This window comes from Tenacibaculum adriaticum (genome assembly GCF_008124875.1).
Classification (GTDB): Bacteria; Bacteroidota; Bacteroidia; order Flavobacteriales; family Flavobacteriaceae; genus Polaribacter; species Polaribacter adriaticus.
In genome coordinates, this window is sequence record NZ_VNIA01000001.1 from 358,285 (window position 1) to 415,955 (window position 57,671).

At 31.6% G+C, this 57,671-nt stretch carries 53 protein-coding genes, 1 tRNA gene and 1 pseudogene (2 of these 55 only partly in view); 21 read left to right on the forward strand and 34 right to left on the reverse strand.

Features of this window, described 5'->3' with window-relative positions; translation table 11 throughout:
- From atpB to atpG, 6 genes are all read left to right on the forward strand, one after another.
- Window positions 1–256, forward strand: the 3' end of a protein-coding gene (atpB, locus tag C7447_RS01715) for a F0F1 ATP synthase subunit A (protein ID WP_148868453.1). The gene continues 914 nt to the left of window position 1, outside the view; 256 of the gene's 1,170 nt are visible here — the last part of the coding sequence; its start codon lies off the left edge, out of view; it ends in the stop codon at window positions 254–256.
- Window positions 257–294: 38 nt separating this feature from the next.
- A complete protein-coding gene (atpE, locus tag C7447_RS01720; protein ID WP_004569351.1) occupies window positions 295–483 on the forward strand; it encodes an ATP synthase F0 subunit C in 189 nt (62 codons plus the stop codon).
- 102 nt (window positions 484–585) lie between these two features.
- The gene (locus tag C7447_RS01725; protein ID WP_148868454.1) at window positions 586–1,086 is read left to right on the forward strand and encodes a F0F1 ATP synthase subunit B; all 501 of its coding nucleotides are present in this window, start codon (window positions 586–588) and stop codon (window positions 1,084–1,086) included.
- A gap of 7 nt (window positions 1,087–1,093) precedes the next feature.
- A complete protein-coding gene (gene atpH / locus C7447_RS01730; RefSeq protein WP_148868455.1) occupies window positions 1,094–1,651 on the forward strand; it encodes an ATP synthase F1 subunit delta in 558 nt (185 codons plus the stop codon).
- A 21-nt stretch (window positions 1,652–1,672) separates the two neighbouring features.
- Complete coding sequence (atpA, locus tag C7447_RS01735; RefSeq protein ID WP_148868456.1) at window positions 1,673–3,253, forward strand: F0F1 ATP synthase subunit alpha; 1,581 nt, start codon at window positions 1,673–1,675, stop codon at window positions 3,251–3,253.
- Window positions 3,254–3,331: 78 nt separating this feature from the next.
- The gene (atpG, locus tag C7447_RS01740; protein ID WP_148868457.1) at window positions 3,332–4,192 is read left to right on the forward strand and encodes an ATP synthase F1 subunit gamma; all 861 of its coding nucleotides are present in this window, start codon (window positions 3,332–3,334) and stop codon (window positions 4,190–4,192) included.
- 49 nt (window positions 4,193–4,241) lie between these two features.
- On the opposite strand, the gene dxs is transcribed toward atpG, so the two are convergent.
- A complete protein-coding gene (gene dxs, locus C7447_RS01745; RefSeq protein ID WP_148868458.1) occupies window positions 4,242–6,014 on the reverse strand; it encodes a 1-deoxy-D-xylulose-5-phosphate synthase in 1,773 nt (590 codons plus the stop codon).
- Between the two features lie 38 nt (window positions 6,015–6,052).
- Here dxs and rsmI point away from each other — a divergent pair, with 38 nt between their 5' ends.
- The 3 genes from rsmI (at window position 6,053) to C7447_RS01760 (ending at window position 8,546) form a co-directional block, all read left to right on the forward strand.
- Entirely contained in the window at window positions 6,053–6,724 is a 672-nt protein-coding gene (rsmI, locus tag C7447_RS01750; protein WP_148868459.1) for a 16S rRNA (cytidine(1402)-2'-O)-methyltransferase, read from the forward strand.
- Between the two features lie 67 nt (window positions 6,725–6,791).
- Window positions 6,792–7,838, forward strand: coding sequence for a 2Fe-2S iron-sulfur cluster-binding protein (locus tag C7447_RS01755; RefSeq protein ID WP_148868460.1), 1,047 nt, complete (start codon window positions 6,792–6,794; stop codon window positions 7,836–7,838).
- Between the two features lie 21 nt (window positions 7,839–7,859).
- Entirely contained in the window at window positions 7,860–8,546 is a 687-nt protein-coding gene (locus C7447_RS01760) for a LysE family translocator (RefSeq protein ID WP_148868461.1), read from the forward strand.
- On the opposite strand, the gene mgtE is transcribed toward C7447_RS01760, so the two are convergent.
- From mgtE to C7447_RS01785, 5 genes are read right to left on the reverse strand one after another with little or no spacing between them, the layout of a single operon-like run.
- The gene (mgtE, locus tag C7447_RS01765; RefSeq protein WP_148868462.1) at window positions 8,533–9,882 is read right to left on the reverse strand and encodes a magnesium transporter; all 1,350 of its coding nucleotides are present in this window, start codon (window positions 9,880–9,882) and stop codon (window positions 8,533–8,535) included. The two genes, C7447_RS01760 and mgtE, sit on opposite strands and share 14 nt — an antisense overlap.
- Window positions 9,872–10,675, reverse strand: a complete 804-nt coding sequence (gene rsmA, locus C7447_RS01770; protein WP_148868463.1) for a 16S rRNA (adenine(1518)-N(6)/adenine(1519)-N(6))-dimethyltransferase RsmA — start codon at window positions 10,673–10,675, stop codon at window positions 9,872–9,874. Before rsmA ends, mgtE begins: the two co-directional genes overlap by 11 nt.
- 2 nt (window positions 10,676–10,677) lie before the next feature.
- Window positions 10,678–11,211: a hypothetical protein gene (locus C7447_RS01775; RefSeq protein WP_148868464.1), complete on the reverse strand. Its 534-nt coding sequence runs from the start codon at window positions 11,209–11,211 to the stop codon at window positions 10,678–10,680.
- Entirely contained in the window at window positions 11,211–11,540 is a 330-nt protein-coding gene (locus tag C7447_RS01780) for a DUF4286 family protein (RefSeq protein WP_148868465.1), read from the reverse strand. Before C7447_RS01780 ends, C7447_RS01775 begins: the two co-directional genes overlap by 1 nt.
- Before the next feature lie 52 nt (window positions 11,541–11,592).
- Window positions 11,593–13,371, reverse strand: a complete 1,779-nt coding sequence (locus C7447_RS01785; protein ID WP_211354887.1) for a tetratricopeptide repeat protein — start codon at window positions 13,369–13,371, stop codon at window positions 11,593–11,595.
- A gap of 122 nt (window positions 13,372–13,493) precedes the next feature.
- On the opposite strand from C7447_RS01785, the gene C7447_RS14700 reads away from it, so the two are divergent.
- Window positions 13,494–13,637 (forward strand): hypothetical protein, encoded by a 144-nt coding sequence (locus tag C7447_RS14700; RefSeq protein ID WP_170245868.1) that lies wholly within the window; start codon window positions 13,494–13,496, stop codon window positions 13,635–13,637.
- A 59-nt stretch (window positions 13,638–13,696) separates the two neighbouring features.
- On the opposite strand, the gene serS is transcribed toward C7447_RS14700, so the two are convergent.
- On the reverse strand, window positions 13,697–14,971 hold the full coding sequence (gene serS / locus C7447_RS01790) for a serine--tRNA ligase (RefSeq protein WP_148868467.1): 1,275 nt from the start codon (window positions 14,969–14,971) through the stop codon (window positions 13,697–13,699).
- A 60-nt stretch (window positions 14,972–15,031) separates the two neighbouring features.
- Window positions 15,032–15,964: a bifunctional riboflavin kinase/FAD synthetase gene (locus tag C7447_RS01795; RefSeq protein ID WP_148868468.1), complete on the reverse strand. Its 933-nt coding sequence runs from the start codon at window positions 15,962–15,964 to the stop codon at window positions 15,032–15,034.
- A 191-nt stretch (window positions 15,965–16,155) separates the two neighbouring features.
- Between C7447_RS01795 and C7447_RS01800 the strand changes: the two genes are divergently transcribed.
- Window positions 16,156–18,957, forward strand: a complete 2,802-nt coding sequence (locus C7447_RS01800) for a TonB-dependent receptor (RefSeq protein WP_148868469.1) — start codon at window positions 16,156–16,158, stop codon at window positions 18,955–18,957.
- Between the two features lie 13 nt (window positions 18,958–18,970).
- Window positions 18,971–20,485, forward strand: a complete 1,515-nt coding sequence (locus C7447_RS01805; RefSeq protein ID WP_148868470.1) for an SGNH/GDSL hydrolase family protein — start codon at window positions 18,971–18,973, stop codon at window positions 20,483–20,485.
- A gap of 51 nt (window positions 20,486–20,536) precedes the next feature.
- Here the strand turns inward: C7447_RS01805 and C7447_RS01810 are convergent, their stop codons facing one another.
- The 5 genes from C7447_RS01810 to C7447_RS01830 all read right to left on the reverse strand — a co-directional run bounded on the left by C7447_RS01810 (window position 20,537) and on the right by C7447_RS01830 (window position 24,976).
- The gene (locus tag C7447_RS01810) at window positions 20,537–20,761 is read right to left on the reverse strand and encodes a hypothetical protein (protein ID WP_148868471.1); all 225 of its coding nucleotides are present in this window, start codon (window positions 20,759–20,761) and stop codon (window positions 20,537–20,539) included.
- Between the two features lie 84 nt (window positions 20,762–20,845).
- The gene (locus C7447_RS01815) at window positions 20,846–22,393 is read right to left on the reverse strand and encodes a glycine--tRNA ligase (protein WP_148868472.1); all 1,548 of its coding nucleotides are present in this window, start codon (window positions 22,391–22,393) and stop codon (window positions 20,846–20,848) included.
- 99 nt (window positions 22,394–22,492) lie between these two features.
- Window positions 22,493–23,395, reverse strand: a complete 903-nt coding sequence (locus C7447_RS01820; RefSeq protein WP_148868473.1) for a kinetochore Spc7 family protein — start codon at window positions 23,393–23,395, stop codon at window positions 22,493–22,495.
- 77 nt (window positions 23,396–23,472) lie between these two features.
- Window positions 23,473–24,372, reverse strand: coding sequence for a hypothetical protein (locus C7447_RS01825; RefSeq protein WP_148868474.1), 900 nt, complete (start codon window positions 24,370–24,372; stop codon window positions 23,473–23,475).
- A gap of 43 nt (window positions 24,373–24,415) precedes the next feature.
- A complete protein-coding gene (locus C7447_RS01830) occupies window positions 24,416–24,976 on the reverse strand; it encodes a class I SAM-dependent methyltransferase (RefSeq protein WP_148868475.1) in 561 nt (186 codons plus the stop codon).
- A gap of 49 nt (window positions 24,977–25,025) precedes the next feature.
- Between C7447_RS01830 and C7447_RS01835 the strand changes: the two genes are divergently transcribed.
- Entirely contained in the window at window positions 25,026–25,718 is a 693-nt protein-coding gene (locus tag C7447_RS01835) for a ComF family protein (protein WP_148868476.1), read from the forward strand.
- Between the two features lie 42 nt (window positions 25,719–25,760).
- Window positions 25,761–27,362 (forward strand): Ig-like domain-containing protein, encoded by a 1,602-nt coding sequence (locus tag C7447_RS01840; protein ID WP_148868477.1) that lies wholly within the window; start codon window positions 25,761–25,763, stop codon window positions 27,360–27,362.
- A gap of 51 nt (window positions 27,363–27,413) precedes the next feature.
- On the opposite strand, the gene C7447_RS01845 is transcribed toward C7447_RS01840, so the two are convergent.
- The 10 genes from C7447_RS01845 to C7447_RS01890 form a co-directional block, all read right to left on the reverse strand.
- Window positions 27,414–28,103 carry an energy transducer TonB gene (locus C7447_RS01845; protein ID WP_148868478.1) on the reverse strand — a complete coding sequence of 230 codons (690 nt, stop codon included), beginning with the start codon at window positions 28,101–28,103 and terminating at the stop codon, window positions 27,414–27,416.
- A 236-nt stretch (window positions 28,104–28,339) separates the two neighbouring features.
- The gene (locus tag C7447_RS01850) at window positions 28,340–29,008 is read right to left on the reverse strand and encodes an energy transducer TonB (RefSeq protein ID WP_148868479.1); all 669 of its coding nucleotides are present in this window, start codon (window positions 29,006–29,008) and stop codon (window positions 28,340–28,342) included.
- A gap of 198 nt (window positions 29,009–29,206) precedes the next feature.
- On the reverse strand, window positions 29,207–30,898 hold the full coding sequence (locus C7447_RS01855) for a glutamine--tRNA ligase/YqeY domain fusion protein (protein ID WP_148868480.1): 1,692 nt from the start codon (window positions 30,896–30,898) through the stop codon (window positions 29,207–29,209).
- Window positions 30,899–30,999: 101 nt separating this feature from the next.
- Window positions 31,000–32,862: a M1 family metallopeptidase gene (locus tag C7447_RS01860; RefSeq protein WP_148868481.1), complete on the reverse strand. Its 1,863-nt coding sequence runs from the start codon at window positions 32,860–32,862 to the stop codon at window positions 31,000–31,002.
- A gap of 82 nt (window positions 32,863–32,944) precedes the next feature.
- Window positions 32,945–34,588, reverse strand: a complete 1,644-nt coding sequence (locus tag C7447_RS01865; protein ID WP_148868482.1) for a S8 family peptidase — start codon at window positions 34,586–34,588, stop codon at window positions 32,945–32,947.
- A gap of 10 nt (window positions 34,589–34,598) precedes the next feature.
- Window positions 34,599–35,444, reverse strand: coding sequence for an MBL fold metallo-hydrolase (locus tag C7447_RS01870; protein ID WP_148868483.1), 846 nt, complete (start codon window positions 35,442–35,444; stop codon window positions 34,599–34,601).
- A 100-nt stretch (window positions 35,445–35,544) separates the two neighbouring features.
- The gene (locus C7447_RS01875; protein WP_148868484.1) at window positions 35,545–36,390 is read right to left on the reverse strand and encodes a hypothetical protein; all 846 of its coding nucleotides are present in this window, start codon (window positions 36,388–36,390) and stop codon (window positions 35,545–35,547) included.
- Window positions 36,391–36,665: 275 nt separating this feature from the next.
- Window positions 36,666–36,736: transfer RNA gene (locus tag C7447_RS01880), tRNA-Cys, on the reverse strand.
- 49 nt (window positions 36,737–36,785) lie between these two features.
- Entirely contained in the window at window positions 36,786–37,148 is a 363-nt protein-coding gene (folB, locus tag C7447_RS01885; RefSeq protein ID WP_148868485.1) for a dihydroneopterin aldolase, read from the reverse strand.
- Window positions 37,149–37,178: 30 nt separating this feature from the next.
- Window positions 37,179–40,007: a VPS10 domain-containing protein gene (locus tag C7447_RS01890; RefSeq protein WP_148868486.1), complete on the reverse strand. Its 2,829-nt coding sequence runs from the start codon at window positions 40,005–40,007 to the stop codon at window positions 37,179–37,181.
- An 84-nt stretch (window positions 40,008–40,091) separates the two neighbouring features.
- Between C7447_RS01890 and C7447_RS01895 the strand changes: the two genes are divergently transcribed.
- The 5 genes from C7447_RS01895 (at window position 40,092) to C7447_RS01915 (ending at window position 45,424) form a co-directional block, all read left to right on the forward strand.
- Entirely contained in the window at window positions 40,092–40,970 is an 879-nt protein-coding gene (locus C7447_RS01895) for a RimK family alpha-L-glutamate ligase (protein WP_148868487.1), read from the forward strand.
- Window positions 40,961–41,926: a succinylglutamate desuccinylase/aspartoacylase family protein gene (locus C7447_RS01900; protein ID WP_148868488.1), complete on the forward strand. Its 966-nt coding sequence runs from the start codon at window positions 40,961–40,963 to the stop codon at window positions 41,924–41,926. The genes C7447_RS01895 and C7447_RS01900 overlap by 10 nt, the downstream gene beginning before the upstream one ends.
- 179 nt (window positions 41,927–42,105) lie before the next feature.
- The gene (locus C7447_RS01905; protein WP_148868489.1) at window positions 42,106–43,440 is read left to right on the forward strand and encodes a DEAD/DEAH box helicase; all 1,335 of its coding nucleotides are present in this window, start codon (window positions 42,106–42,108) and stop codon (window positions 43,438–43,440) included.
- Between the two features lie 33 nt (window positions 43,441–43,473).
- Complete coding sequence (locus C7447_RS01910; RefSeq protein WP_148868490.1) at window positions 43,474–44,058, forward strand: Crp/Fnr family transcriptional regulator; 585 nt, start codon at window positions 43,474–43,476, stop codon at window positions 44,056–44,058.
- Between the two features lie 73 nt (window positions 44,059–44,131).
- Window positions 44,132–45,424, forward strand: a complete 1,293-nt coding sequence (locus tag C7447_RS01915) for an aminopeptidase P family protein (protein ID WP_148868491.1) — start codon at window positions 44,132–44,134, stop codon at window positions 45,422–45,424.
- Window positions 45,425–45,474: 50 nt separating this feature from the next.
- On the opposite strand, the gene C7447_RS01920 is transcribed toward C7447_RS01915, so the two are convergent.
- The 5 genes from C7447_RS01920 to C7447_RS01940 form a co-directional block, all read right to left on the reverse strand.
- Window positions 45,475–46,614 carry an ATP-binding protein gene (locus C7447_RS01920; RefSeq protein WP_148868492.1) on the reverse strand — a complete coding sequence of 380 codons (1,140 nt, stop codon included), beginning with the start codon at window positions 46,612–46,614 and terminating at the stop codon, window positions 45,475–45,477.
- A complete protein-coding gene (locus C7447_RS01925) occupies window positions 46,614–47,483 on the reverse strand; it encodes an aldo/keto reductase (protein WP_148868493.1) in 870 nt (289 codons plus the stop codon). The genes C7447_RS01920 and C7447_RS01925 overlap by 1 nt, the downstream gene beginning before the upstream one ends.
- The gene (locus C7447_RS01930) at window positions 47,473–48,231 is read right to left on the reverse strand and encodes an SDR family NAD(P)-dependent oxidoreductase (protein WP_148868494.1); all 759 of its coding nucleotides are present in this window, start codon (window positions 48,229–48,231) and stop codon (window positions 47,473–47,475) included. The genes C7447_RS01925 and C7447_RS01930 overlap by 11 nt, the downstream gene beginning before the upstream one ends.
- A 136-nt stretch (window positions 48,232–48,367) precedes the next feature.
- Complete coding sequence (locus C7447_RS01935) at window positions 48,368–49,276, reverse strand: hypothetical protein (RefSeq protein WP_148868495.1); 909 nt, start codon at window positions 49,274–49,276, stop codon at window positions 48,368–48,370.
- A 99-nt stretch (window positions 49,277–49,375) separates the two neighbouring features.
- The gene (locus C7447_RS01940) at window positions 49,376–49,855 is read right to left on the reverse strand and encodes a hypothetical protein (RefSeq protein ID WP_148868496.1); all 480 of its coding nucleotides are present in this window, start codon (window positions 49,853–49,855) and stop codon (window positions 49,376–49,378) included.
- Between the two features lie 86 nt (window positions 49,856–49,941).
- On the opposite strand from C7447_RS01940, the gene C7447_RS01945 reads away from it, so the two are divergent.
- Window positions 49,942–51,051, forward strand: coding sequence for an NAD(P)/FAD-dependent oxidoreductase (locus C7447_RS01945; RefSeq protein ID WP_148868497.1), 1,110 nt, complete (start codon window positions 49,942–49,944; stop codon window positions 51,049–51,051).
- Window positions 51,048–51,497 carry a 3-oxoacyl-ACP synthase gene (locus C7447_RS01950; RefSeq protein WP_148868498.1) on the forward strand — a complete coding sequence of 150 codons (450 nt, stop codon included), beginning with the start codon at window positions 51,048–51,050 and terminating at the stop codon, window positions 51,495–51,497. Before C7447_RS01945 ends, C7447_RS01950 begins: the two co-directional genes overlap by 4 nt.
- Here C7447_RS01950 and C7447_RS01955 read toward each other — a convergent pair.
- From C7447_RS01955 to C7447_RS01980, 6 genes and pseudogenes are all read right to left on the reverse strand, one after another.
- On the reverse strand, window positions 51,490–52,416 hold the full coding sequence (locus tag C7447_RS01955; protein WP_148868499.1) for an ABC transporter ATP-binding protein: 927 nt from the start codon (window positions 52,414–52,416) through the stop codon (window positions 51,490–51,492). The genes C7447_RS01950 and C7447_RS01955 overlap by 8 nt on opposite strands.
- A gap of 70 nt (window positions 52,417–52,486) precedes the next feature.
- Window positions 52,487–53,359 (reverse strand): 30S ribosomal protein S6--L-glutamate ligase, encoded by an 873-nt coding sequence (gene rimK / locus C7447_RS01960; protein ID WP_148868500.1) that lies wholly within the window; start codon window positions 53,357–53,359, stop codon window positions 52,487–52,489.
- 3 nt (window positions 53,360–53,362) lie between these two features.
- Entirely contained in the window at window positions 53,363–53,776 is a 414-nt protein-coding gene (locus C7447_RS01965; RefSeq protein WP_148868501.1) for an ATP-dependent zinc protease family protein, read from the reverse strand.
- A 129-nt stretch (window positions 53,777–53,905) separates the two neighbouring features.
- A pseudogene (locus C7447_RS01970) lies at window positions 53,906–56,002 on the reverse strand (M13 family metallopeptidase).
- Window positions 56,003–56,032: 30 nt separating this feature from the next.
- Window positions 56,033–56,212 carry a hypothetical protein gene (locus C7447_RS01975; RefSeq protein ID WP_148868502.1) on the reverse strand — a complete coding sequence of 60 codons (180 nt, stop codon included), beginning with the start codon at window positions 56,210–56,212 and terminating at the stop codon, window positions 56,033–56,035.
- A gap of 64 nt (window positions 56,213–56,276) precedes the next feature.
- Window positions 56,277–57,671, reverse strand: the 3' portion of a protein-coding gene (locus tag C7447_RS01980; protein ID WP_148868503.1) for a prolyl oligopeptidase family serine peptidase. It continues 762 nt past the right edge of the window; the window shows 1,395 of its 2,157 coding nt (coding positions 763–2,157); the start codon falls outside the window, past its right edge — the gene reads right to left on this strand; its stop codon occupies window positions 56,277–56,279.

Consider the following 57,671-nt stretch of genomic DNA (forward strand, 5'->3'; position numbering starts at 1 on the left):
GGGTCACTTCGTAGTAATGAGCTTAATCGCCTTAATGATTACTTTAAAAAATCAATTTGGAGCTGTAGGTTCAACAGGATTATCTTTAGTGTTAGCGTTGTTTATTTCAGTAATCGAAATTTTAGTAGCGTTCTTACAAGCGTTCATCTTCACCATGTTATCATCATTATTTATTGGTATGGCGGTAGAAGAACACGATCATGACCATGCACATGACGCAGAGGGACATGGAGCAGAAGATAATGCAATTATTTAAGAATAAGAATTTGTTTAATTTAATATAAATCAATTAGTATGTACAATTTAATTGGAGCAGGATTAATCGTAATCGGTGGAGGAATCGGATTAGGTCAAATTGGAGGAAAAGCAATGGAAGGTATTGCTCGTCAACCTGAGGCTGCTGGTAAAATCCAAACAGCGATGATCATCATCGGAGCATTATTAGAAGGTTTAGCATTCGGTGCTTTAATCTTAGGGAAATAATTCCGAAAGAAATTAAAACTAAAACACTATCTGCAACGGTTGGTTGCAGATGTGTTTTAAAAATTAAACAAAACAAAAATTAAAGAATAAAGATTATATATAATGGAGCAGTTATTAAATGATTTTTCACCTGGTTTGTTTTTCATGCAAGCATTAATATTAGTTATATTATTGTTTTTAATGATAAAATTTGCTTGGAAACCAATTATGAATTCTCTAACGGAAAGAGAAGAAGGAATTCAAAATGCGTTAGATCAAGCTGAAAATGCGCGTAAGGAAATGCAAAACCTACAAGCAGATAACGAAAGATTGTTAAAAGAAGCAAGAGCAGAAAGAGATGCAATGATGAAAGAAGCTCGTGAAATTAAAGATAAGATCGTAGCCGATGCTAAAGAAGAAGCTTCTTCTGAAGCAGGTAAAATGATTGAAAATGCAAAAGCTACAATTAAACAAGAACAACAAGCTGCCATTTCTGAATTAAAAAAGAAAGTGTCAGAGTTATCTATTAGTATTGCAGAAAAAGTAGTAAAGAAAGATTTAGCTTCAAATAGCGACCAATTAAAGCTAGTTGAAGGAATGTTAGAAGACGTTACCTTAAACTAATCTTACCATGAAAGACGCAAGACCAGCATTACGTTATGCAAAGGCTATTTTAAGCCTTGCTAAAGAAAATGGAGTAGAAACGCAGGTTAACGACGACATGAAGTTAATCGTTGAAACTCTTATAAGTAGTGACGATTTACAAACAATGCTTAAAAGTCCTGTTACAAAAGCAGAAGACAAGAAAAAAGTATTGGTTGCATTATTTGGTGAAAAAGTAAATACCATAACCAAAGGTTTATTTAACTTATTGCACGAAAATAAACGAATGTTAATGTTAGATTCTGTAGCAAAGCAATACGCTGTTATTTACAATTCTGATAAAAACATTCAAACAGCTACAGTTACAACAGCTGTTGCTATAACAGATGCATTAGAACATAAAATACAAAATAAAATTGTAGAAATTACTGGTAACAGTGCTACAATAAAAAATATTGTAAATCCTAATATTATTGGAGGGTTTATTTTACGTGTTGGAGATGTGCAGTACGATGCAAGTATCTCAAACCAATTCAATGAATTAAGAAGAGAATTTGACAATAGTCATTACATTCCACAAATTTAATTATACATCAAACGAAATAAGATGGCGGCAATTAAACCAGCTGAAGTATCAGCAATTTTAAAGGAACAATTAACAAATTTCGAGTCAAAAGCTACGTTAAACGAAGTAGGATCTGTATTACAAGTAGGTGATGGTATCGCACGTGTATACGGTTTATCTAACGTACAATATGGTGAATTAGTAGAGTTTGATGGCGGTTTAGAAGGAATCGTATTAAACTTAGAAGAAGACAATGTTGGGGTTGTATTATTAGGAGCTTCTACCTCTGTAAGAGAAGGATCTACTGTAAAACGTACTGAACGTATTGCTTCTTTAAGAGCTGGAGAAGGAGTTGTTGGACGTGTTTTAAACACCTTAGGACAACCAATAGATGGTAAAGGACCAATTGAAGGAACTACTTACGAAATGCCTTTAGAGCGTAGAGCTCCTGGTGTAATTTATCGTGAGCCTGTAACTGAACCATTACAAACTGGTATTAAGTCTATTGATGCAATGATTCCTGTAGGTAGAGGTCAACGTGAGTTAATTATTGGTGACCGTCAAACTGGTAAATCAACAGTTGCTATTGATACTATCTTAAATCAAAAAGAATTTTACGATGCTGGTAACCCAGTATATTGTATATATGTTGCAATCGGACAAAAAGCATCTACGGTTGCTGCCATTGCAAACATGTTAGAAGAAAAAGGAGCTTTAGCGTATACAACTATTGTTGCTGCTAACGCATCTGACCCTGCTGCAATGCAAGTTTATGCACCATTCGCAGGAGCTGCAATTGGAGAATATTTCCGTGATACAGGTAGACCAGCATTAATTATCTATGATGATTTATCTAAACAAGCTGTTGCTTACCGTGAGGTTTCTTTATTATTAAGAAGACCACCGGGACGTGAGGCGTATCCTGGAGATGTATTCTACTTACACTCAAGATTATTAGAGCGTTCTGCAAAAGTGATTAATGATGATAAAATTGCAAGTGAAATGAACGATTTACCAGATTCTTTAAAAGGAATAGTAAAAGGTGGGGGTTCTTTAACGGCATTACCAATTATTGAAACACAAGCGGGAGACGTTTCTGCATATATTCCAACAAACGTAATTTCGATTACTGATGGTCAGATCTTCTTAGAATCAGATTTATTCAACTCAGGTGTACGTCCTGCAATTAACGTTGGTATTTCTGTATCTCGTGTAGGTGGTAACGCTCAAATTAAATCGATGAAGAAAGTATCTGGTACTTTAAAGTTAGATCAAGCTCAGTACCGTGAATTAGAAGCATTCGCTAAGTTTGGTTCTGATTTAGATGCCGCTACCATGAATGTAATTTCTAAAGGACAACGTAACGTAGAGATCTTAAAGCAAGCTCAAAACGATCCGTTTACAGTAGAAGATCAAATTGCTATTATTTATGCAGGTTCTAAGAACTTATTAAAAGAAGTTCCTGTAAATAAAGTAAAAGAATTCGAGAAAGATTATATCGAGTATTTAAATGCTAAGCATAGAGATACCTTAGATACTTTAAAAGCAGGAAAATTAACTGATGAAGTAATAGACACTTTAACAGCTGCTGCAAAAGAGATTTCAGCTAAATTTTCAGCTTAATAAAGATTTTTAGTATTGAGAATTGAGAGAAAAACTCTTAATTCTCAATACACAATTGTAAATACTTAACAAACAAGTATGGCAAACTTAAAAGAAATACGTAACAGAATTACTTCTATTAAATCGACAATGCAGATTACCTCTGCCATGAAAATGGTATCGGCTGCAAAGTTGAAAAAAGCTCAAGATGCAATTACTGCAATGCGTCCATATTCATCTAAGCTTACAGAATTACTTCAAAGCTTAAGCGCTACTTTAGATAGCGATGCTGGAGGATCTTATTCTACACATAGAGAAGTAAATAAAGTATTATTAGTTTCAATTACCTCTAACAGAGGTTTGTGCGGCGGTTTTAACTCTTCTATTATTAAGAAGACCATAAATACTATCAACGAAAAATATCAAGGAACTCAGGTTGATCTTTTTACTATTGGTAAAAAAGGAAACGACATTTTATCTAAAGAATATTCTATTATTGAAAACAGAAATGATGTTTTTGATAATTTAACTTATGATACTGTAGCTGAAGTTGCTGAAAAGTTAATGAGTTTGTATGTAGATGGTTCTTACGATAAAATCGAAATCATTTATAACCAGTTTAAAAACGCTGCAACTCAAATTCCTCAAGTTGAACAATTTTTACCAATTCAACCGGTAGAAACAGACAAGACTGTAGTTTTAGATTACATTTTTGAGCCTTCTAAAGAGGAGATTGTACTAGAATTGATTCCAAAGTCATTAAAGACACAGTTATACAAATCTATAAGAGATAGTTTTGCTTCTGAACACGGAGCTCGTATGACTGCGATGCATAAAGCTACAGATAATGCAACAGAATTACGTGATGAGTTATTATTAACGTATAACAAAGCACGTCAGGCAGCAATTACTAACGAGATTTTAGAAATTGTTGGTGGAGCTGAAGCTTTAAACAACTAAACAAATCAAACCTAAATAAAAAAAGCGAATCAAAATTGATTCGCTTTTTTTATTTTATTAATTCTTCTATTGTCTTATAAATGGAATTAATATCTATACCACATATTTGTTGTAATTCATCAACGGTACCATGATGTATAAATTCATCTGGAATTCCTAAAACTTTAATTTTCATTTGATAATTGTTTTCTGAAGCAAATTCTAAAACGGCACTTCCAAAACCTCCTTTAATAGTTCCATCTTCAATCGTAATTATTTTACCAAATTTTTGGAAAATAGTGTGTAATAAATTTTCATCTAACGGTTTTATAAAACGCATATCATAATGTGCAACATCAACTGTATTATCGATATTTTTAATAGCTTCTGAAACATTATCTGCTATTGTTCCTAAAGATAAAACAGCTACTTTATTTCCTTCTTTTAAAACACTTCCTTTTCCAATTTCAATTCTTTTAAAAGGAATTTGCCAGTTTTCAATCTTTCCTCTACCTCTTGGGTAACGAATCACAATTGGATGGTCTAAACCTAATTGTGATGTATATAATATATTTCTTAACTCAATTTCATTGCGTGGAGCAAAAACAACCATATTAGGGATGCACCGTAAGTACGCTAAATCAAAAATACCATGATGCGTTGCTCCATCTTCACCAACCAATCCTGCTCTATCTAGACAAAAAACAACAGGCAAATTTTGAATGGCAACATCGTGAATAACTTGATCATATGCACGTTGCATAAAAGTAGAATAGATATTACAAAATGGAATTAATCCTTGTGTAGCCATACCTGCAGCTAAAGTTACGGCATGTTGTTCTGCGATACCAACATCAAATGTTCTGCTAGGAAACTCCTCTAACATAAACTTTAACGAACTTCCTGTAAGCATTGCTGGTGTAATACCAACAATTTTATCATTGTTTTTAGCGAGTTCTACAATAGTTCTCCCAAATACATCTTGAAATTTAGTAAACTTATTATTTTCTTTTGGGAGTACATTACCAGAAACTTTATCAAACTTTCCTGGTGCATGGTATTGAACTTGGTTTTCTTCAGCTTGACGTAATCCTTTTCCTTTAGTAGTAATTACGTGTAAAAACTTAGGACCTTCAATTTCTTTTAATCGATTTAATTCTGATAAAAGTTCCACAAGATTATGTCCATCAATAGGCCCTGAATAATCAAAATTTAAGGCTTCAAAAATATTTTGTTGTTCTATATCACTGCTAACAGATTTAATTCTAGTTAGGTAATCTTTTAATGCTCCCACTGAAGGATCAATTCCAATCGCATTATCGTTTAAAATAACCAACAAATTAGCATTGGTATCTCCAGCATGATTCAATGCTTCGAAAGCCATACCACTAGCTATTGACGCATCACCTATAACTGCAATATGATGTTTCTTTTCTCCTTTTAATTGAGAAGCAATGGCCATACCCAAAGCAGCAGAAATTGAAGTGGAAGAATGTCCCACCCCAAAACTATCGTATACACTTTCATTCCTTTTTGGAAAACCAGAAATTCCGTTACGTTGTCTATTGGTATGAAAATTTTCTCTTCTACCCGTTAGAATTTTATGTCCGTAAGCTTGATGTCCAACGTCCCAAACCAATAAATCATTAGGAGTATCAAATATATAATGAAGCGCAATGGTAAGTTCTACGACTCCCAAACTTGCTCCTAAATGTCCTTCTTTTGTTGCTACTATATCTATAATAAAATCACGAAGTTCTTTCGCTAATTGTGGTAGCTCAGAAGGTTGTAATTGCCTAACATCCGAAGGAAAAAAAATATTTTCTAACACCTTTTTTGCCATAGCACAAATGTACTAAAACTTTGTTGTAGCTTTGCTGTATGAGTAAATTGTATTTGGTACCGACACCTATCGGAAATTTAGAAGATATGACCTTTCGTGCTATTAAGGTATTGAAAGAAGTAGATTATATTTTAGCGGAAGATACACGTACGAGTGGCAAATTATTAAAGCATTTTGATATTAATACACCTATGCAGTCTCATCATATGCATAATGAGCATAAAACAGTGGATATGATTGTGAAAAGAATTCAAAGTGGTGAAACATTTGCACTCATTTCTGATGCGGGTACACCTGCAATTTCAGACCCTGGATTTTTACTTACAAGAGCTTGTATTCAAAACGGAATAGAAATAGAATGTTTACCTGGGGCTACTGCTTTTGTTCCTGCTTTGGTAAATTCTGGTTTACCTAACGATAAGTTTGTTTTTGAAGGTTTTTTACCAGTAAAAAAAGGACGTCAAACGCGTTTACAGTTTTTAGCTGAAGAAACAAGAACGATGATTTTTTATGAAAGTCCACATAAATTAATTAAAACACTAACTCATTTTTCTGAATACTTTGGCAAAGATAGAAATGCTTCTATCTCAAGAGAATTATCAAAATTATTTGAAGAAACAAAACGAGGTACTTTACAAGAATTACTATCATATTATACGGAGAAACCAGCTAAAGGTGAAATTGTGATTATTGTTGAGGGAAAAAAGTAATTCGTAAAGTTTTTAAAGAACAATTATTAGTCTTTAGTTTACTATTTTTGTACTTCAAATTTTTCAAATGAATACATTTCATCCTCTTAAAATAAAAAATATCATAAAAGAAACCTCAGATGCTGTTTCTATCATTTTTGATATTCCAACCCATTTGCAAAACGATTTCACGTTTATTGCAGGGCAATACATTACAATTAAGGCAACTATTAAAGGAGAAGAGGTTCGTAGAGCTTATTCTTTATGTTCATCTCCTAAAAGTGGGGAAATTAAAGTTGCTGTGAAAGCAGTTGAAAATGGAATGTTTTCTGTCTATGCAACTACTGAATTAAAAATAGGTGACACATTAGAAGTTTCTAAACCAGAAGGTAAATTTATATTACAACCACAAGCTGATAAAAACTACATTGGTTTTGCTGCTGGAAGTGGAATTACACCTATTTTATCAATGATAAAATCTGTTTTAGAAAGTGAACCTTCTTCAACTTTTACGTTGATTTATGGTAATAAAAGTGTTACTGATACTATCTTTTTTAATGATTTAAATATTTTAGAACAAAACTATCCTCAACAATTCAAGTTACATTACGTTTTTAGTAGAGAGCAACAAGAAAATGCTTTATTTGGTCGTATTGAGAAAGGGCAAGTAAACTACTTTGTAAAGAACTTATACAAAGATATTTCTTTTAGTAACGCCTTTTTATGTGGTCCTGAAGAAATGATCGAAACAATTTCTGAAACTTTACAAGACAACGGATTTACATCAGAAAACATTTCTTATGAATTATTTTCAGCATCTATAGACGAAGAGGCAGCGGCGCAAGTTAAAGAAGGCGAAAGTGAAATTACTGTAGTCTTAGATGATGAAGAAACTACTTTTACGATGAAACAAACCGACAATATACTTTCGGCAAGTTTACGTCACAAATTAGATGCTCCATATTCATGTCAAGGAGGTGTTTGTAGTAGTTGTATAGCTAAAGTTACAGAAGGTAAAGCCGTTATGGTTAAGAATCAGATTTTAACAGATGATGAACTCGAAGATGGTTTTATTTTAACTTGTCAAGCCCACCCTACTACTCCAAAAATCGTAGTTGATTTTGATGATGTATAGTAAATAATGTATATTTAATAAATGGATTTCTACGATTTTAAAAATGCTTTTTTTATTGGAGTTTTTATGGCTCTTATGATTGGACCTGTTTTTTTTATGCTTTTAAAAACCAGCGTTTTAAAAGGCGCTCGTGCTGCTATCGCTTTTGATTTAGGGGTTATTATGGGCGATATTTCTTTTATGTTAATTGCTTATTTTGGAAGTAGAAGTTTACTAGAAGAAATAAAGAATGATCCACGATTATTTTTAGTAGGCGGATTGGTACTTATTGTATATGGTATTATTACGTATTTAGATAAAAGTAATAAAAAAGAAATAGACGAAGATGAAATTAAAGTGCCTGAAGAAAACAATTACTTTAGACTTTTAGTAAAAGGCTTTTTGTTAAACTTCATTAATATTGGTGTTTTAGCTTTTTGGTTAGGTTTATTAGTAGTTGTAGGCCCTACTTTAGATATGAATCCTACTTCTATTTTTTGGTATTTAACCACCGTAATTATAGGATATGCTGTAACCGATTTAGGCAAAATACTACTAGCAAAACAATTAAAAAACAAATTAACTCCTTTAGTAATTTATCGCGTAAAAAGAGGAATGGGCATTTTACTCATTGTTTTTGGTGCTGTATTAATGTTAAAAGGTTTTATTCCGAGGGAAAAAATTGACACCATTATCGAAAAAGTAGAAAAAACTACTAAAAACCGATAATCAATTTGGCTATTGAAAAGTAGATTAAAATCCCAAAAATATCATTACTGGTTGTTATAAAAGGTCCTGTTGCAATTGCCGGATCGATTCCTCTTTTATTTAAAAACAGTGGAATAGAAGTTCCAATTAAGCCCGCAATAATAATAACAGAAAATAAGGATACAGATATTGCAAAAGCTAGTTTGATATTTTCTTTAGTTATCCAAATAAAAATAAACAGAAAAATAGCTAAAAAAAAGCCATTTACCATTGCTAACGAAATCTCTTTAAGTAACCTTTTTAAAATACTCCCTTTTATACCATCATTAGCCAATCCTTGTACTATGATTGCAGATGATTGCACTCCTACATTTCCTGCCATTGCGGCGATAAGAGGTGTAAACATAAATAAAACTGCATTTTTAGCCATAGCCCCCTCAAAAAGCCCCATAATACTAGCCGCACTTAACCCTCCTACTAAACCTAGAAACAACCAAGGTAAACGCGCTTTTGTAAGAACCAATATACTATCATCTGCCTCTACATCTTGTGTAATACCCGCCGCTAACTGATAATCTTTATCTGCCTCTTCCTTAATAACTTCTACAATATCATCAATGGTAATTCGCCCCACTAAAACCCCTAATTCATCAACTACAGGAATCGCTTCTAAATCGTATTTACGCATTACGTTTGCAACATCTTCTGCCGCATCATTTACGTTTACAAAATCTACATTAGGAATGTATACATCTGCAATTTTAGATCGCGTAGAGGCCATTAATAAATCTTTCAACGAAAGGCGTCCTTTTAGTTTTCCACCGTCATCAATTACATAGATAGAATGTACTCGTGTTACTTCTTCTGCTTGAGCACGCATTTCTTTTACACAACGTAAAACCGTCCAATTTTCATTTACTTTTACCAGCTCTTTCGCCATTAACCCCCCTGCAGAATTTTCGTCATAACGTAGTAATTCTACAATTTCTTTGGCATGCTCTTCATCGTCTATCTCTTGCATTACTTCCTGCTTTCTTTCTTCAGGAAGTTCTGCAATTACATCAGCGGCATCATCAGTATCTAACTCATCAATTTCACTAGCAATTTCTTTAGCGGTAAGTTGTTCAAATATTTTTTCACGAACCTCATCATCTACATCTAATAAAACCTCAGCTGTTGTTTCACTATCTAACAAACGGATAATATAAACCGCTTCATCAAACGATAAATCGTCTAATACTTCAGCAATATCTGCATGGTGAACATCTAAAAATAATTCCGAAAGCGCTGTGTCTTTTTGATTACTAATAAGTTCTGAAACGTTCTCTAAAAGTTCTTTGGTAATATCAAATGCCATCGTTAGCAATTTTATCCGTCAATTCAATAAATTCTTGCACCGACAATTGTTCGGGACGCATTACAAAGATAGGGTCTTCTTTTAAAGTATCCGATAAGTTGAAAGATTTTAAGCTACTTCGTAACATTTTTCTTCGTTGATTAAAAGCTGTTTTTACCACACGGAAAAATAACTTTTCATCAACAGGAAGTGTATAATTCTCTTTTCTAATGAGTCGTATAACTCCGCTATCTACTTTTGGTGGCGGATTAAATACTGTTGGCGGAACTGTAAACAAATATTCTACATCGTAAAAAGCTTGCGTTAATACAGACAAAATTCCATATACCTTACTACCTGCTTTTTCAGCAATTCGTTGTGCCACTTCTTTTTGAAACATACCAGAAAATTCTGGCACAAATTCACGATTTTCTATTGCTTTAAATACAATTTGGGTAGAGATGTTGTATGGAAAATTTCCAATAATAGCTACTTGTTTCCCAGGAAATACTTCTTGTAAATTCTGTTTTAAAAAATCACCTTCAATAATTTTAAATTTATCTGCGGATGTATCTAATTTAATATGCTCTACTGGAAACGTTTCATGTAAATAAGCAACCGATTCTCTATCGAGTTCCATTACGGTAACTTTCGATTTTTTTTGTAATAAGTATTTAGTAAGCACACCCATTCCTGGACCGATTTCTAATACATTATCATAACCTTTTTCAGTAAGCGAATCGGCTATTTTTTTTGCTACATTTTCATCAGTTAAAAAATGTTGGCCAAGATGTTTTTTTGCTCTAACAGACATAATTATTGTTTACCTACCCAAGGTTTTAAGTCTTTTCTTAATTCTTTTTCAAGATTAGTTATAATAAATTGTATTACTTCTTTTGATGAATTATTATGAGAAAGTTCGTAAAATGAAACTCTTATTTCTGCTATTTTTACTAGCCATTTTCTTTCTAACAATTTTAATCCATAAGTAGAACTTTTATAACTATCATTATAATGTTTTAAAATTCTTTCTTGTAATTTTTCTGATTTTCCTATGTAAAAAACATTCCAATTATCTTTTATAAAATAGTCTGATATATTTTTACGAATACTTGGAAAATTTACGGTTTTATCTTCAATCCATTGTTTTTTAAAAAAATTTAAGTCAAAATTATTTTTAGGTTTGATTGAAAACAAATAGACACCCGCTTTTTTAGGAATATTTTGAAAGTTACTATCTTCTAATTTAAAAGTATTCTTTTTAAAATGTTTTAAACTATCTTTTTTTAAAACAGGTAATAATTCGTCCCAAGACTGTTGTAATTTAAAAGAGAAATTTTCTATATTCATTAATTACTTGAAACCGTTGGATAAAATTCTTCAATCACTCTTAACTCAGTACGAAAAGCCACCATTTTATCTGCAAACTTCATCATTGCATCACTTCTTAGCTTATCTGCATTGTGTTTATAGTAATCATCTAAATCTTCTCGCGTTTTAGCAGTATATTGAATTGAATAGGTAACTCCTCCCATTTCTTCTTCTACTAAAACCTGAGTCATTTTAGCACTTATAAAACGGCCTGTTGCTAATACTTCTGGTATGTGTTCTTGAATCCATACTAGCCATTCATCATGAACGCTTTCGTCTATATTTATTGTTACATTATATATGTACATAATTTTGTTTTTATTGGTGAATATTTGAACACTTTTACAATTTTCAACCCTATTAATTTATAGTATCCCCCCTTAATTTTCTAAACTTTTTTCGTGCATCTACCAAATAAATACTTGATGGATGTTCAAAAATAATCTTTTGGTAATATTCTGATGCCTTTTCAGGATTATTTAATTCGTTCTTGTAGAGTTCTGCCATTTGATAATACACATCATCTACTAAAATACCTTTTGCATCTATTGTAATAATCTTATCAAAATTTGAAATCGCAGCCTCGTATTTTTTTTGTTTGATATATAGTTTTGCTTGTTTAAATAATGCTTCGTCTTCAATAGATTGCCCTTTAAATTCTTTAATAACCTCGTTTAAAACAACTATTGCTTCATCATCTTTATTTTGATAGGCTAATAAATCTGCTTTCGCGTATTTTGCTAATCCGGAGGGAATACTGTCTTTTGGTTCATTATCTGAAATGGTTAAAAACAAATTTGCAGCATCGTTTGCAATAAGTTGTGTTGCAGAGCCTTTTAATATTTTTAATTGTGCTTTGGCCCAGGTAAAATCGTTTTTAAAATACGATGTTTGGGCTACTTTAAACCGTGCTTCTTGTCCTAATTCGTGATTTGGAAACTTTGTTTGAACTTGTGAAAAATAAATTAATGCTTTGTTAAATTGATTTCGATACACTAAAACATCTCCTATTTTTAGCTTTACTTTTCCTTTTTGAAACTTAGAATTTGCATGTTGTAAAGCTTCCTCTAAAATTATATTGGCTTTTTGAGGTTCGTTTTTGTCAAAGGTTAAATAATCTGCATAGGCTACTTGAATAGAAAAAGTATTGGTGTTAATACCATAATTAGTAAATATTTTTTGAAATTCTTCCTCTACATTCGGTTGTTTTGTAGCCACAGAAATTAATAAATTCATATAAATTGCATGGAATTTATCTGTAGGGTAATTTGTTTTTTCGATCACAAAATCGAAACTGTTTTTGGCCGTTTCGTAGTCTTTGTTTTCGAAAGCTATTTTACCCACTTCTTTAATTCCAGCTAAATTATTTGCATCTCTAATGTATAACGCTTTCTGTTGAATTAATGCTTTATTATACTCTTTTTGATTCGTAAATAACCAAGCTAACAAATTGTTCCAAACATCTTTAGGGTTACTTGCCGATTTACGCAACAATGCTTTTTTAAACAAAATATTATTCTCGTTTTCACTATCGTCATTCACATATCTCGCAGTGTATCTTTTTACCGTGTTTAAATAATTATCATTTTTATCTAAGAAATTAATATACTCTTCAAACATATAAGCAAAATCTCCTTTTTCTCCATATATCTGAGCAATTTGAAATCCATAATTTGAATTCTCATTATAATTACTTGCTTTTTTATAGGCTTCAATCGCTAAATCTAACTTGTTGTAATTTTTAAACATATTAGCAATTGTTCCTCCGTTGTTTGAATTCTCGTCTATTGATTTTAACGCTTTATCATAATATTTTTGTGCGAGATCATTCTGTTGTTGACGCTCGTAATTATATCCTAAAAAAACATTTAAAAAAGATAAGTTCGGTTGACTATTTAATTTTTGCTGAAGTAATTTTTCTGCTACAATAAACTGATCGGTTTCTTGATAACAACTTATTAATCTTTGTAAATATGTTGTGTTGTAAGGACTTTTATCAACTAATTTTTTATAAATCTGAGATGCTTTTTCAAATTCATTATTTCTAAAATAATTTTCTGCAAGCACATATTCATTTCCTTGCGCAAAAGAAAACGTACTAAAAATCAGTAAAATAAAAAGAGAAATGTAGTTTTTCATCAATCAAAAGTAGGGAAGAAAAATGTTAATTTAATATTAAATTGAATCGTTTTACAAAATATTCTGTAACATTTTGGCACGGACTTTGTCTTATGTGTATAAGAACTAACAAATTTTTAATTATGAAAAACTTAACTAAACAATACGAGATGGCAAAAAGAAATGCTAATCAATTTATGCAAAACGGACAAATAGGTGCTTATTTTGAAGCGCTATTAGAAATGAACAAATACAAAAGATTAATGGTTGCAATTGTTGCAAATTAATATAGTAGTATCCAGTAATCAGTTAGCGCGCAACTGACTACTGAACACTTTTAAAATCATCAATCTATCATATTAAATCCGCAATACGGAACCAATACTTCTGGAATTCTAATTCCTTCTGCAGTTTGATAATTTTCCAATATACCCGCCAAAACTCTTGGCAATGCTAATGAACTTCCATTTAAGGTATGCACCAATTGTGTTTTTCCTTCTTTATTTTTAAAACGTAGCTTTAATCTGTTTGCTTGAAATGTTTCAAAATTTGATGCAGAACTAATTTCTAACCATCGGTCTTGTGCTGTAGAAAATAATTCAAAATCAAATGTTAATGCAGAAGTAAAACCTGTATCACCACCACACAAACGTAAAATTCTGTACGGTAATTTTAACTCACGTAAAATTTCCTTGATATGCTCCACCATTCCATTTAATGCTTGGTAAGAATTATCTGGATGCTCAATACGAACAATTTCTACTTTATCAAATTGATGCAAACGATTTAATCCACGAACATGCGCACCATAGCTTCCTGCTTCACGACGAAAACATGGTGTATACCCTGTAACCGAAATTGGCAATTCACCTTCTTGTAATAAATCTCCACGGAACATATTTGTTACTGGAACTTCGGCGGTAGGAATTAAATACAAATCATCAACTCCAACATGATACATTTGCCCTTCTTTATCTGGTAACTGACCTGTACCAAAACCTGATGCTTCATTTACCAAGTGCGGAACTTGTACTTCTTTATAACCTGCAGCTGTATTTTTATCTAAAAAATAGTTGATTAAAGCACGTTGTAAACGAGCTCCTTTTCCTTTATAAACAGGAAAACCAGCACCTGTAATTTTTGCTCCTAAATCAAAATCAATAATATCGTACTTTTTCGCTAATTCCCAATGTGGTAAAGCATGTTCACCTAAATCTGGAATAATTCCTTCTTTATAAACCTCTTCGTTATCTTCCTCGTTTTTTCCTTTCTTTACTGAAGCATGAGGCACATTCGGAATTTGATATAACAATTCTTGTAATTCGTCTGATACTGTATTCAACACATCCGTTAATTCTTTAGATTGCTCTTTTAACTGACTTGTTTTTTCCTTTAATAAATTGGCTTTTTGTTTTTCTCCTGATTTAAAGAGATTACCGATTTCTTTGGATAGTTTATTCGATTCTGCCAACACATTATCTAACAACACTTGAGTAGATCTTCTAGTTTCATCAGCATTTAATACCTGATTTAATATTTCTTCTGCATCAACAAAATTACGTTTTGCTAATCCGTCTAAAACAGTTTGTTTGTTGTCTCGAATAAACTGAACTTGTAACATCTTTTTAAATTTTTAAGAAAAGCAAAGATACACGAAGCAACAGACTTTAGCAACGTGTTGTTACAGATTATTCTTGATGTATTCTCGGGAAGTTTTTTCGTCTTTTTTTAGTTGAATAATAAGCTCATTAACCGAGTTAAATTTTTGTTCATCTCTAAGAAAAAAAATAAGTTCTATATTAAGTTCTTTTCCGTATAAATCTTTATCAAAATCAAAAAAATGAGTTTCTATCGTTTGATGTTTTCCATCAACCGTTGGTCGATTACCGATATTCATCATTCCATAAACTTGTTTATTTTCTACGAATGATTTTACCACATAAACTCCTGTTTTCGGTATCAATTTATAATCTTCAGCAACATCAATATTTGCTGTTGGAAAACCGATGGTTCCTCCCAATTGTTTTCCATTAACCACTTTTCCTTTTAATGAAAAATTGTAGCCAAGATATTTATTAGCGGTTTTTAATTCGCCTCCCGCTAAAGCTCTTCTAATCTTGGTTGAACTCACAGAAACATCATCAATATCTTGGGCAGGAATTTCTTCTACTTTAAAATCGTACAAATGACTATATTCGGTAAGCTGCTCAATGTTTCCTTCTCTGTTTTTACCAAAATGATGATCGTAGCCAATAATTAATTTAGATATATTTAACTTGTTAACGAGAATGTCGCGCACAAAATCCAACGCAGTTAATCGAGAAAATTCTTTACTAAACGGATGAATAATTAGATAATCTAATCCAGTTTTTTCTAGCAGTTTCGCACGCTCATTAATTGTATTAATCAATTCTATTGATACATCCTTTTGCAATACCATTCTTGGGTGTGGGAAAAAAGTTAAAACAACGGATTGTTTTCCGTTTGCCTTCGCTTCAGCAACTAACTTTTCTATGATTTTTTGATGTCCAATATGCACACCATCAAAAGTTCCAATAGTAACATATGTTCTCTGAATTGGAGTAAAGTCGAAAATTGAATGGATAATTTCCAAATTAAGCTTAAATTTAAGCAAATTTACAAGTTAATTCTCAGTAAAGAAATTCATCTTAAAAATATGTTGTCAAAATATGATAATGGCAAAAATAATGCTTATTAAGTATAGGAATAACAAAAAAACAAGGTAAATATTTTGTAAATCAAAAAAAGTTGTATTTTGCACAATAGTTAACAAATATTCACATTATGATAAAAAAATTATTACTAGTTGCATTTGCACTGTTTGGTGGCGCAATGATGGTTGCACAAACCACTATTACGGGAACAGTAAATGATGCGTCTTTAGGTGGTCCTCTTCCAGGGGCCAACATTAAAGTTTCTAGAAAGGCAGTGGGGACTAACACTGATTTTGATGGAAAATTTACTTTACAAGTAACGGATACACCTCCGTTTACTATTGAAATTTCTTCGTTAGGATATCATTCTAAAACAGTAGAAATTACCAAAAACAATCAAGATGTTACGGTAGATTTAGAAGAAAATGCTACTTCTTTGGATGAAGTTGTTGTTTCTGCTTCTAGAACTCCAGAACGTGTTATGGAATCTCCGGTAACTATTGAGAGATTCGATTCAAGAGCAATTAAAAACACAACTGCCCCTTCATTCTATGATGGGTTAGAAAATTTAAAAGGAGTAGATATTAACACAAGTAGTTTAACGTTTAAATCGGTAAACACTCGTGGTTTTGCTGCTTTTGCTAACGAACGTTTCGTTCAATTAGTAGATGGGATGGATAATGCTTCTCCTGCTTTAAACTTTGCTTTGGGTAACTTATTAGGGCTATCTGAATTAGATGTAAAAAGCGTTGAAATTCTACCTGGTGCTTCTTCTGCTTTATATGGAGCCAATGCATTTAACGGTATTATGTTAATGACAAGTAAAAGCCCTTTTAACGATCAGGGTATAAGTGCTGTTATAAAGACAGGATTAACTAGCCAACAGGCAGCTGGCGACAATGAGTTTTATGATGCAAGTATCCGTATGGCTCATACATTTGATGATTATTTTGCAGCTAAAGCTTCTTTATCCTACGTAAAAGGTGAAGAATGGCATGCTACTGATTATAGAAATACAACAGGTGTTGGTGGTACATACATTCCTGGTTTTAGAGAGGTAGGTAATCCTGATTCTGCAATAGATTATGATGGGGTTAATGTATATGGTGATGAAGTTGGAACAAATATTAGAACTGCCTCTGGTTTAGGTATCATCCCTGATGTTCGTGTAACAAGAACAGGTTACAACGAAGTAGATTTAATGAGTAATGAGGCTAAGAGTATGAAATTTGGAGCATCTCTACACTACCGTCCATTAGGAAATGATAGAGTTGAAATTATTTGGAACTCTAAATATGGTAGAGGTAATACTATTTACCAAGGTCAAAACCGATATAATATTGCTAACTTCTTTATGGAGCAACATAAATTAGAAGTAAGAGGTAAAAACTTTTTTGTTAGAGGTTATTATACTGGAGAAGATGCTGGTGATTCTTATGATACTCGTTTTGCCGGAATTAATATCAACAGACAATGGAAATCCGACGAAGATTGGTTTGGAGATTATATCCAAACATATGCTGGTGCTGTGTTAACAAATCCTACGATTGATCCAAAAACTGCTCATTTTCTTGCAAGACAAGCCGCAGACACTGGTCGTTTGTTACCAGGAACTGCAGGTTTTAAAGCTGCTTTTGATAAAGTTACTAATGATCCTGATTTAAAAACAGGAGCAAAATTTAAAGATAATACCAATTTATATCATGCTGATGGTAACTTAAACTTACGTGATTATATTGATTGGGCAGAAATTCAATTTGGTGCTTCTTATAGACAATACAATTTGAACTCATATGGTACAATATATACTGATAGTAACGATCCAATTACCTATGATGAATATGGAGTTTATACTCAACTACAAAAGAAAATGATGGATGAGCGCTTAAAACTAACAGCTTCTGCTCGTTATGATAAAGCGATAAATTTTGATGGAAATGTTTCTCCTCGTGTATCATTGGCATATGCGGCTGGTGAAAGTAAAAATCACAACTTTAGATTGTCTTTTCAAACAGGTTTTAGAAATCCAACAACTCAAGATCAGTACATTGGTTTAGATACAGGTGGAGGTACTTTAATTGGTACTGCTGAAGATAACTTAGACAGATTCACTTCTTTACCAATTAATGTTAGTCCATCGGGTCAAGCCTTATCAGGATTGGGAGCTACAACTACTTATACAGGTAGAGATGCTTTTGAAAACGCTTTTTCTGCTAAATCTATAGAGGCAGGAAACCCAACTAAGTCAAATTTTGATTTAGTAAAACCAGAAAAAGTAACTTCTTTTGAAGTAGGGTATCGTGGTGCTTTACCAACTGGAGACAACAAATTAGGGGTTGATTTTAGTGCATATTACAACGACTATAAAGATTTTATTTCTATCAAAAATATTGCCGTACCTTTTTATGGTGTGGCAGGTGATCCTGGTGTTCAAGGTCAATTAGCATTGGCTGCACTACAAAATGGAGATTATGCTGGTGTTGGTTTTAGAACAAACTCTACTGCAGATATTAGTTCTTATGGTATTGGTTTAGGATTAGATACTAAAGTTTTTAATGGTTTTAATGTAGGTTTAAATTATACATGGTCTAAGTTTGATTTTGATCAAGCCTCTGATCCTGATTTTGAAGCTGGCTTCAACACACCAGAACACAAAGTAAAATTACAATTTGGACACACTGATTTGTTTGAAAACTTCGGATTCAATATTAACCTACGTTGGCAAGATGAATACTATTGGGAATCTTCTTTCTTAGAAGGCAAAGTAGACGCAAGAACTACCTTAGATGCTCAAATGAACTATAAAATACCTTCTATAAAGTCTGTATTTAAAGTAGGAGGAGCTAATTTAACTGGTCAAGAATATTTTAGTGCGCCTGGTATTGGTGCAGTAGGTTCTCAGTTCTATATTTCTTGGACAATTAATAACTAAAAAAATGAAAAAAATGAAATTTAAATATAGTTGGCTGCCAGTTCTTTTTTTAGGATTAACAGCATGTGATATAAATAATGATTTAGACCCAATTCCTGAAGACCCAGCTACTGCAGTAGTTGAATTAAATGGAAATGGTATCGATTTTTCTACCTACGTATCTATAGGAGCTTCTTTTACGGCTGGTTTTACTGACAATGCTTTGTTTATAGCCGGACAAGAAAACTCTTTTCCAAATATCTTAGCTGAGAAATTTGCTATGGTTGGTGGTGGAGCATTTACACAACCTTTAATGAGTGATAACTTTGGTGGTTTAATTTTAGGTGGACAACCTGTGATTAATCCTGCAACTCAAGAGAGATTATTTACTGAAAGATTAATTTTCAATGGTGAAGGACCAGCACCTTTAGCAAGTGTTAACCCTGCTGCAATGTCAACAACAGATTTTGCACTGAACAATCCTACAGGCCCTTTCAATAATTTAGGAGTACCGGGAGCAAAGAGTTTTCATCTAATAGCTCCAGGGTATGGAAATTTAGCTAATTTTCCTACAGCAGCTAATCCTTATGCCATTAGAGTTTCAGGAAACACAGATACTTCTATTATAGGGTTAGCGGTTAGTCAAAATCCTACATTTTTTACCTTATCAGAATTTGGTGGAAACGATGTCTTAGGATATGCAATATCTGGTGGTGATGGTAGTGACCTAATTACACCGACTGCAACATTTGATTTTGCTTTAGAGAATGTAACAGCAGCTTTAGTAACTACTGGTGCAAAAGGAGTAATAGCAAATTTACCATACATCACAAATTTACCTCATTTTACAACAGTGCCATACAATCCTGTTCCTTTGGATTTAGAAACAGCAACAGCTTTGAATCAAGGCTATGCAACTTATAATGGAGGTATTCAAGCAGCTCTTGCCGCATTAACTGGTACTGGGCTATTTACTGAAGAAGAAGCAACAAAAAGAATGATTAATTTTGAAGCAGGCGAAGGAAATGCAATGGTAATTATAGATGAAAATTTAACAGATTTAGGGGCTATTAATCCTGCATTTGCTGCTTTACCTAAATATAGGCAAGCTACAAAGGATGATTTATTTGTATTGCCTCTTTCTTCTTTTATACCACAAGGCTATGGTACTCAAATAGCATTAGAAGATAAGTGGGTCTTAACCCCACAAGAACAAATAGAAATTAAAACAGCAACAGATGCATATAACCTAAGTTTAAAAACTACAGCAGAAGCAAATGGGTATGCTTTTGTAGATTTAAATTCATTATTACAACAAGCATCTACTAGTGGTATCGCATTCGATAGCTATGTTTTAAGTGCTAATTTAGTTACTGGTGGATTAGTTGGTTTAGATGGTGTGCATTTAACCGCTCGTGGTTATGCATTAATGGCAAACAAAATGTTAGAAGCAATTGACTCTACTTATGGCTCTAACTTTGGTAAAGCTACAAACGGTTTAGCAAAAGCGAATGATTTTCCAACAAATTATTCTCCTGCTTTACAATAAAAATTGTTTTAATCATAAAATAAAAAAGGTTGAGAAATTTCTCAACCTTTTTTATTTTCTCCACTCTTCTATTTTCTTATCATCTAAAACATATTTTTTATACTTTCCGTCTTTATAGCGATAATAAATAAAAACAGGCATTAATATGAATGCCATAAAAAACACTCCTAACCCCATAATAACTTGCGCTTTTTCATGATCAACAGCTAATAAATAAGCCCCTGCAAGCATCCAAAGTAAAAAGATAATAAAAAGAGTTGTAACTACTTTTTTCATTGATTAAAATTTAGGCTGTAAATCTACAAAATAAAAAATCCCAAGTATATAAACTTGGGATACTTATTTTTATACTTTAAGAAGCTATGCTTCCATTTTCATTAACCAAGAACGAACATCTACTTCTTGCTTAATAATGTCTCTTAATTCATCTATTTTAACACGTTTTTGTTCCATTGTATCTCTATGACGAATGGTTACCGTATTGTCTTCCAATGTATCATGATCAACAGTAATACAAAATGGTGTTCCGTTAGCATCTTGACGACGGTAACGACGACCTACAGCATCTTTTTCATCATATGCTACATTGAAATCCCATTTTAAATCTTCAACAATTTTACGAGCAACTTCTGGTAAACCATCTTTTTTAACCAATGGTAAAACAGCTGCTTTAAAAGGCGCTAATACTGCCGGTAATTTTAAAACAGTTCTTGTAGTATTGTTTTCTAGCTCCTCTTCTACTAATGCATTAGAAAATACAGCCAAGAACATACGATCTAAACCTATAGAAGTTTCTAAAACGTAAGGTGTATAACTTGCATTCTCCTCATGATCAAAATATTGTAATTTTTTTCCTGAAAATTCTTCGTGTTGTTTTAAATCAAAATTTGTACGAGAATGTATTCCTTCTAGCTCTTTAAATCCGAAAGGAAATTTAAATTCTATATCTGTCGCAGCATCGGCATAATGCGCTAATTTTTCATGATCGTGAAAGCGGTAATTATCTTCACCCATTCCTAAAGATAAATGCCATTTTAATCTTGTCTCTTTCCAATATTTAAACCATTCTTTTTGTGTTCCTGGTTTAATAAAAAATTGCATTTCCATTTGCTCAAACTCACGCATTCTAAAAATAAACTGACGTGCAACAATTTCATTACGAAAAGCTTTACCTGTTTGTGCAATTCCGAAAGGAATTTTCATACGTCCGGTTTTTTGAACATTTAAGAAATTTACAAAAATTCCTTGTGCTGTTTCTGGACGTAAATATAAATCCATCGCATTTTCAGCAGATGCACCTAGTTTTGTACCAAACATTAAATTGAATTGTTTAACATCTGTCCAGTTTTTACTTCCTGTTAACGGGTCCGCAATTTCTAGCTCTTCTATCAAAGCTTTGACATCAGCTAAATCTTCATTTTCTAAAGATTTTCCTAAACGGGATAAAATAGTGTTAATCTTTTCTTGATACCCTAAAACTCTACCGTTAGTTGCTAAAAATTCTTCTTTATTAAACGCATCACCAAAACGCTTTTCTGCTTTAGCTACTTCTTTATCAATCTTTCCTTCAATTTTAGCACAATAATCTTCTACTAAAACATCGGCACGATATCTTTTTTTACTGTCTTTATTATCAATTAACGGATCGTTAAAAGCATCTACGTGACCTGAAGCTTTCCAAGTAGTTGGATGCATTAAAATTGCGGCATCAATCCCTACAATATTTTCATGCATTTGCACCATTGCTTTCCACCAATAGTCACGAATATTTTTCTTTAATTCAACCCCGTTTTGCGCGTAATCATACACAGCACTTAAACCGTCATATATTTCTGAAGATTGAAAAATATAACCGTATTCTTTAGCGTGTGATATTACTTTTTTAAATTGATCTTCTTGTTTTGCCATAATGCAAAAATATAATAAGGTTTTAATATGTCGTATATGAAAACAAAAAAAGTGAAGAAATATAATTCTTCACTTTTAAATTTCTACAAATAATTTAATTTATCTCAATTTTACCACAGAACTTGTTGTATAGATTCCATCTACAAAAACATTTACTTTATATTCTCCTTCATTAATATCATCTCTATTAACAAGAATTAATGATAAAATACCTAGTTCTTCATTGTCATAATTAGCAATTATTTCATCGCTATATTCAATTTTAGCATCGTTTTTTAACGTAACGACGCCTTTAGGGGTAATAACATTATTTTTAATGTCTTGTACTTGAACATAGATCTTTTTATTTCCTGGGGCTGTTATTTCATTTTTAAGAAGTTTAAAATTAATTCTAAAAGCATCCGTTCTACTAGATCTTGAAGTGCTTGTTAATTTACCACTACTTCTTTCTTTCATCGCTTCGAAATTAATGGGTGTTGTTTTAATTTGGGCTGCTGTTGAAATTTGGGCTGAGAGTTTTTTATTTGTCTGTTCTAAATCATCATTTCTTTTAGTTAAACTACTCGCTAATGAATCCTTTTGATTTAAAATTTCCGTAGCAACAATGTTATCTTGCTTTAAATTGTCATTAATAGTACTTAATGAATCTACCTTTGAAAATAATATTTTGTTTTGTCTTTCTAATGCCGCTATTTTTCTTCTATATTTTCTAATTAAACTAAAATTAAAAGCTTCTAATTTTCCTACAGAATCTCTTAATGCTATAATTTTATTAACTTCTCCTATTAATCTTTTAGATAAATCTTTCTTTTTTACAGATAAATCTTTATAATCATCAATAATCTCATCTAATTCACGTTGAAGTTCAGTTTTTTCTTCTGCAAATATTTTCTTTAAATCATTATAATCATTATTCTTCTTGTAAGCAAAAATAAGGAGAAAAAGAACTAAGGCGAATAATAGGTAGGTTAGCACCTTTTTTTTAGAGGATTTTTGGTTCATATGTATTTATTTATAGTTATTTAATAGGGTATAACGCTTATAAGCAAGTAAAATTATTTTATTTTAGAAATATGGAGTTAACGAAGTTCTAGCACCCTGTCTCCAACTAGAGTTCCTTCTAGGTAAACACTAACAAGATAATTTCCTTTTTTAATGTGTTCTCTATTTACTTTAACAAGTGAAACAAGAGAGATTTCAGAATTTCGATAGTCTATATTAAACGTGTCACTATAAACTAATCGACTTCCGTCTTTAAGTATTATATGACCATCTGCAGAGATTACATTTTTATCCATATCAACTACACTAACATACACCTTTCGCTTACCTGGTTTTGCTACCTCGTTTCTCAATAAATTTAAAGTCAATCTAAATGCGTCCGTTCTTTTAGACCTTGATGTAGTTGTATAGTCCCCATTACTTTTCAATTTCATAGGGGTAATTTCTATACCGTCAACTTCTATTTCAGCAGCTTTAAGTACTTTATCTTCTAAACTTTCCTTATATTTTTTTAAGTTTGAATATTTTGCGGCTAATTTCTTGGTGATTTTTCCTTGTTTATCAAGTTCTTCTTTAACCGTTACATTTTCTACTTTTAAAACGTTATTAGCTTGGTTTAATGAATCAATTCTAGCAAATAATTCTCTGTTTTCTTTCTCTAAATTTGCTACTTCTTTTCTAAACCTTCTAATTAAACTATAATTTTTTTCTTGTAAGTTTTTGATCGTATCTCTTAGCTGAATAACTTTTGATCGTTTACCCCTTAAATTTGTGGATAATTTTATCTTTTTATCAATAACATTATCATAATCGGTAATTATCTTGTCTAATTCAATTTCTAACTGATTTTTTTCTGCTTGAAATGCAGTTTGTAACTCTTGGTAATCTTTAGCGTTTTGATATGATAAAAAACCAATAATTAATATAAGTAGTAGTAAAAAGACAATAATGCCTCTGTTTTTTTTTTCAGAACTCATTTTATTGGGGATAACTTATGATAAACATATATTCGCTAAAATACTATTTTTTAGCACATTTATATATAAATGCAGGAGGAAAGTTTAGTGGTTCGAAACTTAATGAAATACTATTTCCAAATACATTTTTTAGTTTTTTGTAGTAAGACAAACTATATTGAAACTGCATATACAAGCCATCTTTCTTTAAAACCTTAAACGATTCTTTTAATATCTTTTTAGATAATTTTTGTGGTAATATCGCTAATGGAAGGCTAGAAATAATATAATCCGCTTTTAAAAAACCTAATTTTTGAAGTTCTTCATTAAGATGTTCTGCAGATGCTTTAACTATTTTTAACTGTGGATGTTTAATTTTTAACAACTCTCTGTAAAAAGCATCATTAATTTCAAAGCATACAAGTGTAGTTTGTGGTTTGATTTTTTTTAGGATGTACTTTGTAACTGCTCCGTTACCTGGGCCAAGTTCTACAATTACATTTGCATCTGAAAAATCAATAAACTTAAGTAATTTATCAGCTAAAAAACGAGAACTTGGTACAATTGTGCCTGATGTTTTATAATTTTTGACTGCTTCTTTAAAAAAATTAAATTTCTTATTCAAAAGTATTGAAGGTATTTTTGTATATTACTGTTAAAATTGCCACGCAAATATGCAACTTTTAAAAGATATATCCCGGTTGTTTTACCCAGATTTATGTTTAAATTGTGATAAAAATCTTCTATATAAAGAGTCTATTTTATGCTCTTTTTGTAGACATGATCTTCCGCAAATTAATTTAAAAAATTATCAAAACAACGAAATAACTGATATTTTTTATGGGCGTACAGCAATAAAAAAAGGAGCCTCTTTTTTATATTTTAGAAAAAAAGGAATCACTAAACAATTAATTCATCATTTAAAATATAAAAACAGGCAAGATGTTGGAACTTTTATAGGAAATTGGTTTGGCTATGAGCTAGATAAAAGCAATGAATTTAAAAATATCGATTATATAGTACCTGTTCCATTACACTCTTCAAAATTAAAAAAACGCGGATACAACCAACTCACAACTTTTGGTAATAGTTTGAGTACTACTCTTAAAACTCCCTATCTTCCAGATGTTTTACTCAGAATTTCATCTACTAAAACTCAAACTTTTAAAAAACGGTTTGAGCGTTTTTCTAGTACAACAACAAAATTTAATTTAACCAACACTTCTGTTTTTGAAAATAAGCATGTTTTGCTAATTGATGATGTGATTACTACAGGCGCTACATTAGAAGCTTGCTGTAATGAATTATTAAAATCAAAAAATATCACAATTAGTATTATAACCATGGCCTTTACAGAAAAAACATAGTAGTTTTTTAGTACTTTTGATATTCAATTTAAAATAGATTTCGTGAAGTTTTTTTATAAATTTTTAGCTTTAATAATAGTTTCAATTTTAGCTCTTGCTTGTGCACGAAAAGGACGTCCTGATGGTGGCCCAAAAGATGAGGCTGCACCTATTATGGTTACCGCAAAACCACCTTATAAAACAATTAATTTCAAGGAAAAAGATATTAAGATTTATTTTGACGAATACATTGTTTTAAAAGATTTAACAAAACAATTAGTTGTGTCTCCTCCTTTAAAAAATCCTCCAATAATTACACCACAAGGTACACCCAGCAAGTATATTAATATAAAAATTTTAGACACACTACAACCCAATACTACTTACACATTTAACTTTGGTAATGCTGTACAAGATAATAATGAAAACAATAAATTAGAAAATTTTAAATATATCTTTTCTACAGGAAGTTACATTGATTCCTTAGAAATAAAAGGATCTGTAACCGATGCTTTAATAGGCAAACCAAATAAAAACATAAGTGTTTTGTTATATAAATTGGATTCTACTTATAAGGATTCTGCTTTCTTTAAACAAAAACCGAACTATGTTACAAATACTACAGACTCTGTAAATTTCCATTTTACAAACATTCAAAAAGGAAAGTATGTGATGATGGCTCTAGATGAAGAGGTGAGTAATTATATGTTTAACCCAAAAACAGACAAAACTGGCTTTTTAATAGATACTATTTTACTTCCCAAAGACAGTATAATTTCAACTCCTCTATCCATTTTTAAAGAAGTACAACCTTATGTTTTTAAAAGAGGGAAGGAAGCTACAAAAGGAAAAATTCAATTCGGTTTTGAAGGAAAATCAACTGATATGAAAGTAAATTTACTTTCCAATACCCCTGAAAATTTTAAATCTTTTTCTCAATTTGAAAAAAACAAAGACACTTTAAATTTTTGGTTTACTCCTATTGAAGCAGATTCACTTAATTTTACCATTACAAACAAAGAGTTTATAGATAGTATTACCGTTCGTCTACGTAAAAATAAAGTTGATTCTCTTTCCGTTTCATCCACAGTTAGTGGAACTTTGCACTTAACAGATACTTTATTTCTAACAACCAATAACCCTATTACAACTATTGATGAAACAAAGTTTTCTCTAATTAATAATGATACCGTTGATGTTGCCTATAAGTTAAAAAAACAAGAAATAAATAAGCTTGCCATTTTGTTTGAAAAAATACCGAAAACGAGTTATAATTTAACCGTTCTCCCCAAAGCAATTACCGATGTTTATGAAACAACTAACGACTCCTTAAACTATAAATTTAACACCAAAGATTCTGAAGATTATGGAAGTATTTCGTTAAACATACAAAAAGAAACTGAAAGCCCTGTAATTATTGAATTATTGGTAAAAGATAAAGTTGTTAAAACTCTCTACTTAGAAAGTTCTAAAAAGATTGAATTCTCTTTATTAGAACCTAAAGAATATACGATAAGAGCAATTGTTGATGATAATAAAAACCGTATTTGGGATACGGGTAATTTCTTACAAAAAATTCAACCTGAAAGAATTATATATTTCCCAGAAAAAATACCATTAAGAGCTAATTGGTCTTTTGATAAAATTACTTTTACAATTAAATAAAAAAATACGCTGTTAGCTCTAACAGCGTATTTTTTTATTTAAGATGGTTGTTTATAACGAAAAATTAAGCTTAAACTCGTATTCTACTGGAGTTGATTTACCATTTTTTTCTGCTGGTATAAACCTAGGAAGTTTGGTTATTAACCTCATTACCTCCTTCTTTAAAATTCTATCATCTCTTGTCCCGGAAATTTGAATATTATCTGCTTTTCCTTTTTTATCAATTATAAATTTTGCTGAAATCTTACCAGTAATTCCTTTGTTAATAGCATCATCTGGATAATTAATATTTTTGTTAATAAACCCCATCATTTCAACATTAAAACATTTTAATTGTTCTTTTTTTATTGTTTCCTTACAAGATTTAAAAAGAGGAATTTTATCAACAGTACTAAATTTATCAATAGTGTTTTCTTCTTCTTTTTCTATTGCTTTAATAATATTTATAGCAGAGGGTTTAAAGGGTTTAGATGCATTGGAAATATCATAACTATTAATGTCATTAACAGTAGATATTAATTTTGCTTTTCTTTTTTTTAAAAATCTTCTTTTCGAAGCAGTAACCTTTACTGTTATTTGACGAGTTTCTCGGAAGTTTTTTTTAACTGAAGCTTTAGCAGCACATTTTTCAATGCTGTTAAGATCTAACAAATCCTTAGAAGATTCACAGTTATTTTGACCATATGACGTTACAAATTTTCCTATAAATAGGAAAAAGAGAAACCAATGTACTTTTTTCATAATTTGGGGATTACTAACTACATTCGTATTATTGGGACGACCAATTTATATAAATTTATCATCTTTATGTTAAAATTTTACACTTTTTATTACAAAATGGTCTTTTTTTGATCCATTTTTCTAAAAAATACTAATAATCAATAAATTATGATTAAACCGTTATATCAATAAACTATTTATGATTGACAAAAAATCCGCTGTTAGTGCTAACAGCGGGTTTTTGTGTTTATTGAATTTTATAATGAAAAGTTAAGTTTAAAGTCGTACTCAACAGGAATTACTTTCCCTTTTTTTTCTGCAGGTATAAATTTAGGAAGTTTAGTTATTAACTTCATTACCTCTTTTTTTAAACTTCTGCTTCCTCTAGGTCCCGAAATTTGGATATTATTTACCTTACCTCGTTCATCAATTATGAATTTTATTGAAATTTTTCCGTTAATTTTATTGTGAATAGCATCTTTGGGATAATTTATATTTTTATTTATAAACTCTTTCATTTCATGATTAAAACATGCCTGTTGATTTTCTTTATTAATTCTCTTACATTCTTTAAAAAGTGGGATTTTATCTACTGTATTAAATTTTTCTATGGTGAACTCCTCTTCAATATTCTTAGAAAGCGTTTTGCTTATATTAACTGTTTTATGAGGATTTTCAGTTTTAGAAATTTTATGGTTATTAACTGTAGAAATTCGTTTTATTTTCCTTTTTTTTAAAAACCTTCTTTGAGATTGAGAAGCTCTTAAAGTAATTAAACGTGTTTTTTCTGCTTCTTCCTCTTCATTTAAATATTCAGCAACACTATTTATAGAGTCTTCTGACTCATTAGATGTCGCCTTTTTATTTTGTGCTGTTAAAATACTTCCAAAAAACAGACAACCGATTAACCAATATGCTTTTTTCATAGCTTGGGTATATTTATAATTATAAAAACGTAATATTGAGGGATATCCAAATTAGTAAAATTATTTTATATTTTGTTAACTTTTTGTCAATAATTTATTTTTGATGTTAAAAAATGTAGATATTTCAACCTTAACTTAACAAAAAAACCTCGTACAAATTATTGTACAAGGTTTTTATAAAATTTTAAAAATAACTACTTATTTATTGCCTTTCGTCCAGCTGTCTCGCAATCCTACTGTTTTATTAAACACTAATTTATTTGATGATGAATCATCATCAACATTAAAGTATCCTATACGTTGAAATTGAAAACAATCTCCAACTTTAGCTAATTGCAAGCTTGGTTCAACAAATGCATTAATTACCTCTAAAGAATTTGGATTTAAAAACTCCATAAAGTCTTTGTCTTTGTCAGCATCTGGTGCTTCATCTAAAAACAAGCGGTCATATACTCGAACCTCGGCAGGAATTGCATGCTTCTTAGAAACCCAGTGTAATGTTCCTTTTACCTTACGCTTACTTTCTTCTGTTCCGCTTCCTGATCTACTTAACGGATCATAAGTACAATGAATTTCCGTAATATTCCCATCTTTATCTTTTATACAACTCTCTCCTTTAATAATATAAGCATTCTTTAAACGAACTTCTTTACCTAAAGTTAAACGGAAGAATTTCTTGTTTGCTTCTTCTTTAAAATCTTCTCTTTCTATATATAATTCTCTTGAAAATGGTACATCTCTCGTTCCTGAATCTTCATCCTCAGGATTATTTTCAGCAGTTAAAATTTCTTCTTTTTCTTCAGGGTAATTTGTGATAATCAATTTTACTGGATCTAAAACGGCCATAACACGATCTGCTTTTTTGTTTAAATCTTCACGAATTTTAAACTCTAATAAAGCAACATCTATTACATTTTCACGCTTAGAAACCCCAACCGTCTCTATAAAATTACGAATAGATGCCGGTGTATAACCTCTACGGCGCAAACCAGAAATAGTTGGCATACGTGGGTCATCCCACCCAGATACAATTCCTTCTTCCACTAATTTGAGTAACTTACGTTTACTCATAATTGTGTAACTTAAATTCAACCGAGAAAATTCTCTTTGTTTTGGGGTTGATGAATATTCTGACTTACTATATTCATACACATTATCTCGAAACCAATCATATAAATCACGATGTGGTTTAAATTCTAACGAACATAACGAGTGTGAAATTTGTTCTATATAATCACTCTCTCCATGTGTCCAATCATACATTGGGTAAATACACCAATCATCTCCCGTTCTATGGTGAGATTTGTATAAAATTCTATACATAATTGGATCACGCAATAACATGTTTGGTGACTTCATATCAATTTTAGCACGCAAAATATGTTCTCCTTCAGCAAACTCACCTTTTTTCATTCTTTCAAATAAATCTAAGTTTTCTTCAACGGAACGATTTCTAAACGGACTGTTAGTTCCTGGTTGTGTTGGGGTTCCTTTTTGTTCTGCCATTGCTTCAGACGTTTGGCTATCCACATACGCTTTACCGTCTTTAATCATTTGAACAGCCCAATCGTATAACTGCTGAAAATAATCAGAAGAATAACATTCATTTGCCCACTGGTAACCTAACCATGTAATATCTCGCTTAATTGCATCTACATATTCCTGTTCTTCTTTTATAGGATTAGTATCATCGAAACGCAAGTTTACAGGTGCATTGTATTTTTCACCCAAGCCAAAACTAATGCCGATAGCTTTAGTGTGCCCAATGTGTAAATACCCGTTTGGTTCTGGAGGAAAACGAAATCGCAAATTTTCTTTTGGCATTCCGTTAGCCAAATCTTCTTCAATAATTTGTTCTATAAAATTAAGGGACTTTTTTTCTTCTGACATATTACACGTTTAATCTTAGACAAAAGTAATTATTTCAAAAGAAAAAAAGCAGTGAAAACTTATGTGTTTTTACTGCTTCTTAGTTGTTTATTTATAAATTTTTATTTCTCTGAATACGAATTGTTATTCAAATCAATATCTGCCATTAAACCGCTTTTATCAATTTGAACAGATTGTACTGCTTTTGAAGTCGTAAAAGTATAGGTTGGATATGCCCATCCCCAATCTTTTAATATTCTTGCTTTTGTTGGTTTATTTCCACGCATAATTTCTAACGGAATGTTAAATGCTTCTGTTGTTCCGTCTTTATAGGTAACCTCAACATCAATAGGCATCGGCATTTTACCAATTCTTTCTAAGGTTATTTGGTTATTATTTACTTCTTTTACTCCATAATCGATTGTATGAGTCGTTTGCGCCCACTCATTTAAATACCAATCTAAATGAATGCCAGAAACTTTTTCAGCAGTTCTTTTTATATCATTTGGTGTTGGATGTTTAAAGGCAAAATCATTAAAATATTTTTTTAACGTTTTAGCTACATTTTCTTCACCAATTACATATTCTAACTGACTTAAAAAGATATTTCCTTTTGAGTAACTCGCAATACCATAAGCGGTATTAATATCATAACGATCTGCATGTGTAGTAAGAGGTTCTTCAATTCCTTTTTTTACCACATATTCATATCCTTTGTAAGAACCTACATGCGGATTCACCTTATTCTCTCCTAAAATTTCATTCTCTGCTTTGTTAGAAATATACGTCGTAAAACCTTCGTCCATCCACGGGTGTTTACTCTCATTTGTTGCTAATAAAAACTGAAACCATGTGTGTGCCATTTCATGTGCTGTTACACCAAATAAGCTACCCCAAGATCTTTGTCCTGTAATTAAAGTACATTGTGCATACTCCATTCCACCATCTCCTCCTTGAATAACTGAATATTGCTTGTATGGATATTGACCAACATGCTCATTATAATAATTCATTAAATCAGCTGTTTTAGGTTGTAATTTTTTCCAACCTTCTAAAAACTCTGACTTCATGTTTTTCTTATATAAAAAATGTAAATCAATACCATTATCCATTTTATAAACATCATGATTATACTCAGGGTCAGCTGCCCATGTAAAGTCATGAATATTTTCTTCTTTAAATTTCCATGTTATTTTATCTCCTGAAGGAAGTTTTAAATCTTTATTTTTATCTTCATAACCATATCCTACTTCTTGTGGGTTTTGTAATTTTCCTGTTCCACCAACTACATATTTTTTATCAATATGAAGTGTTACATCATAATTACCCCAAACTCCGTGAAACTCACGAGCAATATAAGGTGGTGTATGCCAACCTTCAAAATCGTATTCTGCCATTTTAGGATACCACTGCGTCATAGATAAAGCTACTCCTTCACTATTATTTCTACCTGTTCTACGGATTTGAACGGGAACTTGTGCATCGTAATCCATTTCAAACGTTACACTTTCTCCTGATTGAATAGGTTTGTTTAAGGTAACCTCTAGAATGGTTCCAACCGTTTCATGTTTAACCTCAGTTCCGTTTTGTTTTAAAGAGTTTACTTTGATATATCCTATTTCCGACGGACTTAATTTTTCTATTCTACTCTTAAACTTAGGCGCTTCCCTTGTTCCTATATTTTTCACCATTCTTCCATCTGGATCTTGAATAGTATGTAACCGTGCATCCATCTGAGAATTTGGTTGAAACGCATTAAAATAAAGATGATAAAAAACCTTGTCTAATACATCTGGTGAGTTATTGGTATAAACTAAAGTTTGTTTTCCTTTATACTGATAGTCGTTCACGTTCATATCAATATCCATCGTATAATCCACGTGTTGTTGCCAATAATTATCTTTTTTTACTGATGTAGTTTTTTGAGCTGTTGTTGCGCAAGAAACCATCAATAGTAAAGAAATTGAATAAATAAGTTTTTTCATTTTTAATTGATTTTCAATTGTAATTAATCAAAAAAGAGCATCAGTAAATAATGCTCTTTTATGTTTTTATAGAATCATAAAACTATCGTCCGTTTACCATTCTGTCTGCCATACGTAAAGCATTATATGCATTTACTACACGACCCGACACTGATAAATCTGAAAAAGGAACTAATTCTCCTTCTGGGTTTTCTCTGCTTTGTGATCCTGGTTTAGTAACCATTAAATCGATTTTAGTACCCGAATTCATTAAAATATGCTTCACCTGACTCGCACTTAATTGTGGATAGTAAGAACGAATTAATGCTGCTACCCCTGCTGTAGATGGTGAGGCCATAGAAGTTCCACTAAATTTTTTATATTCCCCATCTGGAGTTGTAGAATAAATTTGTACTCCTGGAGCAAAAACATCTACATTCTTTTTACCATAATTTGAAAAACTTGCAGGTAAATCTTTGTTATAGTTTGCACTCATAGCTCCAACTGTTAAAAAATTATCAGAAACCTCAGTTATTAAATCTGGCGCATCGTTAGGGAATGTTTTTTCAACATCAATATTTTTACCATCGTTTCCTGCTGCATTTACAATTAACACATCTTTAGATGCTGCGTATTTAATCGCATCATAAACCCACTCTTTATTTGGAGAAAATGCTTTACCGAAACTTGTATTAATTACTTTGGCACCGTTATCAACAGCATAGCGCAAGCCTAAAGCAACATCTTTATCATACTCATCTCCATCTGATACTGAACGAACTGCCATAATTTTTACATTATTCGCAACACCATTCATTCCTTTACCATTGTTACGAGTCGCTCCGATAATTCCAGAAACGTGAGAGCCATGTGCTTCTCCTTTTTCAGAATGTCCTGTATTATTATCTCCAGAACCTGGTTTATCGTTAATATCGTAAGCATTATCACCCACAACGGTACGATAATCTGTTTTTAAGTTATCTCCGTTAATTGTTTTGTCTGCTTTTTCAACTAAACTTGTAAGTTCTTTTTTAGCATCAGCTAAAGAAGGTAATCCGAAACCAAACATTGCTTTTGCTGTATTTACCGCTTTTGTTAGGTTTTCATCAGTCGTATTAACGGCTAATACTTCTTCTTGAGTATACTCTGGCTTACCAAAATATTTTGTTAAAGCTTCATCTGCTTTTGTAACACTAGCTAAATACTGCCCATAACGCTCTTTGTTTATCTTTGCTTCAGATACTTTTTCTTCTTGGTAAGCTTTTACTTCTGCTAATGTTTCTGAATCGGCAATAGAAGGCTTCATTAAAATACGTTCATATTCTAAATGTTCTGTATACGATTTGCCTAAAAAGTTCCATCCATTAATATCGTCTACATATCCGTTTTTATCATCATCTATTCCGTTACCTGCTTTTTCATCCGTATTAACCCAAGCAACATCTTTTAAATCTTCGTGTTTTAAATCTGTACCAGAATCAACCACACCAACTACAACTTGAACACTTTTTTTTCCTTTTAAGAAATCATACGCTTTATTCACGCTCATTCCAGGAATCGTATCAGTCGCTAAATCTAAGTGTTGCCAATTTTCTTTTTCATTATCTGTTAATGCTGCTTTTTTAGCTGAAATATTAACAATTGTATTAGATCCTGCTGGAACTGCAATTTTATTATATGCTGTTTTACAACTTGCTAACGTAGTTATTGCAACCGCTGAATAAAATACGGGTTTTAAAATCTTCATAATCTCTATCTTAATTAAATATATCTTTAAATTTATAACTTTCATTTAATCGAACTCCTTTATCTGTATGCTTCACCGTTATTAATTCGTTATAAGCATCGTGCTCTAAAAACAAGTAAAAGCCTTTATCAGCAGCTTCTTTTAAAAAAGCTTCTTTTTCTTTTAAGGTAAGTAATGGTCTCGTATCGTACCCCATAACATATGGTAAAGGCACATGACCAGCTGTTGGTAATAAATCTGCCATAAACACCAAGGTTTTTCCTTGATATTCAATCTTAGGAAGCATTTGTTTTTCTGTATGCCCATCTTTAAACAATACATCAAAACCAACATAATCTTTTGCATTTAAGTGTAAAAAATTAAGTTGTCCGCTTTCTTCAATAGGAAGAATGTTTTCTTTTAAAAAGGATGCTTTTTCACGTGCGTTGGGGTGGATTGCCCAATCCCAATGACGTTGATTACTCCAAAAACGTGCATTTTTAAATGCTGGTTCTAATCCTGTTTTATCTTTATTCCATTGAATAGCTCCTCCGCAATGGTCGAAGTGCAAGTGTGTTAAAAAAACATCTGTAATATCATCACGATGAAAACCATATTTTGCAAGAGATGTGTCTAAAGAAAAATCTCCATATAAATAATAATACCCAAAAAACTTATCTGATTGTTTATTACCAATTCCTGTATCGACTAAAGTTAATCGATCACCATCTTCAATAAGCATGCAACGCATACTCATTTCTATCATATTGTTTTCATCAGCAGGATTAGTTTTCTGCCAGATAGTTTTAGGAACAACGCCAAACATAGCGCCTCCATCTAACTTAAAATTACCTGTCTCGATAGAATAAATTCGCATAAGTAACAAAGATGCATTTTTTTAATGAGATTTTTTGTTAATAAACACAAAAAAGATACGCTCTTGTACATTTTTTTGTGATTTTTTATATGAAAAGTCATCAATAAGGTAACTCTAATAAATAACCAACTATAAAGTTTCCATCATTAATAAATATTACCTGCTCACAAGAAGTAGCGTCGAGTATTGCTTTATAAATATTTAAGCCCGATTGTGCTTTTTTACCTTTTTTATCAACAGCAACTTCAAATTCTGAAACATCGGTACTTAAACTAATATACTTTTCATCTCCTTTCATTACAGTAGATGCTATTTCGTGTGGTGCGCCTCCTATCAAGAAACATTTTTTTCTTTTGTTAGTAGGAATTGTAGAAGCAATTTCTTTTACCTGATTATAAACATCAATATCTTCTACTCCTTTTTGATAATATTTAGACCCATAAGATTCTTTAGTTACAACTTGATCTCCTTCTCTGTAAGAAAATTTTGTATTTCCAGAACCTATATCTACAACAAACGAAGTTTCTTTAAACTCTTCTGGTAAATAGGCTTGTAACGCATATTTTGCTTCTTCTTTCGGAGTTACAACATGTAGATCATACCCGTAATTTTCTAGTTCTTTAAGAATAACTTGCGTTAAGTCCTCTTTAATAGCTCCAGAACTCACCACAAAGTGAATGTCTTTTGTTCCTATGCCTTTACTCATCATTTTCTCAATATACTCCTTAAGTTTTAAATTAACTTGAGATGTATTCGTCATTCCTTCTGATATCAAACTACTACCGTACTCTATCTCTTTTAACTCCCAATTTTTGACTTCATCTACTTCTACAATTAATAAATTAAAGCCTGTCATACCCAACTCTACAATTCCTTTTAATTTACCATTAACAGGTTTGGCTGGAGTGTAATTATAAGCTACGACTTCTTTTTTTAAAGAAGCCATTTCTTTCTTATTTGTTTTACAAGATAAAAACGGTAAAAAAAACAAGCTTACCAAAATTAAACTAAGCACTTTTTTCATAAGGGTTGAATTATTATACACTAAATAACGTTTTTTAAGATACTGTCTAATTCTTTATTTTTAGAATGCATCTGGGGAAGAGACAAGCAAATATATAACTTTTGTTTATTTATAAAACTTGTTAACTAAAACTTAATATTAAGAAGGTTTTATTAAAACAAAAAACCTTTCTAATCAAAAGATTAAAAAGGTTTTAGAGGTGTCGAGCGGATTCGAACCGCTGTAGATGGTGTTGCAGACCACTGCCTAGCCACTCGGCCACGACACCTTATTCGGATTGCAAATTTACAGTTTTTCTTTATTACTGCAACATTTTTTTAATTTTTACGCTTATCTGATAAAATAATTTCTACTTCCCCAACATTTCCGCCTATTGGTGGGTTTATTTTAGCAACACCTACTTTTGCTTTTTTTACCATTGGAATTTCATTAAAAATTCGATCAAGAATACGTTTTGCAACGTGTTCTAATAGTTTTGAACGAATCGCCATTTCTTCTTTGGCTATTTTGTTTAAATGCACGTAATCAACAGTATCTTTAAGTTGATCGGTTTTTGCAGATTTGCGTAAATCTGCTTTTATCTCAATATCAACTCTATATTCAGAACCAATTTTTGCCTCTTCCTCTAAACAACCGTGGTTGGTGAAAATTTTTATATTGCTAACTTTTATTGTTCCCATCAAAATTAAATTTTGCCAAAAGTAACTTTTTTACTTTACTTCAAAAGTTTGCTTTTCACCATTAATCTTAACAGTATATTTTCCTTTTGGTAAATACGTTTTTCCATTTTTAGCTTCTTTCAAAACAGCGTCTTTGTTTTTCTTTTTATAATCTTTTAATCCTTTTTCATTAAAAGAAACATCAAAAAGAACTTCATTAAATCCTTTTGAAGCAACAATATTTATTGAATTTACTTTAATATCATCAGAAAAAACATCAACCACTACTCTTCTATTTGAATTCACATAATATGGTATTTTTAATTCAGGTGTATACCCTTCAAACCATTTACTCCAAGAACTACCCCAAGAATTACTTTTTCTAATATTTTCTATAGAAAAAATATGAACTGATTTTTTCTTGACCTCATCGGTAAAATCTTGCAAAGGCGCTATGTTTGCTTTATACAAACTACGCCCGTGAGTTCCAATTACTAAATGTTTTGCTTCTGATTGAATTACCAAATCATGTACCGCAACATTGGGTAAGTTTTTGTTGAAAATCTCCCAAGATTCTCCTCTGTTTAATGAAGTATACAATCCGTTATCTGTACCCACATACAGTACATTTTCATTTGCAGGATCTTCTTTAATTACATTTACCGGTGAATTTGGAATGTTACCATTAATGTTTTTCCAAGTTTTACCATAATCATCAGACATGTACACGTATGGTGTAAAATCATCCCATCTATAACCGTTTAACGTTACATAAACGCGTTCTTTTTTATGTTTTGATGCTATTACGCGGCTCACCCATAAATCTTTTGGAAAAGAATTAGAAATTTTATCCCAAGTGCCTCCATTCTTAGTAATATGAACTAATCCATCATCAGAACCCACATAAATTAATCCGAATTGGAAAGGACTTTCACTAATTGTTGTTAGCGTTCCGTAAGCTACATTTCCTTTTTTTCCACCATTTGTTAAGTCATCCGAAATTGTTTCCCAATCATCACCTTGGTTTAAAGAACGGTGCAATTTGTTTCCTCCTAAATATAAAATATCTTGGTTGTGTTTTGATAAATGAATTGGTGTTTGCCAGTTAAATCTGTACGGACTTTCTCCTAAAGAATGTTTAGGTTGGATGTATTTATTTTTACCCGACTCTCTATCAATTCTGTAATAATTTCCAAACTGATATCCGGTATACACAATATTCGGATTTCTATCATCAACAGCTACTTGCATTCCGTCTCCACCGATAATGGATTCATATGAATTTTGACCCGATTGATGCCAAGATTTATCAATTTTAGCATTGTGTTTAGCTACCCATACCCCGTTGTCTTGCAATCCACCATACACTCTATACGGTTTTTGATTATCTACATACACCGAGTAAAATTGCCCAACAGCAGGATCATTCAACTTTGTCCAGTTTTCTCCATCATCATAAGAAATATTCAATCCGCCATCATTCCCATCTAGTAGATGACCTTGTTTTTTAGGATTTACCCAAAGCGCTTGATGATCGGCATGTACATTTTCTCTACTAATAGATTTGAACGTTTTTCCTCCATCTTTCGATTTTAAAATAGGTACACCCAATACGTAAATTGCGTCTTCATCTTGCGGATCTACTCTAATTTCTCCGAAATAATATCCGTAAGAATAATATAAATCGTCAAGATAACCTTCATGTGTTTTTTTCCAAGATTTTCCTCCATTTTCCGTTTTAAAAACCTCTGCACCAACTACCGGAGTGTCAAATAATAACGAGTTAGCATCTTCTAAATATTTAGCTAAATCGACTGGTTTTACAGAACCTGATCGAACCATTTGTTTTACATTTTCTGCTCGGTACTTTTCCTGAAAACCGTTCATTTTTAGGTACGAATTCAGTTTTTTATCTGAAAGACTTAAAAACTCGGTAGTACTCATCGTTTTAAAATCTTCTTTAGTCAAGACATTGCTATCTTTCTTCTTTTCTTCCTTTTTTCTTCGGAATTGACTATCGTGAAATGCATACACTGTATTTTCATCAAAAACTGCTAAACCAATTCTTCCAACACCATTTCCGTTAGGAAATCCGTTATTTTTAGAAATTTTTGTCCACGTGCTTCCTGCATCGGTAGATTTATAAATTGCTGAATTTTCTCCATCACCATCAAAGTTCCACGCTTTTCTATCGCGTTCCCAAGCAGCAGCATATAAAACGCTAAAATTATTTGGAGCTTGTTGCACATCTATTATCCCGGTATTTTCATTAATGAACAAGGTTTTTGCCCAAGTTTTACCTCCATCGCTAGTTTTAAAAATTCCTCTTTCTGCATTTGGAGAGTACAAGTGACCAATTATACCAATAACTACCTCATCAGGATTATTTGGATTGATTAAAATTCGACCAATATGATGTGAATCATACAAACCTACATTAGCCCACGTTTTTCCTTTATCCGTAGATTTTAAAATTCCGATACCAGCATACGATGAACGTGACGAATTATTTTCACCCGTTCCTACCCAAATAGTTCCGTTTTTCCAATCTACAGCAATATCTCCAATATTTTGCGTTGGAGAATTGTCTAACACCGGAGTAAACGTTGTTCCGTTGTTGTTGGTGTACCACAAACCACCTGAAGCGTATCCTACATAAAATTCGGCTGTGTTGTTTGGGTTCACATCAATATCAACTACACGCCCACTCATTACTGTTGGACCTATGTTTTCAAAAGGAATATTCTTTACTAATGATTGTGTAACCATTTGTTCTTTTTGCTGTAATGCTTTTTGAACTACATCTTCTTTTGTAGCAGGTTGTTGAGCAAATATAGAGCTAGTAAAAATAAACAGTAATAATCTTGTTATGATTTTCATAATAATTAGGTTGGTTACTCAAAAATAAAAAAATAGTAGCACTATTTGCTTTTTGTTTAGTTTTGTATAAAAAGAAAATTTACTATGAACATTTTTATTCTTTCGCTTAGTGAATACATCTACTCAACGAAACGAATTTTTGATGAGGCAAAAAAAAGAGGTCATAATATTAAAATTATTGATCACACAAAATGCACTATAAAACTAAGCGGTGGAAAAAAAGCTATTTATTATAAGGGTAAAAATATCGTTAATGATGCTGATGCTATTATTCCTCGAATCGGTGCTTCTGTAACTAAACATGGAGCAGCAATAGTAAGAGAGTTTGAATTGAATACTATTTATAGTACCGCAAGTGCTTCAGGAATTCTTATTTCTCAAAACAAAGCACAATCACTACAAATTTTGAATCAAAAAAATATTCCAATTCCAGACACCTTATTTTCTATAAATCCAGATGATATTGGCGAACAGATTAACTTGCTAGGAGGTACTCCTGTAATTATAAAATTACAAGAAGGGACACAAGGAAAAGGAGTAATGTTAGCGGAAAGTAATCAATCTGCCAAATCAATTATAGAAACTTTATACAGTACAAATACAAGTATTTTATTACAAGAGTTTATTAAAGAAAGTAAAAGTGAAGATATTCGTGTTTTTGTTATTGGCAACAAAATTATCTCTGCGATGAAACGAACTGGTTTAAAAGACGATTTTAGATCTAATATTCATTTAGGTGGAAAAGGATCTCTTGTTTCTTTATCAGAAGAAGAAAAACAAATGGCAATTCAAGCTACTCAACATTTAGAGCTACCAATTGCTGGTGTCGATTTAATTAGGTCTAAACGTGGTTCCTTATTATTAGAGGTAAACTCAACACCTGGTTTACAAGGCATTGAAGCGTATACGAAAGTTAATATTGCTAAAGAAATTATAACATATTTAGAAAGTACATGTTTATAAAAAAGTTTAAAAATGAAGAAGTAATTATTCGCGGAGAAAGAATTGGTTTAGATGAATCTAAATTAATAAGAATTCCTATTGATAGATTGCCAACAGGAACAATAATTGACATCCCTGTATATGTTTTTAACGGAAAAGATGCTGGCCCTACAATATTACTACAAGGAGGCTTACATGGCGATGAAGTTAACAGCATTGAATTGGTTAGAAGAATGCTAATTGATAAAACATACAAAATTCATTGTGGTTGTGTGATCGTGGTACCGTTGTTAAACGTTTTTGGTTTTCTCAACCTTGCACGCGATATGCATGGTAAAGACGTAAACCGAAGTTTTCCTGGGTCTAAAAGAGGTTCTTTAGCTAGTAGAATGGCGTACTATCTTATGAAAGAATTAACTGACAATGTAGATTTTGCTATCGACTACCATACGGGAGGTGAGCAACGCAACAATTATCCACAAATTCGTTATACACCTCAAGATGAAATAGCAAGTAAACTTGCTGAAATATTTAATGCTCCATTCAAGTTTGGTTCTAAATTAATTGCTAAATCTTTCAGGAATGAATGCTTTAAACACAATATTCCTGTAATTGTTTATGAAGCGGGTGAATCGCTTCGTTTAGAAGAAAATGCTATTCAAGAAGGTATTTACGGTACGCTTCGCATTCTTCGTCATTTCAATATGATAAGCAAAACTGTTGAAATTCCAGAAGCACCAGAATCTATAAAAATTATAAAAAGAGGTTGGATTAGAGCTAGAGTTGCAGGTATTTTTAACTCAGGTGTTGACAATGGAGCACAAATAAAAAAAGGTGATGTTTTAGGTCATATTATGGATACTTACGGAGAAACAAGTTTTGCTATAAAAGCACCTAGAGATGGCTATATTATTGCAAAAAATAATTTCCCTATTGTTAATATGGGAGATCCTTTATTTCACTTAGGCTCTTCATAAATTTCTTTTTTTCTACCTATTTTTAAAACTAGACAAAATAATAACCATATAATAAAGTACAATAAGAAAAGCCTCTAATAATTTAGATGCTTTTCTTATTTAAAAAAGTGATTAGAAATAGCTGTACCTTTGCAAATCAATAGAAATAAATAAATTAACTTATTTCTGGATATATATTTATGACATTTAAATCATTAGGATTAAAAGAAGAGCTATTAAAAGCAGTTGAAGAAAAAGGATACACAACACCATCACCAATACAAGAAAAGGCAATTCCTGTAATATTAGAAAGAAAAGATGTGTTAGCATCTGCACAAACAGGAACAGGTAAAACAGCTGGATTTACCTTACCTATTTTACAGATTATAACTGACACTAAAAATCCAAAATACAGACCAATTCGTGCATTAATATTAACACCTACACGAGAGTTAGCGGCACAGATTTACGATAACGTTAGGGATTACAGCAAGCATGTTAACATTAAATCTACAGTGGTTTTTGGGGGAGTAAACGCCAAACCACAAATAGCTACCTTAAAAAAAGGAATTGATATATTAGTTGCTACACCAGGAAGGTTGTTAGATTTACACGATCAAAAAGCTTTGTCACTAAAAAGAGTTGATATTTTAATTCTAGACGAGGCCGATAGAATGTTAGACATGGGCTTTGTTCGTGACATTAATAAAATTATAGCTCTCTTACCTACAAAACGTCAAAACTTATTGTTTTCTGCTACTTTTTCTAAAGAAATAAAAGAATTAGCAAAAGGTATTTTAACCCATCCTGTAATGGTTGAAGCTGCACCAGAAAACACCACTGCAGAAATGGTAGCACAAAAAATATATCGTGTTCCAAAAAGTAGAAAAGCAGCAATGCTCACCCAATTAATTTCTGACGGAAATTGGAGTCAAGTACTTGTTTTCACCCGAACCAAACACGGAGCCAATAAACTTGCTGAAAAATTAAATAAAAAAGATATTTCTGCAGCCGCAATCCACGGTAATAAAAGTCAAGGTGCAAGAACCAAAGCTTTAAAAGGGTTTAAAGAAAATACCGTTCGCGTTCTAGTTGCTACAGATATTGCAGCTCGTGGTTTAGACATTCCACTTTTACCGCATGTTATTAATTACGAATTACCAAATATACCTGAAGATTATGTACACAGAATCGGTAGAACTGGTAGAGCAGGTGCAAGTGGAGAAGCAATTTCTTTAGTAGCGAATGAAGAATTAGAATATGTTAGAAACATTGAAAAATTACTTCAGCAAAAACTACAAATTGATGAGTTAAGAGGTTTTGATATTTCTACGGATGATGAGCCTACCCAAGATACTCCTTCAACAAGAAAACCAAGAGAAAACAAGCCTCAACGAAAAGATTTTAAAAAGAAACCTTTTAAGCCTAGAAGAAAACCGAACGAAGAAAAAGGCACTACTCCACCAAAAAAACATAGAGGTAGTAACTCTAAAAACAGATTTAATAGAAGACCAAAAAGAAATACAGACAACTAATATTTTATCATAAACAGAAATCTTTAATTTTCAATGAACGCGTTTAAAATCAACTTCAATGAATATTTAAAAAGCATCATCAATAATGATAAGCTTGAAATGTTTATTCCTGAGATTTTAGATTCATTTGAAATTTTAAAACTAAATAAGAACAAGTATTTCGTTTCTAAAGGCGAAGTATGTTCTTATTTCTGTTTTGTTGAAAGCGGTATTTTACAACATTCTATTGACGTTTTAAGTGAAGAAAAAACAACATATCTGGCTTTAAAAAATTCTTGTACTTCGGCCTTAAAAAGCTTTTTGCAAAAAAGTCCGTCTCGAAAAAGTATTAAAGCGCTAAGTGATTGTAATTTATTGGTTATTAAAGTAGATGCCTTTCATCATCTTATAAAAAACAACAAAGCTTTTCATCAGTTTTATTATAATCTTATTGAAAATCAAATTTTTTTAATTGATGATTATCGTATCGATTTACTCACATTAACACCTGAAGATCGTTATAAAAAATTACTTTCTAACGAGCCTAAACTTTTACAAGAAGTTCCGTTACATTATTTAGCATCATTTTTAGGAATTTCTACAAGACACATGAGTAGAATTCGAAAGAATATAAAATAATGCCATTTGGCTACTGTTTTAAAAACTGGTTTTATTTATTTTTGATAACGACTAAATTTTAAATTAAAAATTCATGAAATATTTACCAATCAATCGTGATTTATTTATAAAAAATCGCAAAAACTTTATGGCACAAATGAAGTCAAATAGTTTAGCAGTTTTTAATTCTAATGATATTTATCCTGTTAGTGCCGATAGTACTTTGCCTTTTGAACAACATCGTGATATATTTTATTTAAGTGGTGTAGATCAAGAAGAAAGTATTTTGGTATTATTTCCTAATTGCCCAAAAGAAGATTTACGCGAAGTATTATTTTTACGCGAAACGAACGAACATATTGCTGTTTGGGAAGGCGAAAAATTAAACAAAGAAAAAGCCTTAGAAACTAGCGGAATTAAAACTGTTTATTGGTTACAAGACTTAGAAAAAGTTATGGCAGAAATGATGGCTTTGGCTGACACCGTGTACATCAATACCAACGAACACTATCGAGCTAAAATAGAAACAGAAACTCGAGAAGCACGCTTTACAAAGTGGTTATTAGAAAAATATCCAGCGCATACAGTAGCAAAAAGTAATCCTATTTTACAACGTCTACGTTCGGTAAAAGATACTATTGAGCTTGATTTAATGCAAAAAGCATGTAACATTACAGAAAAAGGATTTCGTAGAATTTTAAATTTTGTAAAACCAGATGTTTGGGAATATGAAATTGAAGCTGAGTTAATGCATGAGTTTTTACGTAACCGTTCTAAAGGATTTGCATATACACCTATTATTGCAAGCGGAAATAATGCAAACGTATTACACTACATAGAAAATAATCAGCAATGTAAAGCAGGTGATTTAATTTTATTTGATATTGCTGCTGAGTACGCAAATTATAAGAGTGATTTATCGAGAACGATTCCTGTTTCAGGTCGTTATACTGAAAGGCAACTTGCTGTTTATAATGCTGTAAATAGAGTGAAAAAGGAAGCAACTAAAATGCTAACCCCAGGAACTCTTTGGGCAGATTATCATGTGGAAGTTGGTAAAATAATGACTTCAGAATTGTTAGGGTTAGGTTTAATTGACAAAACGGATGTAAAAAATGAAGATCCTAATTGGCCTGCGTATAAAAAGTATTTTATGCATGGAACTTCTCATCACATTGGTTTAGATACACACGATTATGGATTGTTACACGAACCTATGCAAGCGAATATGGTATTTACAGTAGAACCTGGAATTTATATTCCTGAAGAAGGGTTTGGTATTCGTTTAGAAGACGATGTAGTAGTTCAAGAAAAAGGAGAACCTTTTAACTTAATGCAAAACATTCCTATTGAAGCAGAAGAAATAGAAGATTTAATGAATCAATAACATTCCTTTTCAAACAAATAAAAAACAGCTCGCTTTTGCGGGCTTTTTTATTAATGATACTTTACTTTTCGTAGTACTCGTATTGCTTCTTTATATTTAATATAAGTTGTTATATCTGGTAAATTTCGAATATATTCTTTTGCTTTTTCTAGTTGTTCTTTCGAGTCTGAAAATCCGTTGAGGTAACAAATTAAATAATTAGTTGGTAACCGAAATACATCTTCGTGCTCGGTAACAGAAAGTGAAATTCCTTTTTCAATTTTGCGAACAATCTCATTACTATTCTCGTAAATATGTTGAATAATAACTTTATCATACTGAGGAGGTTCAAACAAAAATTCCTTAATAATATCGAGCTTTCCGTTATCTTTAAAATGAATGATGGTTTTTTCTAACGGATAATATGTCTCTTTTTTGTCTATCCCTAAAAGGATATATTCAATAACAATAAATGAATGTTCATTAAACTTAATTTCTACCTCATCTAAAGTAGAATAAAATAACTGAACTTGTTCGTTAATTAATTCTATATCTACACGGTTGTATAATTCTTTACCATTAGAGTTTGATTTTTTTCCTGCCCAACAAAGTATAAATTGTTCTTTAAAAACTCGATATTTAGGATTGTATTCATCTTTATGACGATTCATAAAATCGAAAACACCATCTAAAGTTAATTGAATATTATTACTCGCATTTTTTTCAATTGCTTCAACAATGGCTTTGTTGTTGTTTTTGATTTCAAACTTTCCTTCAAGAGGCATTGAATTACTACCACGACGAAAGAAAACACTACCGTATGGATATTTCCAAATAAATCTTGAAAACTTAGACAACCCTTTTTTAGGATAAATGGTAACCAACCCTATTACTTTATATCTTGGTAAACGTGGAAAAGGAATGTTTTCGTAGGCTATTTTAGGTGGATTATCTACATAAGCATTTACTAAATTTTGAATTTTACTATCATCAAAAAAGTCAACTCCTACAATACTATTATCTGCATCTTTAATTCCCACAATAATAAATGAATCATTGTCTGGGTTTGAATTAGAAAGTGCACAAATATGTTTTATAAACTTCGCCTTACCTTCTTTATCGCTTAAATTTAATCGTAACTTTTTATCATAAAAACTATTCTCGTCGTTATGCGAGAGAAGGTTTTTAATTAAAAGTCGTTTATTAATCATTACGGTACTTTATGCCCTTGACTTGCTACTAAAAGTGAAAACCAATCTTCTAAATCTAGCTCCATTTTTACTGCTTCATTTGCATTTTTAATCCGCTCTTTATTGGTGGTTCCCACTACAGGAATGCATTTAGAAGGATGCTTTAAAATCCACGCTAATAACAATTGATCTTCCGTAGCGTTATACTTTTTACAAAGTGTTTGTAGTTCTTTTTTTATCCTGATGTTTTGCGCTGTCTCTTCCTTAAAAACATTTCCTAACGGACTCCAACTCATCGATTGAATTTTATTTTTTATCATTTGATCTAAAGATCCATCATGCATTACCGAATGTTGCGTAAGTGAAAATTCAATTTGATTTGCAAGAACTGGTATTTCGCTCGAAATTAAATCTACTTGAGATACTGTAAAATTAGACACACCAAAATCGATAATTTTTCCTTGTTCTTGTAACTCAGAAATTGCTGCTGCTATTTCCTGTGGATACATTAACGGACTCGGTCTATGTAACAGAAGTACATCCAAATAATTCGTCTGTAAGTTTTTAAGAGATTGCTCTACACTCCAAATAATATATTCTTTTGAATAATTATAATGTTTAATTTTAGTATCTCTTGTGTTTCCAACATATTGAATTCCACATTTAGAAATCAATTGAATTTGCTCGCGTTCTATCCCGCTTTTAGTAAACGCTTTCCCAAACTCAGCTTCTGTAGTATAATCACCGTAAATATCAGCATGATCAAAAGTAGTATTTCCTTCGTCTACACAAAATTGTAATAAATTAGTCATTTCTTGGGGTGAAAATTGTTTTCCCCAAGCACCCCAAGACATGCAGCCAATAATAATTTCAGAAAGTTTAGTTTGCATTTTTATTCAGAATAGTAGCACTTGCTTGTGCAGTTGGATATACGATTAAATCTTCGATGTTTACATGATACGGACGGGTTACTACAAAATGAATAATATCTGCAATATCTTCTGGTTGTAATGCTTTATAACCTTGGTAAACAGTTTTTGCACGTTCGGTATCACCTTTAAAACGAACGTCTGAAAATTCTGTTTCTACCAATCCAGGATGAATTGCACACACACGAATATTATGCTGATTTAAATCGATTCTCATTCCTTTATTTAAAGCATTTACAGCGAACTTTGAAGCACAATATACATTTCCGTTTGGATAGACTTCTTTTCCTGCAATAGAACCAATATTTAGTATAAATCCATTATTACGTTCAACCATTTGTGGAATAATTGCTTTCGAAACATATAACAACCCTTTTACATTACCATCTATCATTGCATCCCAATCTTCAATATTTCCTTCTTGTATAGAATTTAATCCATGAGCATTACCTGCATTGTTAATAAGAATATCGATATGTTTGAAATCCTCTGGCAAGCTATCTATTGCTTTCTGAACCTCTTTTTGATTACGAACATCAAACTGAAGTGTATGTACATTTGTTAATTTAGACAATTCTTTTTGTAAGTCAGCTAATTTTTCGGCACGCCTTCCGCAGAGAACAAGGTTTATATTATTTTGAGCAAACAGTTGTGCGGTTGCTTTACCAATTCCTGAAGTAGCCCCTGTAATAAAAGCAGTAAGATTCATTATTTTTATAGTTTGTATAAAGGTAAAAATTTTAATGTAAATCCAATGTTATAAAAAAGAAAAACCGCTCCTTAGAGGAGCGATTCTCTTTCAATTGGTTATTAAAATAACCAACCAAAAATCAACTAACCAAACTTTATTTTAATACTTTTCTATCAACTTTTTTTCTTACTATCTTAGTTCGTTTTCTACCGTTATTCCTTACAGCTGATTTTGCATCTTTAACACTTTTTCCTTTTAAGTATTGTACAAAACCTCTTCCTGAATATACATAGGTTGTTTGTGAACTTATATGATATAATGCTATCCTTTGATCATTTATAACGCTTAATTCAAATTCTTCAATATCTCCACCATCATAATTAAGTGTTAAAATTTTTAAGTCACTATATCCATTTACATCATATACTGTGTAGCTTCCTACAAAATTCCAATTAATGAAATCAATATTCGTGCCAAAAGGGTCTCGTGATGAATAGAAGGTCACATCATTTTCTGGTGTAAACTGTAAATATCTTTCCTCGTCAAATGGATTAGCAGTTCCGTTTTCTATGCCAGTTCTTTCCCAAGCTATATATTCTTGTAAAAAGTATTCGATATTTTCATAAAACAACTTATCGTAATCAAAATTGTTTCGTTGATATCCTATTAAATAATAACTTACATTTTGATCAATATCATCAATTCTAATTTCATTTCCTGATAATTGTACTACATCAAAACGATAACTTCCATCAAGATCATGAAAGGTTTCTAAAACACCATTGTAAGTATCATATTCCCCAACTAAAATCCCTAAACCATTACCTGTTCTACCGATATCAACAATATTATTGTTTGCATACATTCTTCCGTTTAAAAAAGACACTGTAAATGCTTTTGACAGGAATGGTACATCTCCATTTCCTGAAGTTCTGTGATAATCTACATACCATAAATCATAACCAGAAACAACTTCTTCTAATGAGATTACATTTCTATCTACACATGATGAAAGGAGTATCCCTGTAATCAATGTTAAAAAGAGTAATTTTAAAGTCTTCATATACTTTTATTTTGTGGTTATGCTTAAAAAGTTTCAAAATACGTGCCAAAAACAAAAACCACCCAAATTGGGTAGCTTAATAATTTTATTATTAAAAAGTTAGTTTGGATAAATCGGTTTTCCTTTTTGTAGGTTTTCTACTTTAAAATATTTGGTTTTTTCTCCCTCAATATAACTTAGTACTGCTTCTGTATCTTTTAGCTCAAATGGAAAATATTCCTTTCGAATAGTTACTATATTGCCATATTCCATAGAAGCATCTCTATGCATTTGTAAATTCTCTTTGCTTCGGACTTTCGAAGTGTTAAATTGCCCCATTACCGATTTTTGGCCGTTTAATTCTTTAAAGCTAACTTTTGTCTTTTTGCCTCTAAAGTAAATACTATCAAAAGTAATTTCTTTTTCTGAAGTATAACTAATATTTACATTTGTGCCACTAACTCCTTTTACTCCTCCTACCCAATTTGTATAGGTTGCTTTGGTAATAATAAACGGCGGGGTTTGCTCAAACTGCAAACTTGCACATTTAGTTAATCCTAATGCTAATAGTATAAGCCCTAATAATTTCATTTTTTTCATATTTGTTTTCTTTTTTAGAAATTCAAGTACTGTGCCAAGTTACAAATTAATGTTAAAATCAATTCCTTTTTACGTAGTTTTACTGCATGGTAAATTTTAGTTATTGGGAACTTAAAGAATGGTTTACAAATGTCGATTTTACTATTGTAGGTAGTGGAATTGTTGGTTTAAACTGTGCTTTAGAGTTAAAAAAACAGCATCCGAAAGCAAAAGTTTTAATCTTAGAAAAAGGGTTGTTACCTCAAGGAGCAAGCACAAAAAATGCAGGATTTGCCTGTTTTGGAAGCCTATCTGAATTAATTGACGATTTACAAAGCCATTCGGAAGAAGAAGTAATTAATCTCGTTAAAAAACGTTGGGAAGGTCTACAATTACTTCGGAAAAACTTAGGTGACAAAAACATCGCCTTTCAACAAAATAAAGGATTTGAATTATTTCAAGAAAAAGATTTCTATCTGCAATGTTTAGAAGAAAAAAGTAAAATAAATAACCTTTTAAAACCTTTATTTAAACAAGATGTCTTTTCAGTATCTGATAATGTTTTCAATTTTAAAAACATTCAGGAGAACTACATTGTTAATAATTTTGAAGGTCAGATTGATACGGGAAAAATGATGAGTGAATTATTAGGCTTAGTCCAAAAATCAGGAATTAAAATTTTAAATAGCATTTCTGTTGAAGAGTTTTCTGACAATCAAAATTCAGTATGCGTAAAAACTAATCAGATTGAGTTTACTACTCAAAAATTATTGATAGCTACCAACGGGTTTGCAAAACAACTTTTAGACGAAAAGGTGCTACCTGCTAGAGCACAAGTTTTAATTACAAAGCCGATTAAAAACCTACATATTAAAGGAACTTTTCATTTAGACAAAGGTTATTATTATTTTAGAAATATCGATGATCGAATTTTATTTGGTGGTGGAAGAAATTTAGATTTTAAAACAGAAGAAACTTCGATATTTGGGCAAACTGAATTGATTCAAAATAAGCTAGAAGAAATTTTAAAAAATACTATTTTACCTAATACTAATTTTGAAGTTGAGCATCGTTGGAGTGGAATAATGGGCGTTGGAAATCAAAAAAAACCAATTGTAAAACAACTCTCCAACAATGTTTTCTGTGGAGTTCGTTTAGGCGGAATGGGTGTTGCAATAGGTAGTTTAGTTGGTAAAGAATTAGCTGATTTACAATGAGCTTAAAAGAAGAATTGTATAAACAATCTTGTAACTATGTAAACAAACGTTTACAAACCGTTGAAGAAATTATTACTTCTAATCAAAAAGCTTTAGAAAGTGAAACTAAAAGTTCTGCTGGCGACAAACACGAAACAGGACGTGCCATGTTACAATTAGAAATGGAAAAAGCAAGCCAGCAAATTGAAGTTGTTCAGCAAATGAAAGAAATATTAGCTAGGATAGACCCTTTTAAAACATCTAAAAATGTTCGTTTAGGAAGTATTATTTTTACAGATAAAGCCAATTATTTTTTGTGTATCTCTGCAGGTCAGTTAACTATCGATAAAAATATCTTTTTTGCCATTTCTGTTTCTTCACCAATTGGAAAATTGTTGTTAGGAAGTCAAAAAGGAGATATTATTTCTTTTAATGGAAATTTAATAAAAATTGTAGCGGTTAGATAAATTGAATACAGATCTCCTTTCCTTTTTTAACATCATTAAAATGACTTACATACAATTTTTGATCATTAAAATCAACTTCAATCAACCAGTAAAAACCCTTAAAATATGAGTTTATAACTTTCGCTTGTAAATCAGATTTTTCTACAATTTTAATTTGATGTGGGAATAATAATAGTTGTTTTCCGTTAATTTCAATCTCATTAACATCATCAAACAGTGAAGCTACATATTTATTAAGCGGCGGTTTCGTATACAACTCCTTGGGAGGAGCATCTGCAATTATTTTATGGTCTTTTATTACAATCATTTTATCTGCAAATGATAACGCATCATTACCATCGTGAGTAGCCACAATACAAGCAATATTTTTCTCTTTTAAAAAAGCAAATAACTTTCTTCTAAGCGAATTCTTTTTAAAATTATCTATCTGACTAAATGGCTCATCTAATAATAATAATTCTGGCTCTTTTGCTAGAGCGCGTGCAATTGCAACACGTTGTTGTTGTCCTCCACTTAAGTTTTTAACTTTTACGTTAGCGAAGGGGCTCATTTCTATAACTTCGAGTAATTCTTCTGTTCTTTTTTTGGCTTCCTCTGGATAAAAACGAGATAAAAATTTAGAAATATTTTCCGACACTGAGGTATAGGGCATCAAATCGAAATCTTGTGCTACATATTTAAAAAAATCCATTCCAGGAACTAAGTGATGAGCAGGTCCTAAAACTTGATTTTCTTTCCAAAAAATAGTACCTCGATTAAGGTCTAATAATCCGTAAATAGCTTTTAATAAAGTTGATTTTCCACAACCACTTTCTCCCATTATACAAAGATGTTCGCCTGGGTTAAGAATAAAGTTAACATCTTCTAAAACTTCTTTTTTAGAATGGTAACGAAAGGATAAATTATCTACTTGTAACATGGGGTAAAAATACCTTTTCTTTTTTCAAAGAAGAAAATAAAAAAACCGACACTTCTGTGTCGGTTTTATATTAAGTATTTCTTTCGATATATCGAATAATATTCTTGGCAATATCTTTATTTGTTGCTTTTTCTATTCCTTCTAAACCAGGAGAAGAATTTACTTCTAAAATTAAAGGACCTCTAGAAGATTGTAACATATCTACACCTGCAACGCCTAATCCCATCGCTTTAGCTGCTTTTAAAGCTGCATTTTCTTCTTCGTCTGTAAGTTGAATTATAGTAGCACTACCTCCTCTATGTAAATTAGATCTAAACTCTCCTTCTTTTCCTTGACGCTTCATAGCACCTACCACAACACCGTCAACAACAAATGCTCTAATATCTGCTCCTCCTGCTTCTTTAATAAATTCTTGTACAATTACACGTGCTTGCAATCCGTTAAAAGCTTCTAAAACAGATTCTGCTGCTTTTTTAGTTTCTGCTAAAACGACACCTAATCCTTGAGTTCCTTCTAAAAGTTTAATAATTAAAGGCGCTCCTCCAACTTTTTTAATAACTTCTGTAGTGTCTTTAGAGTAATTAGTAAAAACCGTTTTTGGCAATCCTAAATTAGCACGAGAAAGAATTTGTAAACTTCTTAACTTATCTCTAGAACGCATTAATGCTTGCGACTCTACAACTGAAAAAACTTTCATCATTTCAAACTGACGTACTACTGCCGTTCCATAAAAAGTTACCGAAGCCCCAATACGAGGTATTACTGCATCTACATCAGTAATTAATTCATGGTTATAAACAATGGCTGGTTTTCTCTTTTCAATAATCAAATCACATTTTGTGTGATCTAATACCAACATTTCATGATCTCTTTTTTTTCCTGCTTCTACCAAACGTCTTGTTGAATACAACTTTGGATTTCGAGAAAGGACAACAATTTTCATTTTTTATATTTCTTTTGATGAGATGTTTTTTTGAGAAACATCAACTATAAATTTTTTATCTAAAAACCTTCTACCTATTAAAACTGGATAATTCATTTTTTCTCTATCTGATAATGAGAGTTTGATTTTATATTTTTTCCCATAAAATAAGACAGAGGTATCCACAATATACCTTTTTTGTTTTTTCCCATTAGAACTTCTAATTCCTTTTATTTGGTATTTGGTAGTAGTAATTAACTTGTTATTATATTTTTCTGTTTTTGGACATAATAACTTAAATTTTAAAACTCCCTCTTTTTCTTCAATATGCTTACAATGAATGGAAGATGTATATGCCCCAGTATCTATTTTAATTGGTAAATCTTCTATATCCCATTTTAAAAAGGTCATTGTTTCAACTCTACCAATTATTCTCATATAGCAAATAAATTAAGGGATGCGAATTACTAATTATTTTTTTAAATATACAATATATTTTTTCGCTTTTATAAAATAAAAAAACCAGTACAAAGGTACTGGTTTAATGATGTTAAAAAAATGTGTGTTTTACCAAATTTTCACTCTTTCTTCTGGTCTTAAATACATTGCATCTCCTTCTTTTACATCAAATGCTTCATAAAAAGCATCTACATTTTTTAAAGGCATATAAGCTCTGTACATTCCTGGAGCGTGTGGATTTGTCATGATTAAGTTTTTTAAAGCTTCATCACGCATTTTTGTTCTCCAAATTGTTCCCCAAGATAAGAAAAAACGCTGCTCTGGTGTGTAACCATCAATGTTTTCTGGACGTCCATTTTTTTCTAAGAAAATTTGTAATCCTTCGTAAGCTGCTTGCACCCCACCAAGATCTCCAATATTTTCACCTAAAGTAAATTCTCCATTTAAGTGCATACTGTCTATAGCTATAATATCACTATATTGTTTTACTAATTTTTTACCAACAATGGCAAATTCTTCAGAATCTTTATCTGTCCACCAGTTTTTTAAATTTCCTTCACCATCAAAACGAGCTCCTGAATCATCAAAACTATGTGATATTTCGTGTCCTATTACTGCTCCTATACCTCCATAATTTACTGCTTCGTCAGCTTTATAATTATAAAAAGGAGGTTGTAAAATTGCTGCAGGAAATACGATTTCATTATTTACGGGATTAAAGTAAGCATTTACAGTTTGCGGAGACATTCCCCATTCTGTTCTATCTACTTCTTTTCCTAATTTCGCCATGTTTTTATCATAGTTCCATCTAGTTACATTAATAGCGTTATCAAAATAAGTGCCTCCTTCTTTTAAACCTTTTACTTGTAATTTAGAATAATCTTTCCATTTATCTGGATATGCTATTTTAACTGTTAATTTATGTAATTTCTCTAAAGCTTTTTCTTTCGTTTCTTCACTCATCCAAGATAATTGAGCAATACGTTTTTCAAAACCTAACATTACATTGTCAATCATTTCTTTAGCTTTTCGTTTAGCCTCTGGTGGAAATTTTGCATCAACATATAATTTCCCCAAGGCCTCACCAATTGCTCCGTTTAAATTACCTAAAGCACGCTCATCTCTTGGGCGTTGTTGTTTAGCTCCACGCATTGTTTTGCTATAAAACTCCCAATTTGCTGTTTCTAAATCCGTTGTCAATGACCCTAATGAATTGTTAATAGCATTCCAACGTAATACTAATTTAATATCTTTAACAGGGCTGTTTTTAAGAACTTCACTCATTGCCTTAAAATATCCTAGATCTGTAACAATTATTTTTTCTAAACCGTTATTTCCATCTACACCTTTAATATCAACACCAATTCCTTTTAAATGCTCTTCCCAATCAATTGCAGGAGCTAATTCTGATAATTCTTCAACCGTCATAGGGTTGTAGATTTTACGGGTGTCTCTACGCTCTTCTTTAGTCATCATCGGTTCTGCTAAACTTTTTTCGAAAGCAACAATAGTAGCAGCATTCTTTTTAGCTGTTAACTCATCATCTCCAAACTCTTTTAACATTTTTGCCACAAACTCTTGGTATTTTTCTAGCTTGTCTTTAACCTTTTCATCTACATAATAATCTCTAGATAAACCTAGGCCTCCAGCCCCCATGTATCCTGCATTTATATTACTGTTTTTTTAATCATTGTAAACTCCAAACCCATAAAAACCACCACCTCCGTAAGGAGCCATATTTGTTAAATAGGTTTCAACATCTTTTTTGGTTTTAATTTCATCAATTTTAGCTAAAAAAGGTTTTAATGGATCAATTCCTTGCTTGTTTCTAGCTACTGTATCCATAATAGTTTCGTAATAGTTTACCGCTTTTTCTTGATCGGAATCTATTTCGTTACCATTGGTATCTTTTACCTTCGGAAAATTACCTTCTTCAATTGCTTTGTTTAAAATTGCGAGCACATCGGCATCGGTTTTTTTACGAAGTTCACCGAAACCTCCCCAAGAGGTTCTATCGGCAGGAATTTCTGTTTTATCTATCCAATTTCCATTTACGTGTCTAAAAAAATCATCTGATGGTTTTACAGAAGGATCCATGTTCTCTAAAGCAATCCCAGGGATTTTTTCTGCTTTGTCTTTCTTACAAGCTACAACTCCTAATGAAGCCACCGCGGTAAATAATAAGACTTTTTTTAAGGTTTTCATTGTTATTTATTTTGGTTGATAATTTTTTGTTTAATGTGTAATGTTATATAGTAATTCACCACAAACTTCACCAAATTCATAAGATAAATTTAGTGCAGTAATACAGATAAAGGCACTTAATGAAATCGCTATAATTTGTCTTTTTTTCTTAGGGTATGATTTATACAATTCCATTATTTTTTTAATAGAATAATTACTATTCTCTTTCATTTTAACTATTTTAATGGTTAACTAATTATCAATTAGTACTAAAAAAAATAAAATGTTACACTTTTTAACTCTTTATTTTTGATTTCGGTGGATTAGGTAACTCATCAAAACCCATATTAAATAGTGTAAATCCGAAAATATCCGCATACTGTTCAATGGTTTTAGTAACTGGTGTTCCTGCTCCGTGACCTGCATTGGTTTCTATTCTGATCAATACAGGATTCGTTCCTTTATGTTTCTCTTGTAACTCTGCAGCAAACTTAAAACTATGCGCAGGCACCACACGATCATCATGATCTCCAGTAGTTATCAAAGTAGCAGGATATTCCACTCCTTCTTTAACATTTTGAACTGGTGAATATCCTTTTAAATATTCAAACATTTCTTTGCTCTCTTCTGAGGTTCCGTAATCATATGCCCATCCTGCTCCAGCCGTAAACGTGTGATAACGTAACATGTCTAAAACACCAACTGCTGGTAACGCTACACGCATTAAATCTGGACGTTGTGTCATGGTAGCTCCTACTAATAGACCTCCATTTGACCCTCCTCGAATTGCTAAATAATCTGACGAAGTGTATTTGTTTTCTATTAAATATTCTGCCGCAGTTATAAAATCGTCAAATACGTTTTGTTTTTGCATTTTTGTCCCAGCAACATGCCATTTTTTACCATATTCTCCTCCTCCTCGTAAATTAGGAACTGCATATACACCGCCTTGTTCCATCCATACAGCATTTGCTATACTAAAACTTGGCGTTAAGCTAATATTAAACCCTCCATACCCATATAAAATTGTTGGGTTTTTCCCGTTTAAATCCAATCCTTTTTTATAGGTAATAATCATCGGCACTTTTGTTCCATCTTTAGAATTATAAAAAACCTGTTTGCTTTCATAATCATCCGAATTAAAACCAATCGCTGGTTTCCAATACAATTCATACGTTCCGTCATTTTGATTGAATTTATATGAAGAACTTGGCGTGTTATAATTAGTAAACGAAAAGTATAACTCTTTAGCATCTGTTTTTCCACCAAATCCTCCAACGGAACCTACGCCTGGTAATTTTACTTCCCTTATTAGCTTCCCTTCAAAATCGTATTGAAAAACTTTAGAAACTGCATCTACCATATATTCCGCAAAGAAGTATCCCGCTCCAGTTGAAGGACTCAGCACATTTTCAGTTTCTGGAATAAAATCTTTCCAGTTTTCTGAGGTTGGATTTGTTGCTTCTGCTGTAACTACCTTTTTGTTAGGTGCATTTAAATTCGTTACTAAGTATAATTTGCTTCCACGATTATCAATTACATATGTATCGCTATCAAAATCATTTAGAACCGTAATCATTTTACTATTTTCATCTGACAGGTCTTTGATAAAAAGCTTATTTCCTGATGTTGATGTTGAAGCGGACACTACTAAATATTTATCGTCCTCTGTTAAATATCCACCGACATA

Bases quoted from the DNA above. Each gene is read 5' to 3' on its own strand.
- atpE (WP_004569351.1), top strand. From the start codon at position 295: ATGTACAATTTAATTGGAGCAGGATTAATCGTAATCGGTGGAGGAATC.
- C7447_RS01725 (WP_148868454.1), top strand. From the start codon at position 586: ATGGAGCAGTTATTAAATGATTTTTCACCTGGTTTGTTTTTCATGCAA.
- atpH (WP_148868455.1), top strand. From the start codon at position 1,094: ATGAAAGACGCAAGACCAGCATTACGTTATGCAAAGGCTATTTTAAGC.
- atpA (WP_148868456.1), top strand. From the start codon at position 1,673: ATGGCGGCAATTAAACCAGCTGAAGTATCAGCAATTTTAAAGGAACAA.
- atpG (WP_148868457.1), top strand. From the start codon at position 3,332: ATGGCAAACTTAAAAGAAATACGTAACAGAATTACTTCTATTAAATCG.
- dxs (WP_148868458.1), bottom strand. From the start codon at position 6,014: ATGGCAAAAAAGGTGTTAGAAAATATTTTTTTTCCTTCGGATGTTAGG.
- rsmI (WP_148868459.1), top strand. From the start codon at position 6,053: ATGAGTAAATTGTATTTGGTACCGACACCTATCGGAAATTTAGAAGAT.
- C7447_RS01755 (WP_148868460.1), top strand. From the start codon at position 6,792: ATGAATACATTTCATCCTCTTAAAATAAAAAATATCATAAAAGAAACC.
- C7447_RS01760 (WP_148868461.1), top strand. From the start codon at position 7,860: ATGGATTTCTACGATTTTAAAAATGCTTTTTTTATTGGAGTTTTTATG.
- mgtE (WP_148868462.1), bottom strand. From the start codon at position 9,882: ATGGCATTTGATATTACCAAAGAACTTTTAGAGAACGTTTCAGAACTT.
- rsmA (WP_148868463.1), bottom strand. From the start codon at position 10,675: ATGTCTGTTAGAGCAAAAAAACATCTTGGCCAACATTTTTTAACTGAT.
- C7447_RS01775 (WP_148868464.1), bottom strand. From the start codon at position 11,211: ATGAATATAGAAAATTTCTCTTTTAAATTACAACAGTCTTGGGACGAA.
- C7447_RS01780 (WP_148868465.1), bottom strand. From the start codon at position 11,540: ATGTACATATATAATGTAACAATAAATATAGACGAAAGCGTTCATGAT.
- C7447_RS01785 (WP_211354887.1), bottom strand. From the start codon at position 13,371: ATGAAAAACTACATTTCTCTTTTTATTTTACTGATTTTTAGTACGTTT.
- C7447_RS14700 (WP_170245868.1), top strand. From the start codon at position 13,494: ATGAAAAACTTAACTAAACAATACGAGATGGCAAAAAGAAATGCTAAT.
- serS (WP_148868467.1), bottom strand. From the start codon at position 14,971: ATGTTACAAGTTCAGTTTATTCGAGACAACAAACAAACTGTTTTAGAC.
- C7447_RS01800 (WP_148868469.1), top strand. From the start codon at position 16,156: ATGATAAAAAAATTATTACTAGTTGCATTTGCACTGTTTGGTGGCGCA.
- C7447_RS01805 (WP_148868470.1), top strand. From the start codon at position 18,971: ATGAAATTTAAATATAGTTGGCTGCCAGTTCTTTTTTTAGGATTAACA.
- C7447_RS01810 (WP_148868471.1), bottom strand. From the start codon at position 20,761: ATGAAAAAAGTAGTTACAACTCTTTTTATTATCTTTTTACTTTGGATG.
- C7447_RS01815 (WP_148868472.1), bottom strand. From the start codon at position 22,393: ATGGCAAAACAAGAAGATCAATTTAAAAAAGTAATATCACACGCTAAA.
- C7447_RS01820 (WP_148868473.1), bottom strand. From the start codon at position 23,395: ATGAACCAAAAATCCTCTAAAAAAAAGGTGCTAACCTACCTATTATTC.
- C7447_RS01825 (WP_148868474.1), bottom strand. From the start codon at position 24,372: ATGAGTTCTGAAAAAAAAAACAGAGGCATTATTGTCTTTTTACTACTA.
- C7447_RS01835 (WP_148868476.1), top strand. From the start codon at position 25,026: ATGCAACTTTTAAAAGATATATCCCGGTTGTTTTACCCAGATTTATGT.
- C7447_RS01845 (WP_148868478.1), bottom strand. From the start codon at position 28,103: ATGAAAAAAGTACATTGGTTTCTCTTTTTCCTATTTATAGGAAAATTT.
- C7447_RS01850 (WP_148868479.1), bottom strand. From the start codon at position 29,008: ATGAAAAAAGCATATTGGTTAATCGGTTGTCTGTTTTTTGGAAGTATT.
- C7447_RS01855 (WP_148868480.1), bottom strand. From the start codon at position 30,898: ATGTCAGAAGAAAAAAAGTCCCTTAATTTTATAGAACAAATTATTGAA.
- C7447_RS01860 (WP_148868481.1), bottom strand. From the start codon at position 32,862: ATGAAAAAACTTATTTATTCAATTTCTTTACTATTGATGGTTTCTTGC.
- C7447_RS01865 (WP_148868482.1), bottom strand. From the start codon at position 34,588: ATGAAGATTTTAAAACCCGTATTTTATTCAGCGGTTGCAATAACTACG.
- C7447_RS01870 (WP_148868483.1), bottom strand. From the start codon at position 35,444: ATGCGAATTTATTCTATCGAGACAGGTAATTTTAAGTTAGATGGAGGC.
- C7447_RS01875 (WP_148868484.1), bottom strand. From the start codon at position 36,390: ATGGCTTCTTTAAAAAAAGAAGTCGTAGCTTATAATTACACTCCAGCC.
- folB (WP_148868485.1), bottom strand. From the start codon at position 37,148: ATGGGAACAATAAAAGTTAGCAATATAAAAATTTTCACCAACCACGGT.
- C7447_RS01890 (WP_148868486.1), bottom strand. From the start codon at position 40,007: ATGAAAATCATAACAAGATTATTACTGTTTATTTTTACTAGCTCTATA.
- C7447_RS01895 (WP_148868487.1), top strand. From the start codon at position 40,092: ATGAACATTTTTATTCTTTCGCTTAGTGAATACATCTACTCAACGAAA.
- C7447_RS01900 (WP_148868488.1), top strand. From the start codon at position 40,961: ATGTTTATAAAAAAGTTTAAAAATGAAGAAGTAATTATTCGCGGAGAA.
- C7447_RS01905 (WP_148868489.1), top strand. From the start codon at position 42,106: ATGACATTTAAATCATTAGGATTAAAAGAAGAGCTATTAAAAGCAGTT.
- C7447_RS01910 (WP_148868490.1), top strand. From the start codon at position 43,474: ATGAACGCGTTTAAAATCAACTTCAATGAATATTTAAAAAGCATCATC.
- C7447_RS01915 (WP_148868491.1), top strand. From the start codon at position 44,132: ATGAAATATTTACCAATCAATCGTGATTTATTTATAAAAAATCGCAAA.
- C7447_RS01920 (WP_148868492.1), bottom strand. From the start codon at position 46,614: ATGATTAATAAACGACTTTTAATTAAAAACCTTCTCTCGCATAACGAC.
- C7447_RS01925 (WP_148868493.1), bottom strand. From the start codon at position 47,483: ATGCAAACTAAACTTTCTGAAATTATTATTGGCTGCATGTCTTGGGGT.
- C7447_RS01930 (WP_148868494.1), bottom strand. From the start codon at position 48,231: ATGAATCTTACTGCTTTTATTACAGGGGCTACTTCAGGAATTGGTAAA.
- C7447_RS01935 (WP_148868495.1), bottom strand. From the start codon at position 49,276: ATGAAGACTTTAAAATTACTCTTTTTAACATTGATTACAGGGATACTC.
- C7447_RS01940 (WP_148868496.1), bottom strand. From the start codon at position 49,855: ATGAAAAAAATGAAATTATTAGGGCTTATACTATTAGCATTAGGATTA.
- C7447_RS01945 (WP_148868497.1), top strand. From the start codon at position 49,942: ATGGTAAATTTTAGTTATTGGGAACTTAAAGAATGGTTTACAAATGTC.
- C7447_RS01950 (WP_148868498.1), top strand. From the start codon at position 51,048: ATGAGCTTAAAAGAAGAATTGTATAAACAATCTTGTAACTATGTAAAC.
- C7447_RS01955 (WP_148868499.1), bottom strand. From the start codon at position 52,416: ATGTTACAAGTAGATAATTTATCCTTTCGTTACCATTCTAAAAAAGAA.
- rimK (WP_148868500.1), bottom strand. From the start codon at position 53,359: ATGAAAATTGTTGTCCTTTCTCGAAATCCAAAGTTGTATTCAACAAGA.
- C7447_RS01965 (WP_148868501.1), bottom strand. From the start codon at position 53,776: ATGAGAATAATTGGTAGAGTTGAAACAATGACCTTTTTAAAATGGGAT.
- C7447_RS01975 (WP_148868502.1), bottom strand. From the start codon at position 56,212: ATGAAAGAGAATAGTAATTATTCTATTAAAAAAATAATGGAATTGTAT.